The organism is Catenulispora sp. GAS73 (genome assembly GCF_041262085.1).
Lineage (GTDB): Bacteria > Actinomycetota > Actinomycetes > Streptomycetales > Catenulisporaceae > Catenulispora.
Window position 1 is genome coordinate 114,636 of record NZ_JBGCCM010000006.1, and the last position, 56,240, is coordinate 170,875.

49 protein-coding genes and 4 tRNA genes (2 of these 53 cut by a window edge) are annotated in these 56,240 nt (G+C 69.6%); 22 read left to right on the forward strand and 31 right to left on the reverse strand.

Features of this window, described 5'->3' with window-relative positions; translation table 11 throughout:
• Positions 1-62, reverse strand: partial view of a GMC oxidoreductase gene (locus tag ABH935_RS10900; protein ID WP_370377712.1) — the 5' end (the start) only. 1,663 nt of this gene lie to the left of the window's left edge; only the first 62 of its 1,725 coding nucleotides appear in the window; its start codon is at positions 60-62; its stop codon lies off the left edge, out of view.
• A 144-nt stretch (positions 63-206) separates the two neighbouring features.
• On the opposite strand from ABH935_RS10900, the gene ABH935_RS10905 reads away from it, so the two are divergent.
• Both ABH935_RS10905 and ABH935_RS10910 read left to right on the forward strand, forming a co-directional pair.
• Complete coding sequence (locus ABH935_RS10905) at positions 207-1,007, forward strand: L,D-transpeptidase (protein ID WP_370377713.1); 801 nt, start codon at positions 207-209, stop codon at positions 1,005-1,007.
• Positions 1,008-1,122: 115 nt separating this feature from the next.
• A complete protein-coding gene (locus ABH935_RS10910; protein WP_370377966.1) occupies positions 1,123-2,559 on the forward strand; it encodes a GuaB1 family IMP dehydrogenase-related protein in 1,437 nt (478 codons plus the stop codon).
• Positions 2,560-2,606: 47 nt separating this feature from the next.
• Here the strand turns inward: ABH935_RS10910 and ABH935_RS10915 are convergent, their stop codons facing one another.
• Positions 2,607-4,325: a YibE/F family protein gene (locus ABH935_RS10915; protein WP_370377714.1), complete on the reverse strand. Its 1,719-nt coding sequence runs from the start codon at positions 4,323-4,325 to the stop codon at positions 2,607-2,609.
• Between the two features lie 324 nt (positions 4,326-4,649).
• Between ABH935_RS10915 and ABH935_RS10920 the strand changes: the two genes are divergently transcribed.
• Both ABH935_RS10920 and ABH935_RS10925 read left to right on the forward strand, forming a co-directional pair.
• Positions 4,650-4,982, forward strand: coding sequence for a YnfA family protein (locus ABH935_RS10920; protein ID WP_370377715.1), 333 nt, complete (start codon positions 4,650-4,652; stop codon positions 4,980-4,982).
• A gap of 19 nt (positions 4,983-5,001) precedes the next feature.
• Positions 5,002-5,742, forward strand: coding sequence for an MBL fold metallo-hydrolase (locus ABH935_RS10925; RefSeq protein ID WP_370377716.1), 741 nt, complete (start codon positions 5,002-5,004; stop codon positions 5,740-5,742).
• Positions 5,743-5,759: 17 nt separating this feature from the next.
• Here the strand turns inward: ABH935_RS10925 and ABH935_RS10930 are convergent, their stop codons facing one another.
• The 5 genes from ABH935_RS10930 to ABH935_RS10950 all read right to left on the reverse strand — a co-directional run bounded on the left by ABH935_RS10930 (position 5,760) and on the right by ABH935_RS10950 (position 11,142).
• A complete protein-coding gene (locus ABH935_RS10930; RefSeq protein WP_370377717.1) occupies positions 5,760-6,641 on the reverse strand; it encodes an Ig-like domain-containing protein in 882 nt (293 codons plus the stop codon).
• 69 nt (positions 6,642-6,710) lie between these two features.
• Positions 6,711-7,823, reverse strand: coding sequence for a cytochrome c oxidase assembly protein (locus ABH935_RS10935; protein WP_370377718.1), 1,113 nt, complete (start codon positions 7,821-7,823; stop codon positions 6,711-6,713).
• Positions 7,824-7,993: 170 nt separating this feature from the next.
• Entirely contained in the window at positions 7,994-9,412 is a 1,419-nt protein-coding gene (locus ABH935_RS10940) for an ABC transporter substrate-binding protein (RefSeq protein ID WP_370377719.1), read from the reverse strand.
• A gap of 90 nt (positions 9,413-9,502) precedes the next feature.
• Positions 9,503-10,333, reverse strand: a complete 831-nt coding sequence (locus ABH935_RS10945) for a carbohydrate ABC transporter permease (protein WP_370377720.1) — start codon at positions 10,331-10,333, stop codon at positions 9,503-9,505.
• A complete protein-coding gene (locus ABH935_RS10950; RefSeq protein WP_370377721.1) occupies positions 10,330-11,142 on the reverse strand; it encodes a carbohydrate ABC transporter permease in 813 nt (270 codons plus the stop codon). Before ABH935_RS10950 ends, ABH935_RS10945 begins: the two co-directional genes overlap by 4 nt.
• 590 nt (positions 11,143-11,732) lie before the next feature.
• Between ABH935_RS10950 and ABH935_RS10955 the strand changes: the two genes are divergently transcribed.
• Positions 11,733-12,803, forward strand: coding sequence for a DUF475 domain-containing protein (locus tag ABH935_RS10955; protein WP_370377722.1), 1,071 nt, complete (start codon positions 11,733-11,735; stop codon positions 12,801-12,803).
• Positions 12,804-12,874: 71 nt separating this feature from the next.
• Here ABH935_RS10955 and ABH935_RS10960 read toward each other — a convergent pair whose 3' ends face one another.
• A complete protein-coding gene (locus ABH935_RS10960) occupies positions 12,875-13,348 on the reverse strand; it encodes a nuclear transport factor 2 family protein (protein WP_370377723.1) in 474 nt (157 codons plus the stop codon).
• A 147-nt stretch (positions 13,349-13,495) separates the two neighbouring features.
• Here ABH935_RS10960 and ABH935_RS10965 point away from each other — a divergent pair, with 147 nt between their 5' ends.
• Entirely contained in the window at positions 13,496-13,984 is a 489-nt protein-coding gene (locus ABH935_RS10965; RefSeq protein ID WP_370377724.1) for an ATP-binding protein, read from the forward strand.
• Between the two features lie 133 nt (positions 13,985-14,117).
• Here ABH935_RS10965 and ABH935_RS10970 read toward each other — a convergent pair whose 3' ends face one another.
• From ABH935_RS10970 to hrpA, 3 genes are all read right to left on the reverse strand, one after another.
• On the reverse strand, positions 14,118-16,805 hold the full coding sequence (locus ABH935_RS10970) for an FHA domain-containing protein (RefSeq protein WP_370377725.1): 2,688 nt from the start codon (positions 16,803-16,805) through the stop codon (positions 14,118-14,120).
• Positions 16,806-16,991: 186 nt separating this feature from the next.
• Positions 16,992-17,840: an SAM-dependent methyltransferase gene (locus ABH935_RS10975; RefSeq protein WP_370377726.1), complete on the reverse strand. Its 849-nt coding sequence runs from the start codon at positions 17,838-17,840 to the stop codon at positions 16,992-16,994.
• Between the two features lie 78 nt (positions 17,841-17,918).
• Complete coding sequence (gene hrpA, locus ABH935_RS10980; protein ID WP_370377727.1) at positions 17,919-21,851, reverse strand: ATP-dependent RNA helicase HrpA; 3,933 nt, start codon at positions 21,849-21,851, stop codon at positions 17,919-17,921.
• Positions 21,852-21,934: 83 nt separating this feature from the next.
• Here hrpA and ABH935_RS10985 point away from each other — a divergent pair, with 83 nt between their 5' ends.
• Positions 21,935-22,552: a hypothetical protein gene (locus ABH935_RS10985; protein ID WP_370377728.1), complete on the forward strand. Its 618-nt coding sequence runs from the start codon at positions 21,935-21,937 to the stop codon at positions 22,550-22,552.
• Positions 22,553-22,606: 54 nt separating this feature from the next.
• Here the strand turns inward: ABH935_RS10985 and ABH935_RS10990 are convergent, their stop codons facing one another.
• Positions 22,607-24,244, reverse strand: coding sequence for an ABC-F family ATP-binding cassette domain-containing protein (locus tag ABH935_RS10990; protein WP_370377729.1), 1,638 nt, complete (start codon positions 24,242-24,244; stop codon positions 22,607-22,609).
• Between the two features lie 100 nt (positions 24,245-24,344).
• On the opposite strand from ABH935_RS10990, the gene ABH935_RS10995 reads away from it, so the two are divergent.
• A complete protein-coding gene (locus tag ABH935_RS10995; RefSeq protein WP_370377730.1) occupies positions 24,345-24,983 on the forward strand; it encodes an alpha-ketoglutarate-dependent dioxygenase AlkB in 639 nt (212 codons plus the stop codon).
• A 102-nt stretch (positions 24,984-25,085) separates the two neighbouring features.
• On the opposite strand, the gene ABH935_RS11000 is transcribed toward ABH935_RS10995, so the two are convergent.
• A tRNA-Val gene (locus ABH935_RS11000) sits at positions 25,086-25,157 on the reverse strand.
• A gap of 421 nt (positions 25,158-25,578) precedes the next feature.
• Between ABH935_RS11000 and ABH935_RS11005 the strand changes: the two genes are divergently transcribed.
• On the forward strand, positions 25,579-25,992 hold the full coding sequence (locus tag ABH935_RS11005) for an SsgA family sporulation/cell division regulator (protein WP_012786429.1): 414 nt from the start codon (positions 25,579-25,581) through the stop codon (positions 25,990-25,992).
• A gap of 199 nt (positions 25,993-26,191) precedes the next feature.
• Here ABH935_RS11005 and ABH935_RS11010 read toward each other — a convergent pair whose 3' ends face one another.
• The 3 genes from ABH935_RS11010 to ABH935_RS11020 form a co-directional block, all read right to left on the reverse strand.
• On the reverse strand, positions 26,192-27,028 hold the full coding sequence (locus ABH935_RS11010) for an aminotransferase class IV (protein WP_370377731.1): 837 nt from the start codon (positions 27,026-27,028) through the stop codon (positions 26,192-26,194).
• Between the two features lie 16 nt (positions 27,029-27,044).
• Entirely contained in the window at positions 27,045-28,094 is a 1,050-nt protein-coding gene (locus tag ABH935_RS11015; RefSeq protein WP_370377732.1) for a chorismate-binding protein, read from the reverse strand.
• 92 nt (positions 28,095-28,186) lie between these two features.
• The gene (locus ABH935_RS11020) at positions 28,187-29,104 is read right to left on the reverse strand and encodes a trypsin-like serine protease (RefSeq protein ID WP_370377733.1); all 918 of its coding nucleotides are present in this window, start codon (positions 29,102-29,104) and stop codon (positions 28,187-28,189) included.
• Between the two features lie 321 nt (positions 29,105-29,425).
• On the opposite strand from ABH935_RS11020, the gene ABH935_RS11025 reads away from it, so the two are divergent.
• The 3 genes from ABH935_RS11025 (at position 29,426) to ABH935_RS11035 (ending at position 29,754) form a co-directional block, all read left to right on the forward strand.
• Positions 29,426-29,498 (forward strand) — tRNA-Gly (locus ABH935_RS11025).
• Between the two features lie 55 nt (positions 29,499-29,553).
• Positions 29,554-29,624: transfer RNA gene (locus ABH935_RS11030), tRNA-Cys, on the forward strand.
• Positions 29,625-29,682: 58 nt separating this feature from the next.
• Positions 29,683-29,754, forward strand: a tRNA-Val gene (locus ABH935_RS11035).
• Positions 29,755-30,456: 702 nt separating this feature from the next.
• On the opposite strand, the gene ABH935_RS11040 is transcribed toward ABH935_RS11035, so the two are convergent.
• Complete coding sequence (locus tag ABH935_RS11040; RefSeq protein ID WP_370377734.1) at positions 30,457-31,008, reverse strand: hypothetical protein; 552 nt, start codon at positions 31,006-31,008, stop codon at positions 30,457-30,459.
• A 280-nt stretch (positions 31,009-31,288) separates the two neighbouring features.
• Between ABH935_RS11040 and ABH935_RS11045 the strand changes: the two genes are divergently transcribed.
• The 3 genes from ABH935_RS11045 to ABH935_RS11055 all read left to right on the forward strand — a co-directional run bounded on the left by ABH935_RS11045 (position 31,289) and on the right by ABH935_RS11055 (position 34,528).
• Positions 31,289-32,617, forward strand: a complete 1,329-nt coding sequence (locus ABH935_RS11045; RefSeq protein ID WP_370377735.1) for an MDR family MFS transporter — start codon at positions 31,289-31,291, stop codon at positions 32,615-32,617.
• A 95-nt stretch (positions 32,618-32,712) separates the two neighbouring features.
• Entirely contained in the window at positions 32,713-33,258 is a 546-nt protein-coding gene (locus ABH935_RS11050; RefSeq protein ID WP_370377736.1) for a hypothetical protein, read from the forward strand.
• Positions 33,259-33,295: 37 nt separating this feature from the next.
• The gene (locus ABH935_RS11055; RefSeq protein ID WP_370377737.1) at positions 33,296-34,528 is read left to right on the forward strand and encodes a hypothetical protein; all 1,233 of its coding nucleotides are present in this window, start codon (positions 33,296-33,298) and stop codon (positions 34,526-34,528) included.
• On the opposite strand, the gene ABH935_RS11060 is transcribed toward ABH935_RS11055, so the two are convergent.
• Together ABH935_RS11060 and ABH935_RS11065 are read right to left on the reverse strand one after the other, a co-directional pair.
• Positions 34,506-35,123, reverse strand: coding sequence for a hypothetical protein (locus ABH935_RS11060; protein ID WP_370377738.1), 618 nt, complete (start codon positions 35,121-35,123; stop codon positions 34,506-34,508). The genes ABH935_RS11055 and ABH935_RS11060 overlap by 23 nt on opposite strands.
• Positions 35,124-35,291: 168 nt before the next feature.
• Positions 35,292-36,452 (reverse strand): acyl-CoA dehydrogenase family protein, encoded by a 1,161-nt coding sequence (locus ABH935_RS11065; protein ID WP_370377739.1) that lies wholly within the window; start codon positions 36,450-36,452, stop codon positions 35,292-35,294.
• A 108-nt stretch (positions 36,453-36,560) separates the two neighbouring features.
• Between ABH935_RS11065 and ABH935_RS11070 the strand changes: the two genes are divergently transcribed.
• Positions 36,561-37,499, forward strand: coding sequence for a S1C family serine protease (locus ABH935_RS11070; RefSeq protein ID WP_370377740.1), 939 nt, complete (start codon positions 36,561-36,563; stop codon positions 37,497-37,499).
• Here ABH935_RS11070 and ABH935_RS11075 read toward each other — a convergent pair.
• The gene (locus tag ABH935_RS11075) at positions 37,488-38,579 is read right to left on the reverse strand and encodes a slipin family protein (protein ID WP_370377741.1); all 1,092 of its coding nucleotides are present in this window, start codon (positions 38,577-38,579) and stop codon (positions 37,488-37,490) included. The genes ABH935_RS11070 and ABH935_RS11075 overlap by 12 nt on opposite strands.
• 123 nt (positions 38,580-38,702) lie before the next feature.
• Complete coding sequence (locus tag ABH935_RS11080; RefSeq protein ID WP_370377742.1) at positions 38,703-40,010, reverse strand: hypothetical protein; 1,308 nt, start codon at positions 40,008-40,010, stop codon at positions 38,703-38,705.
• 170 nt (positions 40,011-40,180) lie between these two features.
• Here ABH935_RS11080 and thrS point away from each other — a divergent pair, with 170 nt between their 5' ends.
• Together thrS and ABH935_RS11090 are read left to right on the forward strand one after the other, a co-directional pair.
• On the forward strand, positions 40,181-42,181 hold the full coding sequence (gene thrS / locus ABH935_RS11085; protein WP_370377743.1) for a threonine--tRNA ligase: 2,001 nt from the start codon (positions 40,181-40,183) through the stop codon (positions 42,179-42,181).
• Between the two features lie 101 nt (positions 42,182-42,282).
• Positions 42,283-42,954, forward strand: a complete 672-nt coding sequence (locus tag ABH935_RS11090) for an endonuclease V (protein ID WP_370377744.1) — start codon at positions 42,283-42,285, stop codon at positions 42,952-42,954.
• A gap of 48 nt (positions 42,955-43,002) precedes the next feature.
• On the opposite strand, the gene ABH935_RS11095 is transcribed toward ABH935_RS11090, so the two are convergent.
• The gene (locus tag ABH935_RS11095) at positions 43,003-43,458 is read right to left on the reverse strand and encodes a MarR family winged helix-turn-helix transcriptional regulator (RefSeq protein WP_370377745.1); all 456 of its coding nucleotides are present in this window, start codon (positions 43,456-43,458) and stop codon (positions 43,003-43,005) included.
• Positions 43,459-43,519: 61 nt separating this feature from the next.
• On the opposite strand from ABH935_RS11095, the gene ABH935_RS11100 reads away from it, so the two are divergent.
• From ABH935_RS11100 to ABH935_RS11110, 3 genes are all read left to right on the forward strand, one after another.
• Entirely contained in the window at positions 43,520-44,431 is a 912-nt protein-coding gene (locus tag ABH935_RS11100) for an LLM class flavin-dependent oxidoreductase (RefSeq protein WP_370377746.1), read from the forward strand.
• 1,118 nt (positions 44,432-45,549) lie between these two features.
• Positions 45,550-46,023 (forward strand): AAA family ATPase, encoded by a 474-nt coding sequence (locus ABH935_RS11105; RefSeq protein ID WP_370377747.1) that lies wholly within the window; start codon positions 45,550-45,552, stop codon positions 46,021-46,023.
• Positions 46,024-46,064: 41 nt separating this feature from the next.
• Entirely contained in the window at positions 46,065-47,225 is a 1,161-nt protein-coding gene (locus tag ABH935_RS11110) for a MalY/PatB family protein (RefSeq protein ID WP_370377748.1), read from the forward strand.
• Between the two features lie 174 nt (positions 47,226-47,399).
• Here ABH935_RS11110 and ABH935_RS11115 read toward each other — a convergent pair whose 3' ends face one another.
• The 5 genes from ABH935_RS11115 to ABH935_RS11135 all read right to left on the reverse strand — a co-directional run bounded on the left by ABH935_RS11115 (position 47,400) and on the right by ABH935_RS11135 (position 51,876).
• The gene (locus tag ABH935_RS11115) at positions 47,400-47,927 is read right to left on the reverse strand and encodes an O-acetyl-ADP-ribose deacetylase (protein WP_370377749.1); all 528 of its coding nucleotides are present in this window, start codon (positions 47,925-47,927) and stop codon (positions 47,400-47,402) included.
• A gap of 327 nt (positions 47,928-48,254) precedes the next feature.
• Positions 48,255-48,812: a DUF4262 domain-containing protein gene (locus tag ABH935_RS11120; protein WP_370377750.1), complete on the reverse strand. Its 558-nt coding sequence runs from the start codon at positions 48,810-48,812 to the stop codon at positions 48,255-48,257.
• Between the two features lie 20 nt (positions 48,813-48,832).
• A complete protein-coding gene (locus tag ABH935_RS11125) occupies positions 48,833-49,537 on the reverse strand; it encodes a TetR family transcriptional regulator (protein WP_370377751.1) in 705 nt (234 codons plus the stop codon).
• Entirely contained in the window at positions 49,524-51,107 is a 1,584-nt protein-coding gene (locus tag ABH935_RS11130) for a DHA2 family efflux MFS transporter permease subunit (protein WP_370377752.1), read from the reverse strand. Before ABH935_RS11130 ends, ABH935_RS11125 begins: the two co-directional genes overlap by 14 nt.
• A 76-nt stretch (positions 51,108-51,183) precedes the next feature.
• Positions 51,184-51,876 carry a nitroreductase family protein gene (locus tag ABH935_RS11135; RefSeq protein ID WP_370377753.1) on the reverse strand — a complete coding sequence of 231 codons (693 nt, stop codon included), beginning with the start codon at positions 51,874-51,876 and terminating at the stop codon, positions 51,184-51,186.
• Positions 51,877-51,971: 95 nt separating this feature from the next.
• Between ABH935_RS11135 and ABH935_RS11140 the strand changes: the two genes are divergently transcribed.
• Positions 51,972-52,397: an acyl-CoA thioesterase gene (locus tag ABH935_RS11140; protein WP_370377754.1), complete on the forward strand. Its 426-nt coding sequence runs from the start codon at positions 51,972-51,974 to the stop codon at positions 52,395-52,397.
• Between the two features lie 16 nt (positions 52,398-52,413).
• On the opposite strand, the gene ABH935_RS11145 is transcribed toward ABH935_RS11140, so the two are convergent.
• The 4 genes from ABH935_RS11145 to zwf all read right to left on the reverse strand — a co-directional run.
• Positions 52,414-53,463, reverse strand: a complete 1,050-nt coding sequence (locus ABH935_RS11145) for an ABC transporter substrate-binding protein (protein WP_370377755.1) — start codon at positions 53,461-53,463, stop codon at positions 52,414-52,416.
• 68 nt (positions 53,464-53,531) lie between these two features.
• A complete protein-coding gene (pgl, locus tag ABH935_RS11150; RefSeq protein ID WP_370377756.1) occupies positions 53,532-54,320 on the reverse strand; it encodes a 6-phosphogluconolactonase in 789 nt (262 codons plus the stop codon).
• Positions 54,317-55,384 (reverse strand): glucose-6-phosphate dehydrogenase assembly protein OpcA, encoded by a 1,068-nt coding sequence (locus ABH935_RS11155; RefSeq protein WP_370377757.1) that lies wholly within the window; start codon positions 55,382-55,384, stop codon positions 54,317-54,319. Before ABH935_RS11155 ends, pgl begins: the two co-directional genes overlap by 4 nt.
• Positions 55,381-56,240: the 3' portion of a glucose-6-phosphate dehydrogenase gene (gene zwf / locus ABH935_RS11160; protein ID WP_370377967.1), read on the reverse strand. The gene runs 685 nt beyond the window's last position; only the last 860 of its 1,545 coding nucleotides appear in the window; its start codon lies beyond the right edge, outside the window; it ends in the stop codon at positions 55,381-55,383. The genes ABH935_RS11155 and zwf overlap by 4 nt, the downstream gene beginning before the upstream one ends.

Genomic DNA, 56,240 nt, shown 5'->3' on the forward strand with positions numbered 1-56,240 from the left:
GTCACCGAACCGCCGAAGCCCGAGCCGATGACCAGCACGTCGTAGTCCGCCGCAGCTCCCATGGCGCGTAGAGTAGCCCCTATTTGACACTCGATCCAGTAGTAGTCGGCCGCTCGGTGGCGGCTTCTCCGAGAGCTTCTATAACAAGTGGGCTTTGACGGCGTTCCCGACGCAACGAGACCCGGGCTTTGAGCGTCGATAAGGGCATGAGGACTTCAGGGGCGGGGAAGGGCGGCGCTTTGATCGCCGTGGCCGGCGCGGTGGCGCTCGGCGTGACGGGGTGCGCGTCGAATTCCGCGAATTCGAGCGAGAGCAAGACTTCGACGACTGACGCGGTGCAGCAGGCGGCGGCCGTGGCCGGCACGTCGTCGGCGCCCGCCGCCGCGAACGCGGCCGCGAACACGTTGACGTCGTCCGTGCCCAACCGGCCGGCCGGCGGCGCGGCGAGCAGCCCCGCGGCCATCCCCGGCGCCGCCCCGGCGGCGGCCCGGAACAGCAACCCGGTGCCCAAGCTGACGACCAAGCCGCAGCCGATCCTGCACCCGACCAAGCCGACCACCCCGACCACGCCCGCGCCGCCCAAGAACACCGGATCCAACTGGCTGTCCGGCGTGCCGTTGGGCCACAACACCCCCGGTGCCCTGGACCCGCGCTGCAAGACCGGCCGCGTGGTCTGCATCGACATGAGCACCCGCACCCTGCTCTGGGTCGTCAACGGCAAGGTGCAGTACGGGATGGACGTGCGCTTCGGCGACGAGAACAACCCGACCCGCAAGGGCAAGTTCGACATCTACCTGAAGATGGAGCACTGCATCTCGACGATCTACCACACGTCGATGCCGGACGCGATGTTCTTCAGCGGCGGCGAGGCGGTGCACTTCTCCATCGACTTCGCGACCTACGGCTACGCGCACCACTCGCACGGCTGCGTGAACGTCCGCGACCGCGCCGCCGTGGCGAAGCTGTTCGCCGACACCCGGCTCGGGGACAGCGTGGTCGTCTACTGAGCCCGAGCTTTCTGAAGACACGCTTCTGAACCCGCGCCTCGGGCGCCTTCTGCCGTCGTGACCCCGGTCACCGCGTGAGGAGGCGCCCGTGACCGTTTTGATACAGTCTTACTACGTGCGTTTCCTCAACCAGTACTCACCTCCGTACGACCTCACGTACGACGACGTTTTCATGGTCCCCGCCCGATCCCAGGTGGGCTCCCGCCTGGCCGTGGACCTGAGTTCCTCCGACGGCACCGGGACCACGATCCCGCTGGTCGTGGCCAACATGACGGCGGTCGCCGGCCGCCGGATGGCCGAGACCATCGCCCGCCGCGGCGGCATCGCGGTCATTCCGCAGGACATCCCGCTCGACGTGGTCGCCGAGGTGATCGGCTGGGTCAAGGACCGCAGCCCGGTCTACGACACCCCGGTCACCCTCGCGCCCACCAGCACCGTCGGCGAGGCGCTGGCGCTGCTGCCCAAGCGGGCGCACGGCGCGCTGGTCGTGGTGGACTCCGACGGCCGCCCGGCCGGCATCGTCACCGAGGCCGACTGCGCTGGCACCGACCGGTTCACCAACGTCAGCGACGTCATGTCCCGCGACCTGCTCACCATCCCGGACGGCACCTCACCCGAGGCCGCGTTCGACGCCCTGGACGGCAAGCACCGCCTGGCCCCGGTCGTGGACGCCGACGGACGCCTCACCGGCCTGTGGACGCGCAAGGGCGCACTGCGCTCGGCGCTGTACAAGCCGGCGGTCGACGACCGGGGACGGCTGCGCATCGGCGCCGCGATCGGCATCAACGGCGACGTCGCGGCGCGCGCCAAGGAACTGCTCGCGGCCGGCGCCGACGTGCTCGTCATCGACACCGCGCACGGCCACCAGGAGAAGATGTTCGAGGCCCTGACCGCGGTGCGCGCGCTGAACCCGGGCGTCCCGCTCGTGGCCGGCAACGTGGTGTCCCCGGAGGGCACCCGCGACCTGATCGAGGCCGGCGCGGACATCGTCAAGGTCGGCGTCGGCCCCGGCGCCATGTGCACCACGCGCATGATGACCGGCGTCGGCCGCCCGCAGTTCTCGGCCGTCTACGAGTGCGCCGCCGAAGCGCACCGCCTCGGCAAACACGTGTGGGCCGACGGCGGCGTCCGCCACCCCCGCGACGTCGCGCTGGCCCTGGCCGCCGGCGCGTCGAACGTGATGGTCGGCTCCTGGTTCGCCGGCACCTACGAGTCCCCCGGCGACGCGGTGCGCGACGGCGACGGACGGCTCTACAAGGAGAACTTCGGCATGGCCTCGGCGCGCGCCGTGCGCCTGCGCACCGCCGAGGACTCCGCCTTCGACCGCGCGCGCAAGGCGCTGTTCGAGGAGGGGATCTCCAGCTCGCGGATGTACCTGGACCGCGACCGGCCGGGTGTCGAAGACCTCATCGACGCCATCACGGCGGGCGTGCGCAGCTCGTGCACGTACGCCGGGGCGAAGGACCTGGCGCAGTTCCACGAGCGGGCCGTGGTCGGCGTGCAGAGCGCTGCCGGATTCGCGGAAGGGAAGCCGCTGCACAGCAGCTGGTAGTTCGCTATAGCACTGAGGTGCGTATGGATACGCACCTCAGTGTTGGATCAGCCGTAGTAAGGCGGGTTCTGCTGCTGCCCACCATAGGGATCCGTTCCATAGGGATCGGTTCCATACGGATCGACACCATACGGGTCGCTCCCATAAGGGTTCTGTCCATAAGGATCCGCCACAGGTTGCGTTTGTGGCTGTGGCTGTGGGGGCGGCGTGGGTGCCGGGTACGGCGCGGGACGAGGCATCCGGTGCGGACCGCTGCCGGCGCGCGTCCCGTCCAGGTTCCACTCGCCGCTCCGCCGACTCTCCGGCATCCGCGCGACCGGCGTGGCACGTCCCCCGCCGCGCCGCGCGCCGGGCAGCGTGTCCTCGGCGAGAGCGTCGTCCTCGGCGAGGTCGTCGATCACGCTGCGCCGGCCGCCGCGGCGCTCGCGCAGGTCCGTGTAGGTCAGGCGCGGGCTCTGCGTCTCGTCGCCGTGGCCGCTTTCGCCACCGGCTTCGTGCCCGCCCTCGCCGGAGGCGAAGTACGCCGCCAGCGCGGTGGTGATCGGCACCGCCGCGGCCAGGCCGATCGAGCCCACCAGGGTGCGCACGATCTCCTCGGCCACCACCTCGGCGCCCGCCGCGCCGCTCCAGCCCTGGCTGGACGTGGTCATCAGGACGAACAGCGGGAGGCTGCCGCCTGCGTACGCGAGCACCAGGGTGTTCACCGTGGAGCCGATGTGGTCCCGGCCGATGCGCATGCCGACGCGGAACAGCTCGGCGGCGCCCATCGTCGGGTCGGCGGCCTTCAGCTCCCAGACCGAGGACACCTGCGTGGCGGTGACGTCGTTGAGCACGCCGAGGGCGCCGATGATGATGCCGGCCAGCAGCAGCCCTTGGACGTCGACCTTGTGGAAGTAGCCTGCGACGGTCGCGGCGTTGTCGTCGCCGAGCCCGGTCAGGTGGGCCAGTTTGGTGCCGGCCTCCCCGAGTCCGCCGATCAGCGCCAGGCTGATCGCCGTACCCAGGACGGCCACGGATGTTCGTACCGACACCCCGTGCGTCGCGTAGAGCGCCACGAACAGGATGACGCCCGCGGTGACCGCCGCGACCTCGATCGAGTTCTCCCCGCCGACGATCGCCGGCAGCGTGAACTTCACGAGCACCCCGAACGACACGGCCAGCGCCGCGATCGCCCCGGCCCCGCGCCAGCGCCCGACCACCAGGACGAACAGCGCGAACGCGATCGCCAGGCTCATCAGCGGCGGGCCGCGCTGGAAGTCCTTGATGGAGTACTGGCCGTCCGCCGGCTGGCTCTTGTCGTAGGTGAGCACCAAGCCGTCGCCGACCGAGTACTTGGGAGTGCTCGGGTCCACGCCCACGGTCACCGTCGCGGTCGAGCCCTTGGTGGGCCCGCTGGTGATCTGGACGGTCAGCTGGTCGTTGGTCGTGTCCAGCCCGCTCGGCGACGTGGTGCTGCCGCCGCCGGCCGGCGGCGCGGTGCCGCCGTTCGGCCCGGGCTGCACCAGCGTCGAGGCCGTCACCGTGCCCTGCACCCACACCTGCGGCGGGATCGGCGACTTCGCCGCCGCCGGCCACAGGAGCACGAGCCCGGCCACCGCCGCCGCGGCCACCGGCAGCAACAGCGCGGTGATCAGGGTCCGCAGCCGGGTCGAGGCCGGGGTGGCCGGGCCGTGGCCGTGGGAGTGCCCGTGGGAGTGTCCGCGACCGGACCCGCCCCGGCCGGAGCTCTCCTGCGCAGACCTCGATCGGCGGCTGCTCACGGCCATCGGCTCTCCGTGGGTCGGTGGTGCGGGGACGGAGCTCGGAGCCCGTTGTGGGGTGGGTCCGGGCTGCCGCCACACGATAGCGGCTGAAGGTAAGAACGACGCTTCGGCGTGAACATCTTTGCGGATTTTTGACTGGTGTCGATATTGGTCGCGGACTGGTCGCGGACTGTTTGCGGACTGGTCGTGGCACCTCCGGAATCGGTGTCGGGCAGCGGCTTTCGCGCTGGTATCAATCGGTTCGGTACGCCGTCGCGGTGTCACCACGCCCTAAGCTGGCGCGCGGTGGCGTCCGCCGGGAGCGCCTGAGCCGGGAGGTCGGGTGCAGTGACGGTCGCACGGTCCATCGCATTGTTCGTGGTCGCGGCGGTCCTGGAGATCGGCGGCGCGTGGCTGATCTGGCAGGGCGTGCGGCAGCACCGCGGCTGGGGATGGACGGCGTGCGGGGCGGTGAGCCTGGCGTTGTACGGGTTCGTCGCGACGTTGCAGCCCTCCTCGGATTTCGGGCGGGTCCTGGCCGCCTACGGCGGGGTGTTCGTGGCGGGCTCGTTGCTGTGGGCCTGGGTGGCCGACGGCTACCGGCCGGACCGCTTCGACGTCATCGGCGCGGCGGTCTGCCTGGTGGGCATGGCGATCATCATGTACGCGCCACGGCGGTGACGGCGGGCATCATGGACGCATGCGGGTGACAGTGCTGGGTGGCAGCGGGGCGTGGCCGGTGGCGGACGACGCGTGCAGCGGGTTCCTCCTAACTCATGACGGGTTCTCCCTTCTCGTCGATGCGGGCTACGCGGTACTGCCGCGCCTGCTGGAGCTGATGCCGGCGGAGCAGCTGGACGCCGTCTACATCAGCCACGGGCATCCTGACCACTGCGCCGATCTCAATCCTTTGCTTCGGGCTCGGGCGCTCGGCGGCGCCGACCCCGACCCCCTGCCCGTCTACGCACCGCACGGCGCCCTGAACGCCGTGCTGGCCCTGGACCGGCCGGGGATGCTCGACGCCGCGCTGGCCCGCCACGACTTCGAGCCCGGGGCGTCGTTCTCCATCGGACCGTTCGACCTGCGCACCGCGCTCCTTCCGCACTGGGTACCCAATGCGGCGGCACGCGTCGCGGCCGGCGGCCACGCCGTCGTCTACACCGGGGACGGTGGTCCGCACCCCGCGCTCGTCGAGTTGGCGCGGGGCGCGGACGCACTCATCGCCGAGGCCACGTATCCGGAAGTGATGGCCGACGGCGATGCCCCCTACCTGTCGACCGCCCGGCAGGCGGCACGGCAGGCATCGCAAGCGGGTGTGGGCAGGCTGGTGCTGACGCACCTGTGGCCGGGCTCAGAGCCGGGGGAGTACCTCGACGCGGCGGCGAAGGAGTACGACGGGCGCACCTGCGTCGCGAGCGGCGGGCTGTCCTTCGACGCGTAGCCGGGCCGCAGCCCCGCTCAACCCGCCGTCATGCTCACCGCCCCGGAATCGCTCGGGGCGTGCTCGGCGTCACCGCTGTACTTCGCGGAGGCGGTGTGCCGGCCCGGGCCGAGCTCGACCTGCACCATGGCCTTTCCGCCGGACATCGGGATCGGGCCGGAGGAAGCGTCGTCGACGGTGAACGTCACGCTGCCGGTGGCCGCCGAGGCGCCGCTCGCGCGATGCGCCGGCGACACCCGGGCCGACATGGTCACGATGCCGTCGCTGTTGGATACGGACAGCTTGGTGACCGTCTCGGACATGCCGGCCGCAGAGGATGCCGAGGATGTCTTGGAGCCGGAATCCTGCGGACCGTCGGAGGAACCGGACCCGGTTCTGTGCGAGGCGACCTTCGCGCCGTGGGCGGCAGTCCGGCCCGAGGTGGTCGAGGTGGTCGAGGAGCCGGAGCCGGTGTGTCCGGCCGCGTGCCCGCCGGACCGGCTGCCGCCGGCATGTCCGGTCGCGTGCGAAGCCGAGTGACCCGCACCGGTGTGTCCCGGCGAGCGCGAGCCCGAGCCCGAGTGGCCCGTGCCGCTGCGCCCGGCGGAGTGTCCGGAGTGCCCGGTCGCGTGTCCCGAGTGTCCACTCCTGTGGCTGCCGGCCGTACTCCCGGAGTGTCCGGAACTCGGCCCCGCGGGCTGCCCGGCGGCGAACGCCACCCCCGGCGTCAGCACCATCGCGGCCGCTGTGGCCGCGACCACCGCCCCCGAGTAGCGGCGGGTGCGGGATGTGGTCAAAGTCGTGCGAAACATGATGTCCTCCAGATCGTGGTGATCGGTGACCATCCGGTCCGGCGACGGGGCGTCGGCGCGGTTCCCGGTGGTGAGGACAACTCTCCCGGATATCCACAAACCGGACATCCGTCATCATGCTGAGATCAGTCTGCGGTGATCAGACGAGGCCGAACGGGTGACAACGGGCTCGCTCGGTCACTCCTCGTCGAGGAATCCCATCCGTCGGCCGAGCACCGGATCGGTCTCCCACCAGGGGCGGGTCCGCTTCGCGTCCTCGCCGCCGGCGGCCGCGCCGACAGCGGCCGGAGAAGTATGAGAAATAGACGCAGGGGTGGACGCGTCTACGTCATCCGTCTCGGCACCGGTTTCGCTGCCCGCGACAGCGGCAGCCGCAGCCGCAGCCGCAGTGACACCGGCGGCGGCAGTCGAAGCCGTCCCGTAGACGATCGCGCCCTCCGCCTCCAAGGCGTCCAGCTCCGCGTCCACCTCGGCGGCCCGGTCCCGGTCCTCGTCGAACATCCGCCGCCACAGCGCCCCGAGGAACGGCACCCCGGCCAGGTCCCCGATCAGCCACAACGCCCCGCCGCCCCACACCTGGTCCTGCCTCGGCGACAGCCCGCCCGGCCGGTTCAGCGCCGTGTACCAGTCCCCGGCGACCAGGTGGTGCCCGAGCATCAGGGTCAGGCCGAGCGCGCCGTCGGCGATCGCCTCCGCGAACGTGATCCACACCGACACCAGGTGCGGGTACTCCTTCGGCACCGGGTCCAGGCGCAGCCGCGTCCAGTAGTAGAAGAACCCGAGCGCGCTCAGCGCGAAGCTCAGGATCCACGCCGCGCCGCGCGAGCGCAGCGTGTCCTCGTAGATCGGCGAGAAGTAGACGGTGAACGGCGTCACCAGGAACACGATCGACACCACGGCCGGGAAGGTCAGCAGGGCCGCGATCCGCGTCGCCAGCACCCGCCGCACCGCGCCGGCCAGCCACCGCGGTCCGCCCTCGATCGCCAGCGTCAGCGGCATCCCCAGTGCCAGGAACAGCGGGACCACCATGAGCAGGGTGATGATCTGCACGGCCCGCGGCCAGAACATCACCTGCTGGTACACCGCCAGGAACGACATCGTCGTCCAGGCGAACAGCGCCAGCCCGATGACGAAGACCACGGTGCGGTACACGGGCCAGCGAGTGCCACGGCGCCGCGCCACGACCGTCCCGGCCACGTAGAGCGCCGCGACGACCACCAGGATCGCCCCGACGTAAGGGTTCAGCCGCCACGCCGAGCCCACCTGGGCCCCGCCCAGCGGAGCGGGCATCGGAACGGCCGTCAAGGCTGGCGTCACCATGGGTCCTGGCCCCTGCTCATATCGACGTGCGTGGTGGTTCCGCCCCGAAAAGGACGGGAAGCGCAGCCATTTTATGACTGCGCTTCCCGGTCTCGGCGGGCAGGTCCCGCGGACCTGCCGGGCTCACCTCCGAGCGGATGTCAGCCGCTCACCGCCGAGTTGTAGTCGCTGATCAGCTTCGAGATCTTCGTCGAGGCGTCGGACAGTGCCGAGTCCGCCGACGTGCCGGAGGTCGCCACCGACAGCATCGCCTGCTCCAAGTCGGCCCGCGCCTGCGGCATCACACCGAGCAGGCAGCCCGCGGTGGCGGGGGTCGGCTGGGTCGCCTTCAGTTCGTCGATCGCGGTCTGGAACTGCGGGTGCGCCTGCCGGTAGGCGACGTCCGTCGGGTCCTGCAGCGCCGAGGCGCTGACTGGGAAGTAGCCGGTCGCCTGGTGCCAGGCGGCCTGCCGCTGCGCCGAGGCGGCGAACTTCGCGAACTCCCAGGACGCGCGGACCTCGGCGTCGGAGTGCCCGACCCGGTCGATCCACAGCGAGGCGCCGCCGATGATGGGGCCGCCGGTGTCGGAGGCCGAGACCTTCGGGAACGGCGCGGTGGCCACGGTGAACGGCGAGGCGGACTTGGCGCCGGCGTCCACGTAGCCGCCGAGCACGCCGGTGGACTCCAGGTTCATCGCCACCTTGCCGGCCTTGAACGCCGCCTGGGCGTCCGCGGTCGGGCGGCCGGTGTTCAGCGCCTCGCCGTTCTTGACCAGCCCGGCCCACCAGTTGGTGTAGGTGAGCGGCGCGCCGGAGGTGATGTTCAGCTTGGTCGCCGGGGCGGTGCGGCCGTTGCCGTTGTCGCAGTACAGCGCGCCGGACTCGGCGGTCAGCTGCTCGACGAACCAGCCGTAGTCGGCGGCGCCGAAGCCGTACTGCGTGGTCTTGCCGCCGGCGTCCTTGACGGTCAGCTTCTGCGCGTCGGCGGCCAGTTCGTCCAGGGTCTTCGGCGGGTTCGCCGGGTCCAGCCCGGCCTTCCTGAACGCCTCGACGTTGATGTACAGCAGCGGCATCGAGGAGTTGAACGGCATCGACTCCAGCTTGCCGCCGACCGTGTAGTAGTTGGCGATGTTCGGCTGCAGGTCGGCCAGCGAGTAGCCGTCCTTGGCCGCGAGGTCCGCGACCGGCACGGCCTGCTTGGAGTCCACCATGAACCGGGTGCCGACGTCGTAGACCTGCATGATCGACGGCGTGGTGTGCGAGGACACCGCCGTCTTGTACTTGGCGATCGCGTCGTCGTACGAGCCCTGGAAGCTGTCCGTGACGTGGATCTTGCCCTGGTACTTGGCGTTGAAGGCGTCGACGAGCGCGGTGACCGCCTTCTGGTTGGTGCCCTGCATGCTGTGCCAGAAGGTCAGGTTCACCACCCCCTTGGCGTTGGTCAGCGCGTCGGCGCCCGGGACGCCGCCGGCGGACGAGCCGCCCTTCGACGACGACGAGCTGCAGGCCGTCAGCGCGACTCCGGCGGCCAGCAGGCCGGCGGCCACACGCAGCGAGCGCGTGCGGAGTGTTCTCCTCATTGAGGTTCTCCCCTGTGGATGGTGAAGGTGGCGAGGTGGCGAGGTGGCGAGGTGGCGAGGTGGCGATGGTGCGGTGCGTCGGTGAAGCGGTTACTTGACCGCCCCGCTGGTCAGGCCCTTGACGATGAACTTCTGGCCGAACACCACCAGCAGCAGCGTCGGCAGCACCGAGCAGGCGACGCCGGCCAGGATCAGCCGCGGGTCGGCGGACTCGGAGTTGTTCAGCTGCGACATCCCGAGCTGCAGCGTCTGCATCTTGGGGTCGTCGGTCACCAGCAGCGGCCAGAAGTACTGGTTCCAGGCGGACAGGAACGAGTACACGGCGATCGCGGCGATGGTCGGCCGGGACACCGGCACGACGATCCGCCACAGGAACCGCCAGTGCCCCGAGCCGTCGATCTTGGCCGCGTCGCGCAGCTCCATCGGGAACTGCAGGAACGACTGCCGCAGCATGAACGTGCCGAACGCGGAGGCCAGGAACGGCAGCACCAGCGCGAAGTAGGTGTTCGCCAGGTGCGCGTTCGAGATCGTCTTGTAGTTGGGGATGATGATCGCCTCCCAGGGGATCATCAACGTCGCCAGGAAGAGCCCGAACACCGCCTTGCGCCACTTCATCGGCAGGAAGACGAACGCGTACGCGGCCAGCAGGGAGGTCGCCAGCTGCGCGACCGTGATGATCACGGCCACGACCACACTGTTCAGGTACTGGCGGCCCAGCGGGATCGCGTGGAAGACGTCCGCGAAGTTCCCGGGGTGGATCCCGGAGGGGACCAGCGCCGGCGGGGCCTTGATCAGGTCGCGGGTCGGCATGATGCTGCCGGCCAGCGCGTAGTAGACCGGGAACACCACCGCGAGTGCCGCGATGATGAGCACCAGATATACGAGGACCTTCGCTATGCGGTCCTTCACGAGCGCGCTCACCGGTAGAACACCTTCCGCTCCAGCACCCCGAACTGGATCGCGGTGAGTACCAGCACGATGAACAGCAGCACGATGAACAGCAGCACGATGGCGTAGGCGCTGGCCGTGCCGAGGTCGCTGTTCCCGTTCTCGAAGCCCTTGTTGTAGATGGCGTAGACCAGCGTCATCGCCTTGCCCCCGGGGCCGCCCTCCGGGGCGAGGATCCGGATCGCGGTGAACGCCTGGAGGGAGTTGATGGTCGAGACGACAGTGAGGAAGAACAGTTGGGGTGACAGGAGAGGCACCAAGATGGAGCGGTTCAGTCGCCAGCCGGTGGCACCGTCCAGGCGCGCCGCCTCGATGATGTCGCCGGGGATCGCCGCCACGCCGGCGGACAGCACGAGCACGTTGTACCCGAGCGTCATCCACACCTGCACGACCACCACGGACAGCAGGACCCACTTGGGGTCGGTCAGCCAGCCCACCGGCTTGGTGCCGAAGTGCGCGAGCATCCCGTTCGCGATGCCGACCGCGGGGTTGTAGATCACCGCGAAGATCACCGAGGCGCTCGCCGCGGAGAAGGCGAAGGGCAGGGCGAACGCGCTGCGGAAGATCCGGATGCCGCGGATCCGCGATTCCATCAGGAGCACCAGCGCCAGCGCGCCGAGGACGCCGGGGAGCACGGTCATTACCGTGAACAGCGCGGTGGTGCCGAGGACTTTGTAGAACCCGGAGTCGGAGAACATGTCCCGGAAGTGCTTCAATCCGACGAAGCGCGAGGAGTTTCCGAAGATGTCGCTGCCGTGAGTGCTCAGGACGAACGACTCCACGAGCGGATAAAGGATGAATATCCCGAATACGGCGAGCGACGGCACGAGGAACAACCATGCCAATCCGTGGTCGCGCGACAGGAAAGCGGACCGGCGTCTGACGCCTCCACCTCTTGTCACCGCCGGTATCGCGTCAGCGTTCTGCGACGCCCCGTCCAACGCGGTCAAAACCCCACCCCTCTGATCAAGTGCTTGAATCGAGAACCCGTTGACAGCCCGAGGATCCCCGTTCCGCTGATCAGCGTGGCGGCGGCTGTCGAACGATCGGTTGCGCCGAGGAGTACCCCAGGCGACAAGTTCCCCGGAGAAGGCGCGTGAATCCCGTCCGTGACAACGTGCTTGTCGCCAGCGTGCCCGAGACGGGCGATGTTTAGGGATCTTCCCGACCCGGCGCCGGTGTGCCGCCCGACCAGTGGTAGCGCGCCGTCGGACATGAGCCCGTTTCCGGCAACCCTCGTCGTGTATTAGAAGTCTGAGTAGGGCATCCTAAGTACAGCGGTGGGTGCGCGTCAGGCGGGCCCGATCACGACGGCGCGGTCGGCTTCCGGCGTTCCCGGACGGCTGCGTGCTTTGCAGAAAGGGCCGTTGACATGCGCGGACGGGACTTCGGCGTCGCCTACGGCGCGACGCTGCTGGGATTAGTGCTCGCGTTGTGGCTCGGGGGGATCCAATCGGCCACCGTCGTCGCGATGCTGGCCGTGTTGGAAGTGGCGCTGTCCTTCGACAACGCCGTGGTGAACGCGACGGTGCTGCGCCGGTTCGACGCCCGGTGGCAACGCATCTTCCTCACCGTGGGCGTCCTGATCGCGGTGTTCGGGATGCGGTTGATCATCCCGATGGTGGTCCTGGTGGCCGCCACCCGGCAGGATCCGCTGCACGTACTGAGCAGATCCGTGACTGATCCGAACGGGTACGCCCACGAGATCCTCAGGGTGCAGCCGCTGATCGCGGCGTTCGGCGGGGTCTTCCTGCTGATGATCTTCATGGACTTCTTCCTCAGCGGCCACGACCAGATCTGGCTGCCGTTCTTCGAACGCCGCCTGGCCGCGGTCGGCGAGCGGTTCAAGCCGCTGGCGCTGGAGACCTTCCAGGTGGTCGGCGTCATCCTCTTCCTGCTGATCGCCGCCCGGACCTTCGCCACTGATCATCCGGTGGGCGTCCCGGTGGCCGGCGTCATCGGGCTGGTCACCTACTTCGCGATCAAACGGCTCTCGGAGGCCGCGGCGGACCGAAGCGAGGCGCTGGCCGAGGAAGCCGACGCGCGACCACCGCACGGCCGTCAGGCCCTGATGCTGTTCATCTACCTGGAAGTCCTGGACGCCACCTTCTCGTTCGACAGCGTCATGGGCGGCTTCTCGGTCACCGTCGACATCGCGCTGTTCACCATCGGCCTGGGCATCGGCGCGGCGTACGTCCGCAGCCTGACGGTGTTCCTGGTCCGCAAGAAGGCGCTGGACCGCTACGTCTACCTCGAACACGGCGCGTACTACTCGATCGGCGTGCTCGCGGTGCTGCTTCTGGTGGAGATCGGCCCGGACGTGCCGGACTGGCTGGCCTCGCTGGCCGGCACCTCGATGATCGTGGCGGCCTTCATCCATTCGGCGGTGAAGGCGAAGGGGGAAGAAAGGGCGGGCGCCGACCACCGCGCGTTGAAATCCTGACGGACCCGCCGCGCGGCGCGTCGGCCGACGCCGTCCCCGACGTCGAGCCGCCCGCCGCGACCCCGGTGCCCTCAGGACGCGTGGTGCCCGCCGCCCGCCTTTCCAGGGGTGTGCACAGCGACGGCGACCCGCCACGTCTGGAGCATGACGAGTTCTGAAATGCGCCACCCCTTCCCGGTCCGGCGGAAGGTGACGGAGTAGTAGCCCCCGCCGGGGTTCCACATGTCGCCCTTCTGCCCCGGGACCCGTACCGACATCGGGTTGAAGAAGTGCGCCTCGGCGCAGGCGCTGTCCCCGTTGATGTCGAAGCGTCGGTTGACGATGAGGTGCGCCCGCACCGGGACCTGGGTCAGCGACTTCTCCAGCCACTGCTGTGCGTCCTCCACGGAACCGCGGGGACCGCCGCTGGACTGGTAGTCGAAGACCGCGTCCTCGGTCGACATGCGTGTGAGTTCGGTCACTTGGTCGGTGTCGATCGCCACCGCGTAGGCCGTGAGCAGGTCGTCGAGAGCGAACCGGTCGGCCAGAGCGCGCTCGCTGTACAAAGGAAACCTCCAAATGAACGTGCATCCGCAGGAGTAGACCTGTTGTGCATGGGGCATGACTGCCAAGGCACGGACAGCAGGGCAACTGTACCGACGGCGGGGGAGCCGTTCCGAAACGGAACGTAGCGCGCCACAACGTGAGAGGTGATGGAAGTGCTCGGGGTCGGGCGGGAGCCGAAGAGCGGCTACCGGATCACCTTCGCGGTGCCCACGAGGTCCGAAGGGGCCTCGGCGGCGCGCCGGGTGGCCCGCGAGGTCTTCGTCGAATGGGGCCTGGACCTGGACGAGACGATGGTCGACTCGGCCATCGTGATCATCAGCGAGCTCGTCACCAACACCGCCAAGCACGCGGCGCTGTTGTGCCGCCAGGCCGAGGTGACGTTGGCGCTGGAGTACGGCTGCCTGACGGTGGCCGTCCACGATCGTCATCCGCATCGGCCGAAGGCTTTGCTCAGTCCGCATCCCGACGACAGCGGCGGCTGGGGCCTGCAGCTGGTGCGGGACCTGACGGCGGAGGTCGGCGGTCGCACCGAGGTGCCGGCCGATCCGGACGGCGGCGGGAAGACGGTACGGGTCGAGCTGCCTTTGCGGGTGAACAGGTACTGGGAGTTCGAGAGTACTGTCGGGGCGGCTTAGGTCGACCTCCCTCATAGGAACTCCCCATCGCGAAGCGAACTGAATGGTGCGCACCCCGATTCTCCGGGAAGCGCACCATTGTCGTATCAGCAGTCATGCCAGCTTTCCAGGCCGGCTCTCCTATAGGGCATCGCTACTTCTGCTTCGGCTGGCCCACCGGCCGGATCGCCAGCCACGCCCCGGCGACGCACACCACGGTCAGCGCGGTGAGCGCGGCGATGTCGCCGTACCAGGTGGCGGACTTGTGGGCCTGCGTCGCGTCGCACTTGGCGCCGGGCAGCGGACCGCGCGGCGAGGTGTCGTTGCAGCCGGTCCCCAGGAGCACGTCGGCGTTCGCCGTGGAGGCGGCGGCCGAGTAGCCCCACTTGGCCGAGGCCAGGTAGCTGGCCTGCTCCAGACCCGGGGTCTTGTTGACCGGGAAGGCCGAGCCGGTGAACAGGAACTCGGCGAACAGGATGACCGGCAGGATGGTCAGCGCCTTGTCGGCGTTGGACACGAACGCGGAGATCAGCAGGCCCAGGGCCATCGCGGCCAGGCCGGCCAGGGCGACGTCGACGAACAGTTCGAGCTGGCCGGAGGAGAACACCGAGCCGTCGCCGGGTCCGCCCTGCCGCACGATGCCCAGGAACACCAGGACCGCGGCTTGGGCGATGGTCAGCAGGCCCAGCAGGATCACCTTCGACAGCACATACGCCGATGGCGAAAGCCCGATCGCTCTCTCCCGGGTGAGGATCGGTTTCTCCTTCACGATCTCGCGGATCGAGTTGGAGGCGCCGAGGTACGTCGCGCCGAGCACCAGCGCCAGCAGCACCGAGCCGGCCTTGCGGGAGGCGACCGGATCGGTCGTGGACAGGTCGTGGGAGCCCAGCACCGCGAGCATCAGCAGGCCCAGGATCGGCGCCTGCATGAACAGCATCGCGGTGTTGCGCTTGTCGGCCCACACCACCGAGCTGAACCGCTTGAACAGGGTGGCCAGCTGGTGACCCCAGTGCGGGTTCGCCGCCGGGACCGCGGCCTGCTGTGCGTTGGCCGTGCCGTTCACCTTGTTCAGCTGTGCGCCAAGCGGAGCCTGGACGTACTGCTGGTCCGCCGGGGAGCCGGCGAAGGCCTGCTGCGCGAAGCCGGGCGCGGCGCGGTCCAGGTCCTGGAACACCTCTGCGTAGGTGCTTCTGCTGAAGAACTGCAGAGTCTCCGGCGGAGGGCCGAAGAACGCGGTCTGCCCGCCGGGCGCCAGGAACAGGATGCGGTCGCAGCGGTCCAGGCTCTGGATGCTGTGCGTCACGGTGATGACCGTGCGGCCGCCGTCGGCGAGCCTGCGCAGCAGGTCCATCACGGACTTCTCGTAGCCCGGGTCCAGACCGGAGGTCGGCTCGTCCAGGATCAGCAGGCTGGGCCGGGTCAGCAGTTCGATCGCCACTGAGGTGCGCTTGCGCTGGCCGCCGGAGAGCTTCTCCACGGCCAGGTCCCCACGCTCGGTCAGGCCGAGCTCGGCCATGACCTCGTCGACGCGGGCGTTGCGCTCTGCCGCCGGGACGTCCGGCGGGAAGCGGAGCTGCGCGGCGTAACGCAGAGCGTCGCGGACCTTCAGCTGCGGGTGCAGGATGTCGTCCTGCGGGACGTAGCCGACGCGGTTGCGGAGCTCTGCGTAGTTCGCATAGAGGTCGCGTCCGTTATAGAAGACGGCGCCACGGTCCGCGGGGCGGTTGCCCGTCAGAGCCTTCATCAGCGTGGACTTGCCAGCGCCGGTCGGGCCGAGCACCGCCAGGAAGTCGCCGCCCTCCAGGGCGAAGCTCACGTTGTCCAGCAGGACCTTGGGTCCGGCCAGCACGCCGAGGTTCGCTGCGGAGAAGGTGATCCCGCCGGTGTCGACGAACTCCTGGAGTACGCCGTTGTGGAAGCGCAGCAGGTGCCGCGCTATAGCGATGATCGCGCCCTCGCGGACCTCTGCGCGGTTGACCCGCATACCGTTCAGGTACGTGCCGTTGTGGCTGCCCTTGTCGACGATCTCGAAGCGGCCGCCCTTGAACTGCAGCTCCGCGTGGAAGCGGGAGGCCTGTAGGTCGTGCAGGACGATGTCGTTGGCGGCGTCTCGGCCTATTCGCAGCGTGTTGGAGGTCTGATAGACGCCGGTGTACTCGCCGAGGCGTGGCTGCTGCGGCTGCTGCGCGGGGTTCTGCTGGGGGACGTACGGAACGGCCTGCGCGACGGCGCCGGGCTGCTGTCCCCATGGCTGCTGCGAAGGGGCGCCACCTATATGCGCGGCCGCATGGGGAGCGCCCATGGGAGTGAATACCGGCGCACCTGGCGCAGATCCCTGAGGTGTGGGCTGGCCATGCTGCACCGGCTGACCGAGCTGTCCGGGCTGTCCCTGCGGACCCGGATACGGCTGTCCCGGGTGTCCCTGCTGTCCTTGGTAGCTGGGCTGAGGCGGGGGACCGGGCTGCGGAGGCTGGGCGCCGCCCTGCTGGAATCCGGGCGGCGGCAGGTTAGGCCGCTGCGCACCGGGCACCAGGCGCACCTCCTGGCCGTCCACCGGGTGTCCGAGCCGCACCACCACCGGACCCGGCAGCGCCATCGGCTGCGTCAGGCGGGTGTTCTGCACGAACGTGCCCTGACTCGACGAGTCCTCAAGGATCCAGGCGCCGCCCTGGCGATAGAGCGTGGCGTGGACCCGGGACGCCCGCGGCTCGGCGACGATCACGTCGGCCTGGTTGGGGTCGCGGCCGATGACGACCCGGCGGGTCCCGTCGAAGACCCGCTCGTTCCCGTCGGGAAGGATCTGCAGGGTCAGCGGTGCGGCCTGTTCCGGTTGCTGGGACACGGGCCCATCATTTCGGCTCGGCCCCCCGCCCTGCAACGCGGGTCCGGAACCGTGAAGCGCGTGTGACATGCGCGATGTCGCAGGTCTGCGCGGTGGGACCGGACTGGTTACCGGTCCCAGGGCGGGGCGTTCCGGGACAGTAGGGACAGTAAGACGACGTAAAGCTCTGAACCCTGTTAGGGGTTATCACCGCTTCCGGCCGACACCGGCGTACATCCAGTACTGGTCGATGTCGGACGGCAGCTCCTCGGTCGGCCGCCAGGCGGGCAGCCGCACCAGACCGGGGTCGACGAGATCGAAGCCCTCGAAGAAGGCGGAGATCTGCGCGTGGTCGCGGGCCGCGCCCTCGGCGGCCTTCTGGTAGACCTGCAGCTTCTCCTGGTCGGCCGGCAGCAGGTCGGAACCGGCGTGCGAGATGACCAGGAAGCTGCCGGGGGCCAGGTTCTCGGTCAGGGTGGCGAGCACGCCCGCCGGGTCGTTGGCGTCCGGGAAGAAGTGCAGCACCGCGACCATCAGCAGCGCGACCGGCCGGTCGAAGTCGATGAGCGCGGTGACGTCCGGGTGGGTCAGGATCGCCTTCGGGTCCCGCAGGTCGCCTTCGAAGACCCGGGTGCGCGCCTCGTCCGCGAGCAGGGCCCGGCCGTGCACGGTGACCAGCGGGTCGTTGTCGACGTAGACCACCGAGGCGTCCGCGTGCACGGACTGCGCCACCTCGTGCGTGTTCCCGGCGGCCGGCAGCCCCGCGCCGATGTCCAGGAACTGCTTCACCCCCTGCTCGGCCGCGTACTTCACAGCCCGCCCCAGGAACGCCCGGTTGGCCCGCGCCAGCGTGGAGATGATCGGCATCGCCTCGGCGATCTTCTCGGCGACCTCGCGGTCCGCCGGGAAGTTCTGCTTGCCGCCGATCCAGTAGTCGTAGATCCGCGCCGGGTGCGGCTTCGAGGTGTCTATTCGGCTCGCGGCGTCCGCAGCGGTGTCACTGGCGGCGGCGGGGGTGACGGGGTTGGACCAAGGGGTCCCGGCGGCAGAGCTCATGGCGCCGGATTCTACCGACGCTGCACGAGTGTTGATACGACGAATGGGGGAGGACGTTGAGCCCCGGCGCGGGTGTTGTCAGCCTTCGATCGCGTCGATGGCGCGGTAGATCCGCTTCGCGGACACCGTCTCCGGTGTCCCGAGCTGTTGGGCGAACAGGCTGACGCGCAGTTCTTCGATCATCCACCGGATACGCCGCACATCCGGGTCTGCCCGCCGGCCGGCCGGCAGCCGGTCCACCAGCAGCTGGTACTCGTCGCGGACGTCGTGGATCTGGAACATCAGGAGCTGGTCCTGGTTCGGGTTGTCCGGAAGTTTCTCCAGGCGCCGGTCGATGGCCCGCAGGTAGCGGACCAGGTGCGGGAGCTGGTCGAAGCCGGTCTCGGCCACGAAGCCCTTGTGGATCAGCCCGCTGAGCTGGTCGCGGACGTCGGCCAGGGCGGTCAGCAGGGAGCGGCTGGTGGTGTCCTTGAGCCTGCGCTCCACCTCGTGTGAGACCGACAGGACGCGCTCGACGTTCTGCACCACCTGCATCGAGGTGTCGGCCAGCTCGGCGCGGACCGCGTCGAACAGCTTCTGGTATCCCGCCTCGTCCCAGGCCGGGCCGCCGTTCAGGGCGATCAGGTGGTCCGCCGCGCAGGCGACGCAGTCGTCGAGCAGGGCCAGGGCGTTGCCGTAGGGGTTGTGGCTCAGCGCCAGCTTCGCCGGGTTGCTCAGCCGGCCGTTGATGTACTTGATCGGCGAGTTGACGTTCAGCAGCAGCATCCGGCGGGTGCCCGCGGCCATCGCGCGGCGCTGGTCCTCGGCGGTGTCGTAGAGCCGCACGGCGACGGTGTCGCCGGCGTCGGCCAGCGCCGGGTACGCCTTCATCGTCAGCCCGCGCCGCTTCTGCTCGAAGGTCCTGGCCAGGGTGCCGACGCTCCAGGTCTTCAGCCCCTCGCGGGCCAGGCCGTCGGCGGCGTCGTTGATGACGTCGCGGGTTTTGACCTTCAGCTGGAGCTTCAGCGCCTCCAGGTCCTTGCCCTCGGCGAGTTTGCGGCCCTTGTCGTCGACGATCCGGAAGGTCATCTTCAGGTGCTCGGGGACCCGCTGCTGGTCGAAGTCGGTCGGCTCGACCCGGTGCCCGGAGACGGCGCGCAGCTCGCGGGCGATCGCGTCCAGCAGCGGACCGTCGTTGGGGATCAGGCTGCGGCGCAGCGCCCGGGCGAAGTTCGGCGCCGGCACGAAGTTCACCCGCAGCTGCTTGGGCATCGCCTTGATGAGCGCGGTCAGCAGTTCCTCGCGCAGACCCGGGATCAGCCAGTCGAAGCCGTCGGAGGAGACCTGGTTGAGGACCGCCAGCGGGATGTGCACGGTGACGCCGTCGGCGTCCGCGCCCGGCTCGAACTGATAGGTCAATCGGAACTTCATGCGGCCCTGGCGCCAGGAGTCCGGGTAGTCCTGTTCCACCACGGCGCCCGCGCCGTCGTTGATGAGCATCGACTTCTCGAAGCTCAGCAGGTCCGGCTGTTCGCGGCTGGTCTTCTTCCACCAGGAGTCGAAGTGCCGCGCGGAGACGACGTCGGCCGGTACGCGGTCGTCGTAGAAGACGAACAGCGTCTCGTCGTCGACCAGGATGTCGCGGCGGCGTGCGCGGTTCTCTAGTTCCTCTACTTCGGCCAGCAGCTTGCGGTTCTCGGAGAAGAACTTGTGGTGCGTCTGCCAGTCGCCCTCGACCAGTGCGTGGCGGATGAACAGCTCGCGCGACACCTCGGGGTCGATGCTGCCGTAGTTCACCTTGCGGGAGGCGACCAGAGGGATCCCGTAAAGCGTGACCTTCTCGAACGCCATGACGGCGCCTGCGGACTTCTCCCAGTGGGGTTCGCTATAGGTGCGCTTCACCAGGTGCTGCGCCAGAGGTTCTGCCCATTCCGGCTTGATGATGGCGACCACGCGGCCCCACAGGCGGCTCGTCTCCACCAGTTCTGCCGCCATGACCCACTGCGGCGACTTCTTAAAGAGGACAGAGCCGGGGGAGATGGCGAACTTCGCACTGCGTGCGCCGATGTACTCGAAGGACTCTGTGTCCTTCAGACCGATGTGCGACAGCAGCCCGCTCAGCAAACTGATGTGGATCTGGTCGGGGCCGGCCTCGGTGCTGTTCGGGGTGAGCTCCAGCTGCTTGGCGATCTGCTTGAGCTGGCTGTGCACGTCCTGCCACTCGCGGATGCGCAGGTAATGCAGGAACTCGGCTTTACAGAGCTTGCGGAACTGGTTCGAGGAGAGCTCTTTCTGTTTCTCCTTGATGTAGTCCCACAGCTTCAGCCACGCCAGGAAGTCCGAGCCCTGCTCCTTGAAGCGTGCGTGCTTCTCGGCGGCGGCCTGCTGCTTGTCCGCGGGGCGCTCGCGCGGGTCCTGGATGGAGAGCGCGGCGGCGATGATCATTATTTCCTTCAGCGCGCCGTTGCGGTCCGCCTCCAGGACCATGCGGCCGAGCTTCGGGTCCACCGGGAGCTGCGCGAGCTTGCGGCCGACCGGGGTCAGGCGCTTGCGGTGGTCCTGCTCCTCGGGGTCCAGCGCGCCGAGCTCGTGCAGCAGGTTCACGCCGTCGCGGATGTTGCGCGCGTCCGGCGGGTCCAGGAACGGGAAGGCGGCGACGTCGCCGAGGCCCAGCGCGCTCATCTGCAGGATGACGGACGCCAGGGAGGTGCGCAGGATCTCCGGCTCCGTGAACTCTGGGCGGGACAGGAAGTCGTCCTCGGAGTACAGGCGGATGCAGATGCCGTCGCTGGTGCGGCCGCAGCGGCCCTTGCGCTGGTTCGCCGAGGCCTGCGACACCGGCTCGATCGGGAGGCGCTGCACCTTGGTGCGGTTGCTGTAGCGGGAGATGCGCGCGGTGCCCGGGTCGATCACGTAGCGGATGCCCGGGACGGTGAGACTGGTCTCTGCGACGTTGGTCGCGAGGACGACGCGGCGCCCGGCGTGCGCTTCGAAGACCTTGTGCTGCTCGGCAGTACTGAGGCGCGCGTAGAGGGGGATGATCTCCGTGGTGCGGAGGTTGCGCTTCTTAAGGGCGTCCGCGGTGTCGCGGATCTCGCGCTCTCCAGAGAGGAACACGAGTATGTCGCCGTGGCCTTCTCGGCCGAGTTCGTCCACGGCGTCGCTGATCGCCTGGATCTGGTCGCGGTCTTCGGCGTCGCCGTCCGCGTCGGGGTCGTCCAGGAGGAGCGGCCTATAGCGGACCTCTACCGGATAGGTGCGGCCGGAGACCTCAACGATCGGGGCGTCTTTGCCGTCCCGATCCGCGAAGTGCCGGGCGAAGCGCTCCGGGTCGATGGTGGCCGAGGTGATGATCAGCTTCAGATCGGGGCGGCGCGGCAGCAGGTTCTTGAGATAACCGAGCAGGAAGTCGATGTTCAGCGACCGCTCGTGCGCCTCGTCGATGATGATCGTGTCGTAGCGGCTCAGCGTCCGGTCCTGCTGGATCTCAGCCAGCAGGATGCCGTCGGTCATCAGCTTGACCAGCGTGTTGTCGCTGGAGTGGTCGGTGAAGCGGACCTTGTAGCCGACGGACTCGCCCAGCGGCTGCCCCAGCTCCTCGGCGATGCGCTCGGCCACGGTGCGCGCGGCCAGGCGGCGCGGCTGCGTGTGCCCGATGAGCCCGGCGACCCCGCGGCCCAGCTCCAGGCAGATCTTCGGGATCTGGGTGGTCTTGCCGGACCCGGTCTCGCCGGCGATCACCACGACCTGGTGGTCCCGGATCGCTGCGGCGATGTCGTCCTTGCGGGCGCTGACCGGCAGGTTCTCCGGATACGTGATCTTCGGGATGCTCGCCCGGCGGGCCTGTGCCCGCCCCGAGGCGGCTTGGATCTCGGCCTCGATCTCCGCCGCCACCGCCTGCAGCGCCTGCGGGTTGCGGATGCGGCGGGCGCCGTCGATGCGGCGCGACAAACGGCGGCGGTCATGCGGCGTCAGCTCCGCGAGGCGAGCGGTGAGCTCGGCGAGCGGAGCCGTCTTGAGCTGAGAGTCCATGGCAGTTCAAGGATAGGGTGGCGGCGGGCTTTACTTCTTCTGGTTATCGCTGGGGCCACGCCGCCGGCGGATGGGAGCACGCGATGGGTTCCGACCAGACGACCAGGGCCTCCCTACATGGGATAGCCGAGTTGCTGCTCGCCGGCCCGCAGTACCGTCAGCACGGCACGATCAGGCTCCGGGTCCTGCCCGGCGCGATCGCCACGATAGCGGCGCCCGACCTGCGCGCCGACCACTTGAAGGTGCGGACGCACGACGCGGCGGTGGAGGTGCGCGGCGCTACGTACGCCGAAATCGGCTCCCGTCTGGGCGTGGTCGCCGGCGCGCCTGAGGGACTGTACGAGCACGGCTCCGGCGCGCTGCCGTCGGACCGTCCCGTCCTGGACCCGCGCACCGCCCGGACGCTCCTCGCCGCGCTGGATCTCGGCGACCAGAGCCTGCGCCGGTTCGCTCCGCAGCTGACGCCTGTGCTGTGGCCGGAGCACTTCGATATCGCCGTGAGCCTCGATGAGGTCAACTACGGCGTATCTCTAGGCGACGACTTCCTGGACGAGCCGTATATGTACGTCGGGCCCTATAGCCCCCGCGCAGGGGCGTTCTGGAACGCGCCGTTCGGGGCGGGGCAGCCGTTGGGAAAGACTGTCGAGGAGATTGCGGAGTTCTTCGCACTGGGGCGCAAGGCGGCGGCTGCGGACGCCTGATCACCTGTGACCTCTTCCCTGGCAGGGAAGAGGTCACGTTGGTCCTTTAGCCTCTTAGAGCTCGGTGACCCTGCCGGCGTCCACACTCAACCGCCGCGTGGTCTGCACGGCCTCCAGCATCCGCCGGTCGTGCGTCACCAGCAGCAGCGTTCCCGGGTAGTTCGCCAGCGCCGCCTCCAGCTGCTCGATCGCGGCCAGGTCCAGGTGGTTCGTCGGCTCGTCCAGGACCAACAGGTTCACGCCCCTGGCCTGGAGCAGCGCCAGCGCCGCGCGGGTGCGTTCGCCGGGGGAGAGCGTCGCGGCCGAACGGAGGACGTGCTCGGCCTTCAGCCCGAACTTCGCCAGCAGGGTGCGGATCTCGGCCGGCTCAATGTCCGGCACCTGCTCCTCGAATGCCCGCAGCAGGGCCTGCTCGCCGAGGAAGAGCCCGCGGGCCTGGTCGACCTCGCCGACCACCACGCCGGGGCCCAGGGCCGCGCTGCCTTCGTCCAGCGGGATGCGGCCGAGCAGGGCGGCCAGCAGCGTGGTCTTGCCCGAGCCGTTGGCGCCGGTGATCGCGACCTTCTCGGCCCAGTCGATCTGGAGGTTCACCGGACCCAGAGTGAAGTCTCCGCGACGTACGACGCCATCCCTTAGCGTTGCCACCACAGCGCCGGAGCGGGGCGCGGCGGCGATCGTCATCCGCAGCTCCCACTCCTTGCGCGGCTCGTCCACGACCTCCAGACGCTCGATGCGTCGCTCGGTCTGGCGGGCCTTCGCCGCTTGCTTCTCGGTTCCCTCCGCGCGCGCCTTCGCCAGGATCTTGTCGTTGTCCGGGCGCTTCTTCAGAGCGTTCTTGACGCCCTTCTCCAGCCAGTTGCGCTGCATATGCGCACGCGCTTCCAGACCCGCCTTGGTGTCGGCGTACTCCTCGTACTCCTCGCGCGCGTGCTGCCGCTCGACCTCCCGCTCCCGCAGGAAGTCCTCATAGCCGCCGCCGACCTGCCGGATCAGCTGCTGCGCGAGGTCGAGCTCGACGACGCGGTTCACGGTGCGCGCCAGGAACTCGCGGTCGTGGCTGATCAGGACCACGGGGGCGCGCAGGCCGCCGACGAAGCGCTCCAGGCGCTCCAGGCCGTCCAGGTCGAGGTCGTTGGTCGGCTCGTCGAGCAGGAAGACGTCGTAACGGCTCAGCAGGAGCGAGGCCAGTCCGGCGCGCGCGGCCTGGCCGCCGGACAGCGAGGTCATCGCCTGGTCCAGGTCCACGGCCAGCCCGAGCTCGGCGGCCACGGCCTCGGCGCGCTCGTCGAGGTCGGCGCCGCCGAGGCTCAGCCAGCGCTCCAGGCTGTCGGAGTACGCGTCGTCGGCGCCCGGCACGCTCTCCACCAGACCGGCCGTCGCGGCGTCCAGCGCCTCCTGTGCGGGGGTCACACCGGTGCGGCGGGCCAGGAACTGCCGGACCGTCTCCTCGGGCCGCCGCTCGGGCTCCTGCGGCAGATGGCCGACCGTGGCGCTCGGCGGACTGAGCTGGACGCCGCCGTGCTCCGGCCGGTCGAGCCCGGCGAGCAGGCGCAGCAGCGTGGACTTGCCCGCGCCGTTCACCCCGACCAGCCCGACCACGTCGCCGGGGGAGACCACGAGGTCCAGGCCGGAGAACAGGACGCGGTCGCCGTGGCCGGCTGTCAGTTCCTTGGCGACGAGCGTGGCGCTCATACGGCGTGACTCCTGGAGTGCTGTCGACGTTGGGGTGGCATGCGATGTGTGCGTCTTGACGATAGCGGCCCTGTCAGCGGCTCCGCCTAGAATTGCACACATGTTCGACGACGCCTGGTTCCAAGGATCCCTCCTCGACGTCGACACGCCCGAGTCCGTCGGCGCCCTCGGCGCCGCGGTGGAGCGCGTGCCGCTGACCGACGGCGCCTGGCTGGACCTCCGCCGCGGCTGGGTCACCGGAGCGGACGACCTGTTCGCCCGCCTGATGGAGACGGTGCCCTGGCGCGCTGAACGCCGGATGATGTACGACCGCGTGGTCGCCGTCCCCCGCCTCCTCTGCTTCTACGGCGACGGCGAGGACCTCCCCGACCCGCTGCTCACCGAGGCGCGCGCGACCCTCGACCACCACTACGCCCCCGAACTCGGCGAACCCTTCACCACAGCCGGCCTGTGCCTCTACCGCGACGGCCACGACAGCGTCGCCTGGCACGGCGACACCATCGGCCGCGGCTCGTCCGAGGACACGATGGTCGCGATCCTCTCCCTCGGCACCCCCCGGACCCTGGCCCTGCGCCCGCGCGGCGGCGGCACCCCACCGCTCCGCTTCGAGATCGGCCACGGCGACCTCCTGGTGATGGGCGGCAGCTGCCAGCGGACATGGGAGCACGCGGTGCCGAAGTCGGCGCGGCCTTTGGGGCCTCGGATCAGCGTTCAGTTCCGTCCGCGAGGAGTGCGGTGACGGATCCCGTTGTTTTCTGAATGGGCGAATCGCTCAACGCGCCGAACGTGTGCGAAAACGAGAAAACCGCCATCTCATCTGAGATGGCGGCCATTTTTCGTGTGGGCGATACTGGGATCGAACCAGTGACCCCTGCCGTGTGAAGGCAGTGCTCTCCCGCTGAGCTAATCGCCCGTGCCTCATCGTCGCGTGCCCCTTCAGGGCCGTTCCGACGTCCGTAACCTTACCGCATCCCGAGGGTGGCGCGCGCACCCCTTTCGGCGGGGGTCGTGGTGTTGCGGGTAAGGGTCGGCGGCGCGCCGGAAAGCGTGGAATTCGTCACACTGTGTCACTGGTGGTATACGGTGTGTTCTGTCCCGATTCGGGGGATTGCGCCGCCGGTCACCGGGGCGCCTGCTCGCGCACGTCAAGGTCTTGTCCTCGACCTGATGGCCTACGCACATCGCCGTATACCGGGCACACGGGTTTACCGACCACCGGACCGTGGCATTCCTCCTTCGCGCCCCTCGACGCGGACCACATGGAACGCGGGGGTGTGAACCGCTGAGTTCGGGACCGCCCGCCTCGGCGCACTCCTAGCGAAAGGCCGACCGCCATGAGCTCATCGGTCACCTGTGAGCTGCAGCTGCGTCTCGTCATCTCCGGCGACTCCTCGCTGCCGGTCCCCGCGGGCCTGCGCTACGACACCGCCGACCCTTACGCCGTGCACGCCACGTTCCACACCGGCGGGCAGGACACCGTGGACTGGGTCTTCGCCCGGGAGTTGCTGGCCGAGGGGCTGCGCCGTCCCACCGGCACCGGCGACGTGCGGGTGTGGCCCTCGCGCAGCCGCGGACAGGCGATCGTGTGTCTGGCGCTCAGTTCGCCGGAGGGTGAGGCGCTCCTGGAAGCCCCCGCGCGGGCTCTGGAGAGCTTCCTCAAGCGCACCAACACCGCCGTCCCGCCCGGCCTGGAGCACCGCTTCTACGACTTGGACGCCGAGCTCGTGCATCTGTTCGCCGACAACTGAGGCGCGCCGACCAAGGCACCCACTGAGGCGCCGACGCAGGTGCCGACTCAGACGTACAGCCCGGAACCGAACCGCCCCCGCCGATGCGATCACCATCGGCGGGGGCGTTCCGTTTCCGGCACAGTCGTTGCGCCAGGCCGGGTCACTCCGGGTCACTCCGGGGCCCGGTCACTCTGCGTCGTAGTCATTCGGGGCCCGCTCACTCCGGGTCGTGATCCTCGGCGGAGCGCTCGGCGAACACGGCCATGGCGCCCTTGGTGACCGGACCCGGCGCGGCGAGGTCGCGGCCGTCCGCGCGGTGCACGCCCTGCACATCGCGCAGCGTCGAGGTCAGGAAGATCTCATCGGCGTCCAGTAGGGTCTCCATTGGCAGGTCCGTCTCCTCGGCACCGGGCACCCACTTCAGGACCAGGGCCCGGGTGACGCCGGCCAGGCAGCCGGTGTCCAGGGTCGGCGTCAGGATGCGGCCGTCACGGACCACGAAGATGTTGCTGCCGGTGCCCTCGCACAGGCGTCCGGTGGTGTCGGCGAAGACCGCTTCGGTCGCTCCGGCGCTCTGTGCGTGTGCCAACGCTTTAGCGTTCTCGGCATAAGAGGTCGACTTGATGCCCGCCAGGGCTCCTCGTTCGTTGCGCGGCCAGGGCACAGTGGCGATCGCCGTGGTCTCGGCGCGGGCCCGGCTCGCGCCGACCGCCACCACGAGCGTGGGGCCGTGGTCGCCGCGCTCGGAGCCGAGCGGCGCGACGCCCGCCGAGTAGGTGATCCGGATGCGGGCCAGCGGCGGCACGTCGTTGGCGAGCAGGGTCTCGGTCACGGCGTGCCGGACGGCGTCGACGTCCACCGGGGGCAGGCCCAGACCGTCGGCCGAACGGGCCAGTCGCTGAAGGTGCCGGGTCAGTGCGAAGGGGCGTCCGCCGACTGCCTTGACCGCCTCGAACACGCCGTCGCCGACCGTGAAGCCGTGGTCGAAGACCGAGATGTGCGGGGTGGCGGCGTCGACGAGGCCGGAGCCGACCCAGACTTTGTCAGTGCTCATGGCTCCCAAGTCTCCTTCACTGCGGATCTGGCTGGGGACCGGAGGCGACGGCCAGCAGTCGTGCGGCCTTCAGCTCGGTCTCGTCCCATTCTCCCTGCGGATCCGATCCCCACGTGATGCCGGCCCCGGTGCCGAAGCACAGCCGGTCGCCCTGCCACCAGAACGTGCGGATGCCCACGGCCAACTCCCCGACCCCGCGGTCGGCGTCCACCCAGCCGACGGCGCCGCAGTAGGGGCCGCGCGGGGCGTTCTCCAACTCGTCAATGACGCGCAGAGCGCTGCTTTTCGGCGCTCCGGTGATGGAGCCGGCGGGGAAGGTCGCCGCGATCAGCTCGGGCCAGCCGGCGTCAGGGGTGAGTTCGGCGGTCACGGTCGAGACCAGGTGCACGAGACCTGGGTGCGGCTCGACACGTAGTAGTGATGGGACTTCGACCGTGCCGATCTCGGCGACTCGGGCCAGGTCGTTGCGGACCAGGTCGACGATCATGACGTTCTCGGCGGTGTCCTTCGGGAGGAATTCCTCGGCAGTACGTGCGGTGCCCTTAATAGGTTCCGAGGTGACGGTGCGGTTCTCACGGCGTAGGAAGAGCTCTGGAGAGGCGGTCACTACACGGGTCCCGGGGATGTCCACCATGCCGGCGTACGGAGCGGGGTTCCCTATACGGAGGCGCGCAGCGAGCGCGAGAGGTTCGGCCTGCGCAGTGATCGGCGCGGACAGGACTCGGCAGAGGTTCACTTGGTAGACCTCGCCGGCGGCGATCTCGTCGCGGATGGCCTTGACGGCGCCGACGTATGCGTCCTGATCCATGGAGGAGATCCAGGCGTCGCGATCGGGACCGGTCCAGGGAGTTGTCGGCGCGGGGAGGGGAGCGTCCCGGACGTCGTCGAAGCGCGCGAGTGTCCAGTGGCCTTCGTAGCTGCCCACGACGGCCCAGAAACCGGCGGAGTCCAGGGCGGTCAGGTCTGAGGTGACGTCACGCAGACCGGTCGCGAGCCGCCCCGCGAAGTGGGCCAGGGGCTCGGGGCCGGAGGGTATGAGGGGTGGACGTCGGGCGGGGGAGGGCACGTCTCATTGTCTCGCGCTTTGGGATCTCCCGGCTCGGGGGTCGCCTTGGCGCGGGCTCGCGGGCTCGCGGGCCCGCGAGCCGGCCGGTCACCTCACGGGCCGAAGTCGGACGTGCCGCTCGCCGTGGCCACGAAGCTGTGGATGTCCGGCGCCGACAGGCGGGTGAACACGCCCGGCGTGCCGGGGACCGCGCAGCCGTTGCCCCAGCTCGTGACGCCGATCAACTCCCAGGTGCCGCCCGGCAGCGGGCTCAGCAGCGGGCCGCCGCTGTCGCCGGTGCAGGCGTCGTGGTGCCCGTCGCCGCCGGCGCAGAGCATCTCCTGCGGGTAGAGCGCGGGGTTGCGGACGCCGTCGAAGACGCTCTGGCACGGGGCGTCGCCGACCAGCGGGAGGTCCACCTGGCGCAGCTCGTCCGGGTACACGCCGCCGCCGACGTCGGCCGGGCCCTGCGGCTGCGTGCTGCCCCAGCCGATGGCGCGGGCCGGGGTGCCGGGCTGCTCGTAGGCCTGGTTGCCGGAGGTCGGCATGGTCGGCGAGGCGATGCCGGCGATCGGCGAGTCGAGCTGCACCACCGCAGCGTCGTCGGACTCGGTGGCCGAGTCCCACGTCGGATCGACGCGGATGGCGTTGGGCACCCGGATCGCGCCATCACTGCCGCTCAGCACGGTCCGACCGACGATGATGCGTTCCTTGGGCCCCCCGTCAGCCGCCGCCTGCCCCACCGACCACTGGTCCACGCAGTGCGCCGCGGTGAGTACTTGGTCCGGCGCGATGAGCGTCCCGCCGCAGATGGTGAGGTAGCCGTTGCCGACCCACTGCTGCAGCGCCGCCATGAAGGGATAAGCCCCGTCCGGCGCCGGCGCGCCGCCGACGATCCGCGGGATCGGCCGCAGCGTCGCAGGCTTCGCCGGTGCCCCCAGCGCGGTCGCCGCAGCCACCCCCGCCGCGGTCAGCACTCCCGCGACGCCCCACGCCGCCATCCGTGCGACCCGCCGCCTCCGCCGCGCCATCCCCGCTCCTCTTCCCGTTCACACCCGAAACCCAAACGAGCCGCTGAACCCACCCGGCGACCCGCACCATCGTCGCCGCGCCGACCAGCACCACGACCCGCCGCGCCCACCGAACCACCCGAACGAATGGCGACTCATTGTAGCGGCACGATCGCACACCGAGACCATGAACACCCTTCTGCCCAAGTTCGAGCCGATTTCAACCCAACTCTGTGACGCCTGAGGGGAATGGTTTTTGGATCCCCGGCCCGATCCGCTACAGTTCATGGTGTCGCCAGGGGGCGCAGCGAGGGAAACCGAGTGAACACCCCGAAAGCGCACGCGGATGTGGCTCAGTTGGTAGAGCATCACCTTGCCAAGGTGAGGGTCGCGAGTTCGAGTCTCGTCATCCGCTCGGTTGGAAGGCTGGTCGGGTACCGTGTTCCACGCCTGATCGAGCCCACTCCCACGGTGGTGTGGCCGAGAGGCGAGGCAACGGCCTGCAAAGCCGTCTACACGGGTTCAAATCCCGTCACCACCTCGCACGACGGCAAGGCTGCGGTAAAAAGCTGTACAGTACGACAACGCAACAAAAGCACGGGCGATTAGCTCAGCGGGAGAGCGCTTCCCTGACACGGAAGAGGTCACTGGTTCAATCCCAGTATCGCCCACACGGAGAAAGGCCCCGGACCTGAAAAGGTTCGGGGCCTTTTCGTCGGTCGTCGCTAAAACCGTGATGTGCCACCCCGGTCGTGCTCGGGGGCTGCGAGCAGCAAGCCCTGATGCTCCAGTGCCAGGTGGAGTAGTGCGGCTGCGGAGGGCGGGACCTGTGCGGTCGCCATGAGTTCGCGGATCTCGTGCTCAGCCAGTGGGAGGCCATTTATGCCGGTGCGGCCTGCGCCGCGGATTACGATTCCTTCTTCGAACACGTGGGCATCGAATACCGCGATGGTTAGCAGGCACGGAACGAGCTGAAGGGGTTCCAGGCCCATGCCGAATGTCCACACCCGGAGGTTCCCGTCTGCTAGTGCCCGGTCTATGCCGCCGTAGGGCGGTTCCGTGTAGTCGATCTCACTTCCGCCACGGGGGACAGATCCCGGAGATGGCCTAGGGGTGACACCGATGCGGGTTGGAACATGCCTGCGGGCAGGACGTCGTAGAGCCCCTCGCCCGTTGCGACCTGGCCGATGCCTCGGTAGAGGAGGAAGAACGTGCCTCGGCCGTCCGGTGCGCGGCGGATCGTGAGAGTCGCGATGGAGATGAGGACGATCCGGTCTGCCAGCGAGAGTGGGTCGGTGCTGAGGCGGGAGCGCAGTGCGAGCTTCCGCCAGGCCGGCTGCCGCTTTGACGGATTATTGGTGGCAAGCGCCAGCTCATGAGCCAGGGCTTCGTTGTGGTCGATGAAGTCGAAGTAGTGCGCTCGACCCATCGTGAGTTCGGGGCCGTCGGGACCGCGCCACTGCATTCTCGTCAGCCGGAAGCTGAGCCGGTTCTCGAAGATGGCCCGGCCGCATCACTTCGCCGAGGGCCGCCGAGTAGGTGCTGTATCGCTGCCAATACCTCCTCCAGGGGAGAAGCCGGCGGGCGCCTTCCGCGAGATGGGGATCGATCGGAGGAGCTGAGCTGTCCCAGCGGATGCGCAGCTCGCTCAGCGGGAGTGGCGCTTCGGGGGCCATGGCGTCTTCGATCAGCATGCAGCTGTCGCCGATGCGCCGCAGTGACGGGCGCGCCTCGGTGTGCATGGTTGCGGACAACTCGTTCAGTTCCGCGAACTGTTCGCGGATCCGGTCGCGGCCGGTTCGGAACTTGTCCTCAGAGGCGCTGACCACGTTGTTGTCGAGGGCTCGCCACGCGTAGTAGCCACCTGCGATCCCACCGAGGCTGGCGAACACTCCGAGTGTTTCGAGGATGCCCTGCCAGGCCATGCACCCTCCCGAGGCGCGATCTATCGGTGTCAGTGCTCATAGACACTCTGCTGCCTGGACAGGTTCCATGTCATCGACATCGGGGAGTCGACCGGTGCCGCGAGACAGCCCGGTTTCTGGTGTGGGGTGGGGTGCTGCGTGTGTGATCTTGCTCGGCGAAAAGGCCGTGCGGTTGGCGGAGGCGGTTGGGTAATGTCTGGCGCTGCGCTGCGGTGGTTACCCGGCGTTTGGCGGCGGTGGGCTTGGACTGGGGTGGGTTGTGCGGGCGAGGGTGCTGCGCGTGCTGGATGTCGGGGGGCTGCCGCGCGTCTTCTGGTGGGTGTGGGTCAGTACGTTGGTGGCGCGGACGGGGGCTTTCGTCGCGCCGTTTCTTTCGTACTACTTGACGCGGTCGTTGGGGCATTCGGCGGCGTTCGCGGGGTTCGTCGCGGCTTTGAACGCGGTGGGTGCCGGGGTGTCCGCGGTGGTGGGCGGGGTGCTCGCTGATCGGGTTGGGCGGCGGGCGACGTTGTTGGGGGCGCTGGTCGCGTCGGCGGTGACGCTGGTGGCGCTCGGGTTGGTGCACTCTGTGGCGCTGATCGCGGGGTTGGCGTTCCTGGCGGGGTTGGCTAACAACGCGACCCGGCCGGCGACGGGGGCGATCATCGCCGACGTCGTGCCGTCGGCGGATCGGGGGCGGGCGTATTCGCTCAACTATTGGGCGATCAACCTGGGGTTCGCGGTGGCGATGCTGTCTGCGGGGGCGGTGGCGTCGCACGGCTACACGCTGCTGTTCGTGGGCGATGCGATGGCGAATCTGGGGTGCGCTGTCGTCGTCTTCTTCACGGTGCCGGAGACACGGCCGGTCGTCGATGTTGGTGCTTCTGCGGCTTCTGGTTTCTCGGACGCTGCCACTAGGCCTTCCGGCCAGGCGGGCAGCCTTGTTGACGTGCTGCGGGATCGGATCTTCCTAGGGTTCTTGGGAGCCGTCCTGGTGGGGGCCATCATCTATTCGCAGGCGCAGACGGTGCAGCCGATCATGATGGGTCAGGACGGGCTCGGGCCTGGCGCGTACGGCGCGGTCGCGGCGCTCAACGGGATCCTCATCGGGGTGCTGCAGCTTCCGTTGACGACCTGGTTGCGCCGCTACACGCACGGCACGGTGTTGGCCGCCTCCTCGTTGCTGATGGGCGCCGGGTTCGCGGTGCCGCTGCTCATCTCGGTGACGGGGCACCCGATGGGGATCTATGCGGCGTCGGTGGTGGTGTGGACCATCGCGGAGATCGGCAACACGCCGCCGCAGATGGCGTTGGGTGCCGACTTGGCGCCGGCGCACTTGCGCGGGCGGTACCAGGGCATGTCGACGCTGGCTTGGAGCGTGGCCGGCATCGTCGGCCCGCTGGTGGGTGGTTGGGCGTTGAGCGCTGTGGGGGCTTCGGCCGTGTTGTGGGCCAGCCTGGCGCTCGGCGCGGCCGGGTTGCCGGCGTGGCTGGTGCTTGATCGGCGTTCGGGGGTGCGGGTCGCAGCGTTGCGGGCCGAGGAAGCAAGGCTGGAGTTGTCGTTGTCTGCTCTGTCTGTGGTGCCGTTGGCGGCAGTTGCGGACGCGGCGCCCGAGCCGGCCTGCCCGTGAGCGCTGTCCTCGACCGGTCCTGAAGCCGATGCGCGCCTGCGTTAGGCTCGCCGACACGTGTGACGGCCGCGCCGTCGTTTGAGCGAGGGGGCTCCATGTCGGACGAGACAGTCTTCGATCATTCGGACGAGCAGGTCATGGAGCTGGTCCTGTCCAGCGACGACGAGTTCACCGGCGTCGACCCGCGCAGCCCCGAGGAACGCCGCCTGCGCCGCGACGAACTCCGGGAGCGCTTCCTGCCCGGCGTGGACGCCGGGGCGCTGTTCGCCCTGGCCGTGTCCACGGTGAGCCTGGTGACGTCCGGCCTGTTCGAGATCCTGGGCCAGAACCGCGAACTCACCTTCTCCTTGCAGCACGGGAGCGGCTCGAACCCGCCTGACCAGTACGCGCCCTTCCGCGACGTGAACCACCTGCGCTTCCTCGGGCAGGGGATCTTCGCGGCGGTGGCCGTCGTGGTCGCCGCGCTCGTGGTGAACAGCTGGCGCGTGGAGCGGCACGCCCGCTGGTCGCGTCCGGCTGCGCAGGCGGCTTTGTTGATCGGGCTGGTCGGTCTGGTGATCGCCGTGCTCGGGTACTTCGATGTCATCGCCTCGCTGCCGACGCGGAGTCCCTATCTGAACGACGGCGGTGTTCAGACCTGATAGCCCTGACAACCCACCGTTCGGTCGGGTCGGGATCATGAGTTCCGACGACGATCACGGAGAAGGCAGCCTGCCCGAGCCGGAGCCGGTGGCCGATTCGGAGCCCGAGCAGGGTTCGGAGCCCGGGCCGGAGCGTGTGCCGGAGTCCGAGTCGGAGCCCGGGCGAGAATCTGCTCCCGGGCGGGAGCGCGGCCGGCGCAAGCCGGTCCGGCGGCTCGCGGCCTGGTACCGGAGCCGGGCGCGCTGGCTGCGCAGGACGGTGGCGTCGGTGGTGGCACTGTGTGCGGTGCTGGCGGCGATGGTCGGCGTCATGGGCGCGGCGCTCTATGCGGAGGGGAGCGGCACGCCGTCGCTGGCTGCGCGCAGTACCGGCGACGATGCCCTGTGGCTCGGCCATGCCTGGGTCGGGTGGCAGGTCGGTGTGGCCGGTGCGCCCAAGACCGATGCCGACCTCCAGGCGTTGGTGGCTCTCGTTCGCTCTTCAGGTATCAAGGATCTGTTCGTGCACGACGGGCCCTTCGAGATGGACGGCTCGCTGGACCCGACGCGCAGTCCGAAGGCCGAGTGGTTCCTCGACGCCGTCCACCGGGAACTGCCTGGGGTGCGGGTCGAGGCCTGGCTGGGGCAGGTCGTCGGTGGGGACGCCCTGCACCTGGACGACGCCGCGACCCGGGGGCGGATCGTCGCCGGGGTCAGTGCCGCGCTGGACCGCGGCTTCGACGGCGTGCACTTCGACTTCGAGCCGGTGCCCGACGGCGACCCCGGCTTCCTGGACGTGCTGGGGGCGGCGCGCACCGTCACCCAGGCCCACCACGCTCTGCTGTCGGCGTCGGTGCCGCAGACAGAGCCGCTGTCCGGCTTCCGGATCCCCGGTAACTTGCTGGCCGGGCATCCGAAGTGGTGGTCTCAGAGCTACCTGCGCCACGTCGCTGGATACTGCGATCAGGTGGCAGTGATGGCCTACGACACCTCCCTGCCCACCGCGTGGGCCTACCGCGGCTACGTCGCCCGGCAGACCCAGGTGGCCCTGAGCGCGGTACCCCGCAACGTCGAGCTCCTGATGGGGGTCCCGGCCTTCCACACGCATGACCCCGGCCACTGGGCTCGGGCCGAGACCATGCCGGCTGCGCTGGACGGCGTCCGGCTGGGGCTCGGCGCGCACCCGCCGTCACGGCCGTTCGGCGTCGCCCTGTACGTCGACTTCGCCGCGACCCCCGCCGACTGGGCGGCCTACCGCACCGACTGGCTCAGTCCGGCCCCGGTGGGGTGACCAGCGCTCGGGCGTCCTTGTACCGAGTGTTGGGATCCAGCGGCAGCGGTTCGCCGCTGCTGGCCTCGGAGCAGCAGAACGCGAACATTCCGGCGGCGTCGATCGGTGTGGTCGCGCCGCCGGACAGACGCCAGCCGCGCACGACGTATCCCGGCGTGCCGTCGGTGGCGTCCGGCTCCAGCAGTGGCCGCGAGCGCAGGATCACCGTCGCGTCAGCGCCGCTTACGTGCGCCAGCGCGAACAGCTCGCACAGCTCCCGCTCGGCGCCGGACGCGGGCAGGCTGACCGCCGGGACCTCCGTGGCGATGTCCATCCTGAGGTCTTCGCCCGCGGTGACCGGGCCGGCGGCCGTCGGCACCGAGCAGTTGAGCCGGTGCGCTCCGGTCCCGATGGTCAGGACGAGCCCTATGAAGACGGACTCGGCGTACTCCCGCGCCCGGACGACCGCCAGCTGCGGGTCGTCGGTGGTCCGGGCCGCGGCCCAGATCAGGGCGTCGAGGTCGTCGACCCGTTCGGTGAGGTCCGCGAAATCGGTGCCGGCGGCGCGGCCGAGGAGCGTGGTGCGGGGCTGTGGCAGGTTGCTGATGGTGGACATAGGGTTCCCTCCCGGGTGATTCGAACTTTCGTGCTCGAATCCACTGTAATCGGACATCGCCGACTATGGGAGGCTTCTGTCATTCTGTTACGAGAAAGTGTGCTGGTGTTCGGGCTCTGAGGTGCGGGAATGGGGTGTGGGGGAGTAGAGCCCGGCCACTCGTCCGGCCTAATAGGACTTGGGCAGCCCCAGCGTGTGCTGAGCGACGAAGTTCAGGATCATCTCCCGGCTCACCGGTGCGATCCGGGTCACCCGGGTCGCCGCGAGCAGCGGGGCCAGGCCGTACTCGGTCGCCAGGCCGTTGCCGCCGTGCGTCTGGATGGCCTGGTCGACGGCCTCCACCGCGGCGTCGGCGGCGGCGAACTTGGCCATGTTGGCGGCCTCGCCGGCGCCGAGGTCGTCGCCGCTGTCGTAGAGCCAGGCCGCCTTCTGCGTCATCACCTTGGCTAACTCGACGTGGATCGCGGCCTGGGCCAGCGGGTGCGCCACGCCCTGGTGGGTGCCGATCGGGCGGTCGCGCCAGACCGTCCGGGTCTTCGCGTACGAGGCGGCCCGGTCCAGGGCGTACTTCGCGGTGCCGATCGCGAACGCCGCGGCCATGATCCGCTCCGGGTTCAGGCCCGCGAACAGCTGGAGCAGGCCGGCGTCCTCGTCGCCGATCAGCGCGTCGGCCGGGAGGCGGACGTCGTCGAAGAAGAGCTGGAACTGCTTCTCCGGGCCGGCGATCTCCATCTCGATCATGGTCTTGGTGAAGCCCGGGGCGTCGGTGGGGACCACCATCAGCGCCGGCTTCAGGTTGCCGGTGGCCGCGTCCTTGGTGCGGGACACGACCAGGACCGCGTCGGACTCGTCGACGCCGGAGATGAAGACCTTCTGTCCGGACAGCACCCATCCGTCGCCGTCGCGGCGCACCGTGGTGGTGATGTTGTGCGAGTTGGAGCCCGCGTCCGGCTCGGTGATGCCGAAGGCCATCTTGAACGAGCCGTCGGCGATCCCCGGCAGCCACTTCTGCTTCTGCTCCTCGGTGCCGAAGCGGCTGATGATGGTGCCGCAGATGGCCGGGGACACCACGATCAGCAGCAGCGGGCAGCCCGCCCGGGCCAGTTCCTCGCCGACCGCGGCCAGGTCGGCCATGCCTCCGCCCCCGCCGCCGTACTCTTCCGGCAGGTTGACGCCGAGGAAGCCGGCCCGGCCCACCTCATCCCACAGCTCGGTCGACTTCAGGCCGGCCTTGGCCTGCCGCCGCACGTAGTCCGGTCCGTACCGCTTGGCCAGGTCGCGCACCGCCTGGCGGAGCGCGACGCGCTCCTCGGGCTCCACGAAGCTCATGTCCGCCAGCCTGCCAGGCCGGGAATGCAAAAACAATCCTGCCTGTTTGTTTTTTCACCGGCGGTGGCGCCTGGGTTTCCAGGGGACCGCCGGGGTGAGGAGACAACTGTGACAGAGGACATCTATGCCGGGTTGGACGACTACTCCCGGACCGTGGTCTCCGTCGCCGACACGCTGCGGCCTTCGGTGCTCAGCGTGCGGGTTCGAGGGCGGACGGGGGAGGGTTCCGGTTCTGCCGTCGCCTTTACCGGCGATGGGTTTTTGGCTACAAGCGCGCACGTCGTAGAGGGCGTGAGCGCGGGCCAGGCCGTCACTTCGGACGGCGACGAGTACGGATTCGACGTCGTGGGCCGCGACCGGCTCTCCGACCTGGCGGTGCTGCGCATGCCGCCGGGCCGGGTGCAGGCCGCCACGCTCGGCGACGCGGACACATTGCGCGTGGGCCAGCTCGTGGTGGCCGTCGGCAACCCGCTGGGGCTGGCCGGATCGGTGACCGCCGGCGTGGTGAGCGCGCTGGGCCGGTCGCTGCCGACCCGGACCCAGCGCGGCCAGTCGATCATCGACGACGTGATCCAGACCGATGCCGCGCTCAACCCCGGAAATTCTGGCGGGGCGCTCGGCGACCACCTCGGCCGGGTCGTCGGGGTGAACACCGCGGTCGCCGGGGTCGGACTGGGCCTGGCGGTGCCGGTGAACGCCACCACCCGCCTGATCCTGTCCGAGCTGATCAGCGCCGGGAAGGTGCGCCGGGCCTGGCTCGGGGTCGGCGGATCGACGACGCCGCTGCCCTCCGCGCTGGGTGGGAAGCTGGGCCGGCGCACCGGGTTCGGAGTGGCGCAGGTGGTGCCGGGAAGCCCCGCGGCGCAGGCCGGGGTGCTGGTCGGCGACGTGCTGCTGAGCGTCGAGGGCCGGCTGATCGACAACGCCCAGGACCTTCAGCGGGTCATGCTGGCGCGGCGCGCCGGGGCACAGGTCGCGATGACCCTGCACCGGCGCGGCGCGATGGTGGACGTGACGGTCGTGCTGGCCGAGCTGTCAGGAGTCTGACGGCTCGGAGGTCTTGGAGGCTTCGGAGCCCTCGGATTCCTCTGAGGAAGAGGGCTCCGGGGAATCCGAGATGCCACGCCAGTGCGGTGTCTCGATCAGCGGTTCGGTCAACGGCCTGGCGATGGCGTCGGCGGGAGGTTCCTCGCCGAAGGCCAGCTCCAGATCGGGGATCTCGTCCGGGGGCGGGACGGCCACGTCGTCGGCCTCCCCGCCCTCGATCGCGATGTGCTCCGGCCCCGCGTCCACCTCGTCGGACGGGTTCTTGGTCACCGTGTCGACCGCCTTGTAGGCGGCCTTCACCGCATCGGTGGTCGCGGCACCGCCGCCGGCGCTCTCCAGAAAGCGGAGTAGTTCGACCGGGAACGGCAGGACCAGCGTCGAGTTCTTCTCCGCGGCGACCTCCACGATCGTCTGCAGAAGCCGCAGCTGCAGGGCCGCCGGCGTCTCGGCCATGATCCGCGCGGCGTCGGCCAGCTTGCCCGAGGCCTGGTACTCGCCGTCGGCGGTGATGATCCGGGCCCGGCGTTCACGGTCGGCCTCGGCCTGGCGGGCCATCGACCGCTTCATGGACTCCGGCAGCGCCACGTCCTTGATCTCGACGCGGTCGATCTCCACGCCCCAGCCGGTCGCCGGGGTCTCCAGCATCAGCTCCATGCCCTGGTTCAGCGGCTCTCGGTTGGACAGCAGGTCGTCCAGCAGGCTCTTGCCGATGATGGAGCGCAGTGAGGTCTGCGCGACCAGCGACACCGCGTACTTGTAGTCCTGCACGTAGATGAGCGCGCGGGCCGGGTCGATGACCCGGAAGTAGACGACGGCGTCCACCCGGACCGTGACGTTGTCCCGGGTGATGCCCTCCTGGGCCGGCACCGGCATGGTCACGACCTGCATGTTGACCGTGCGCAGCCGGTCCACGCCGGGGATGATCCGGGTCAGGCCCGGTTGTCGGACGGCGTCGAGGGCTCGGCCGAAGCGGAACACGATGCCCCGCTCGTATTGCTTGACGGTGCGCAAAGAGGCGCCGAAGCCCGCGGCCCCGGCCGCCGCGGCGGCGATGATGGCGCTCACGATCGCAGTGATCATGGCGGTCCTTCCCAGAAAGGACGCGATGTCGGTGCCCCGCCGACCGGCGTTCGCACCCTGGCCGATCAGTATACGAATTTCTTTATCGTTAGGGACCCTGTCCCGATGCGGCCGACCGGCGGTTCAGCGGTATTCGGCGAGCCGGCGCCACACTCCGGCCAAGGTCAGCGCGATGACCGCGCCGAACAGCACCGCCGGGAGAGCGGCCCAACCCGACGCGCCCGACCGCGCGTCGGCCATGGTGGCCTGAAACGACCCCAGCTGCTTGTCCGCGGCCTGGCCGAGGTGGGTGTCGAGGGCGTAGAAGTCCTGGCCCAACTGGCCGCCGGCGATGCCGGTCGCCTCGGTGAGCGCGGAATCCACGTCGCCGCCGTCGACCTCGCTCTTGATTTTACTCGCGTCGCGTTGGACGGATGTCCAATCGGCCTGGGCGCGCTGGGAGAGGGCCTTATCGGTACCGGCCAGACCGGTGCTGAGCAGGCCGGGAGTGCCGGGAGTGCCGTTGAGCGCGACGAGGTCGGCGGCGTAGCCGTGGTCGTAGCCGAAGTTCGGGGCGACGGTGTAGCGGACGATGGCGCCGACCGCGTCGTACGACACCGCGCGGGCGTGCTGGATGCCTAGGTAGGGGGTCATGTTGTTATCGACGGCCTGCTGGATCCGGTCGCTCTGCTGCGCGGTCATGCTTAGGCCGGCCACCAGGAAGACGGCCGTGGCGATGGTCGCGATGGCCAGGAACGGGTTCAGCGCCCGGCGGAACCGGCGGGACAGCACTACCTGGAACAGGACCAGGGCCGCGAGCAGGGAAAGCGTGGTGACGAGCACCAGGATGGTGTCGAGGGACCAGGCGTCGTTTTCGTTCTTGGCCGAGTCGTTCAGCTGCTTCGCATAGGAGTCGCGGATCTGTGCGGCTGCCGGAAGGAGATCGAAGTGCATGACGTCAGTGGCGCGACTGTAGTAAGCCAGCGCTACAGAGTCCGGGTGACCCTTAGTAGCGGTCGTGGAGAGCTGGTCCAGAGAGAGCGCTGTAGAGGACAGGTCGTGATAAAGGGTGACCTTGTCCAGCATGGTCTGGAACTGGCTCTGGACCGCTGCGTCGGAAGTCCCGCCGATGGCCTGGCGCAGGTCGGCGTCGATCTCGGTGACCCGGCTGTTCACGGTGGCCTGGGCGTCGCCCTGCTCGGTGTCCAGATCGCTGTTGCCTATGGTCAGGATCTCGCGCGCAGTCTGCGAGTCCAGGTCGCTGAGTGCGAAATACAGGTCGGAGGCGGACTGCGCCAGCGGCGCGGTCTCCTGTCCGACCCGGGTCACTCCGTGCTGGGTGTCCGCCACGGCGAGCGTCCCCGTGGTCAGCGCCGCGGCCGCGAGCACCACGACGGCGCCGGTCCACAGCTGCAACCTGGTCGGTGTCCTGCGTTCAGTTGTCCGCCCCACGGAACCACCGTAGGCACCCTTCGTGAACGGATGGCGACGTCACGTAGAACGTTGATTCAACAGGCCGGTCGGACGGCACCTGGTACTACTGTCGCGCGAAGCACCCGCGGCGGTCGGTAAAGTTTTCTCCTGATCGGCCCCGCCTGTTGACCCCTTTGAAGGAGCGCCCCGTGTCCGACTTCGCAGTGACGATCGCCGACGGCCCCAGCCGGGACGAGCGGACGGTCACGGTCGGCACGACGCTGGCGGACCTGTTCACCGGTGACCGGTCCGTCGTGGCCGCCCGCTTGACCGACCCCGCCGGAACCCGGCTCGTCGACCTGGCCACCCTCGCCAAGGCCGGTGACCTGGTCGAGCCGGTCGCCGCCGACTCCGAGGACGGCCGCGCGATCATCCGCCACTCGACCGCGCACGTGCTGGCGCAGGCCGTGCAGCAGGCGTTCCCGGAGGCGAAGCTCGGCATCGGCCCGCCGATCCGCAACGGTTTCTACTACGACTTCGACGTCGAGCGGCCGTTCACTCCGGAGGACCTGAAGGCTCTCGAAAGCCGGATGCAGACGATCATTAAGCAGGGGCAGCTGTTCTCCCGGCGTCCTGTGACGGATGAGGACGCCCGTGAGGAGCTCTCTGCAGAGCCCTACAAGCTGGAACTGATCGGGCTCAAGGGCAAGGCCTCCGCCGATGACGCTGGCGAGGGTGTGGACGTCGAGGTCGGCGCCGGCGAGCTGACGATCTACGACAACCTGGACGCCAAGACCGGCGAGCTGTGCTGGAAGGACCTGTGCCGCGGTCCGCACGTGCCGAGCACCCGGTTCATCCCCGCGTTCAAGCTGATGCGCTCTGCGGCCGCTTACTGGCGCGGTAGTGAGAAGAACCCGCAGTTGCAGCGCATTTACGGGACTGCTTGGGAGACCCGGGACGCGCTCAAGGCGCACCTGGAGTTCCTGGCCGAGGCGGAGAAGCGCGACCACCGCAAGCTCGGTGCAGAGCTGGACCTGTTCTCGTTCCCCGACGAACTCGGTAGCGGTCTTCCGGTGTTCCACCCCAAGGGCGGGACCATCCGTCGGGTCATGGAGGACTACTCCCGTAAGCGCCATGAGGAGGCGGGGTACGAGTTCGTTAATACTCCGCACATCACTAAGGGGAACCTGTACGAGATCTCGGGCCACCTCGACTGGTACAAGGACGGGATGTTCCCGCCCATGGTGCTGGACGAGGGACACGGCAAGCAGGAGTACTACCTGAAGCCGATGAACTGCCCGATGCACAACCTGATCTACCGGGCTCGTGGGAAGTCCTACCGTGACCTTCCGCTGCGGCTGTTCGAGTTCGGCACGGTGTACCGCTATGAGAAGTCCGGTGTGGTGCACGGACTGACGCGGGTCCGTGGCCTTACGCAGGACGACGCGCACATCTACTGCACGCGCGAGCAGATGCGCGACGAGCTCGTCAGTCTGCTGCGGTTCGTGCTGGACCTGCTGCGCGACTACGGTCTGAACGACTTCTACCTGGAGCTGTCCACTAAGGACCCGGAGAAGTACGTCGGTACTGACGAGGAATGGGAACTCGCTACAGACACTCTGCGCGAGGTCGCGGAGGGCGAGGACCTGGAACTGGTCATGGACCCCGGCGGCGCGGCGTTCTACGGCCCGAAGATCTCTGTCCAGGCGCGCGACGCCATCGGCCGGACCTGGCAGATGTCGACCATCCAGCTCGACTTCCAGCTGCCGCAGCGCTTCGACCTGGAGTACCAGGCCGCCGACGGCTCGCGGCAGCGGCCGATCATGATCCACCGGGCGCTGTTCGGGTCGATCGAGCGCTTCTTCGGGGTGCTGACCGAGCACTACGCCGGGGCGTTCCCGGCCTGGTTGGCGCCGGTGCAGGTGGTCGGGATCCCGATCACCGACGCGCACGTGCCGTACCTGGAGCTGGTGGCGGCCAAGCTGCGCGCCCAGGGGGTCCGGGTGGAGATCGACTCCTCGGACGACCGGATGCAGAAGAAGATCCGCAACGCGCAGAAGCAGAAGGTCCCCTACATGCTGTTGGCGGGCGACGAGGATGTGGCGAAGGCCGCGGTTTCGTTCCGGTACCGCAGTGGGGAGCAGAACAACGGGGTGCCGGTGGACGACGCCGTCGCCGAGATCGTGAAGGCGGTGCAGGAGCGGATCTGAACGCGGATCCGCGGCGCCGCGTGGGCGTGTCCGGCCGATCGGGACCGACGGGGGCCCCGGTCAGCCGGCCGGACACGGACGGGGAAGCAGGGGGATGAGTTGTGCTGATCACGCATGAGAGATGGCCGCGGACGGCGCAGGACGCCGAGGCGGAGCAGGCGCGGCTGGCGGGGCGGGTGGACGTGTCCACGCCGCTGGCGCCGTTCCGGTACGTCGCGGGGCTGGATGTGGCCTATGCGATCGACTCCTCGCGGGTCGCGGGCGCGGTCGTGGTGCTCGACGCGGACACGCTCGCGGTCGAGGACATGGCGACGGCGGTGATGGATGTCGAGTTCCCGTACGTCTCTGGGCTGTTGGCGTTCCGGGAGATGCCGGCGCTGATCAGCGCGCTGGCGCGGCTGACGGTGGAGCCGGACGTGCTGGTGTGCGACGGGTACGGGATCGCGCATCCGCGGCGGTTCGGGCTGGCGTGCCACCTCGGGGTGCTGGCTGGGAAGCCGGCGATGGGGGTGGCGAAGACGGCTTTCGTGGGGAGGTCCGCCGAGCCCGGGATTCAGCGCGGTGAGGCTGCTGACCTGGTGCACGACGGCGAGGTCGTCGGGGCGGTGCTGCGGACTCAGCTTTCGACGAAGCCGGTGTACGTGTCGCCGGGACATTTGATCACGGTGGGTGACGCCACGCGGCTGGCGCTGCGGCTGGCCACCAAGTTCCGGCTGCCGGAGACCACGCGGCTGGCTGACCAGCTTTCGCGGCGGGCGCTGGCTGGGGCGTAGGTCTTTCAGGTCCCCTGGGAGCTTCCTCTGGGGTTTCTTCGGGGGCTTCTACGGGGTTTCTACGGGCTGGTCGACCGGCACTTCGGTGTCGGTGGCCAGCCTTTTCAGGATGCGCACGAACAGGTCGGCCTCGATCGGGGTGAGGTCGGCCAGGAACGCCTTCTCCGCCTCCTGATGGCGGCGTTCGCCCTCGGCGAGGGTCTTCTTGCCCTGTGCTGTGAGCTCGACGATGTTCTTGCGGCGGTCGTCGGGGCTGCGGCGGCGCTCGACCAGGCCTTTGTCCTCCAGCTCGTCGACCAGGGCGACCATGGTCGTGCGGTCGACGCCGAGTTCCTTGGCGGCGTCGAGCTGCGACAGGGGCTCGGCGGCGTCGAGGACGACGAGCACGGCCAGCTGACGGCCGCTGATGCCCAGCGACTCCAGGGCCCGGGCGCCGGAAATGGAGAAGTTCTGTTGCGCGTGCTTCAGCAGGTAGCCGAGTCGGGAGGTGAGTAGGTCGGCCATATGGGTTACTTTACCTGCTGGCTGATTGTCAGCAGCGCTGACGATTTGCTACAGTGACGATATGGAGTTGAAGATCGGCATCAAGACCACCCCGATGCACGTGTCCTACGACGACATCCACCGGGTGTGGCAGCAGGCTGATGAGATGGAGGAGATCGCCGACGCCTGGCTCTGGGACCACATGATGCCGCTGGTCGGCGACCGCGGCGGCCCGGCGCTGGAGGGATGGACGACGCTCGCGGCGCTGGCCGCGCGCACGACCAGGCTGGGGCTCGGGCTGCTGGTGACGAGCAACAGGTTCCGGAGCCCGGCGGTGCTGGGGAAGATGGCGACGACGGTGGACGTGATATCGGGAGGCCGCCTGATCATGGGGCTGGGCGTCGGCGGCACGGTGCAGCCCGCGGGGGCGGGCGGCGTGCCCGGCGAGAATCCCGGACTGATGGAGTACGCCGCGTATGGCATACCGCTGATCAGCCCGCGCGAAGGGATAGCGCGGCTGGTGGAGACGGTGACCATCCTGCGGAAGATGTGGACTGAGGACGTCTTCGACTACGAGGGGCCGTTCACGACGCTGATCGGCACCCGCAACGCGCCGAAGCCGGTCCGGCCGGCAGGCCCGCCGCTGCTGATAGGAGCGTGGGGCGATCGGACGCTGCGCGTGGTCGCGGAGCACGCGGACATCTGGAACATACCCGGGCCGCCGCACAACTCGGTCGAGTCACTCGCGGAGCGCTCGCGAGTACTGGACCAGCACTGTGTGGCGGCGGGCCGGGACCCGGCCGAGGTGGAGCGGTCGGTGCAGCTGATCGTGGCGGAGGACGGCGCCGCCGAGGCGCGGGAGACGATCGCGGCTTTGGCGGCGGTGGGATTCCGGCATGTGGTGGTGGGGTCGTGGCGGATGTATCAGGCGGATGGGATGAAGTGGTTGGTGGAGGAGGTGATACGGCCTGGGTATGAGGTTGGTGGGGGGTGAGAGATATCAGGCCCGACAAACGCTGAGCGGGCGGTGGGGCGACGGAGGCGGGACGATCGCTGGTTGGTCTTGCGGGCTGACGGCGGTGCGGGAGGGGATGCGGCGTTGGTAGCGAATGGGGGAGGGCGGCGGTGGAGAGGGAAAGGTTCTGGCTGCGGCGGACGTAGCCACCGGTGGCGACGGGGAGAAGGGCCCTGTGTCGGCGGTGGGCGTGGAGAGACGCGCGGTGCCGGTGGCGAGTGGGGGGGATGGCGGCAGCAGCAGCGGTCAGGAAAGGTGCCCGCAGCGAATAGGGGCGGTGCCGATGGCGAGTAGGGGATGGCGGCGGTCGGGAAAAGGCGCTGGCGCGAACGGGGGAAGGTCTCCGGGTTGGCGGGCTGCGCGGCGCACGGTGCCGGTGGCGAGTGAGGGATGGCGGCGGTCAGGAAATGGCGCTGGCGCGAACGGGGGAAGGTCTCCGGGTTGGCGGGCTGCGCGGCGCACGGGGCCGATGGCGAGTGAGGGATGGCGGCGGCAGCGGTCAGGAAAAGGCGCTGGCGCGAACAGGGAAGGGCTGAGGTCGGCGGGCTGCGCGGGGCGGGCGGCCGGTGGCGAGCGTGGGGTGGCGGGGGCAGCGGGTAGGAAAAGGCGCCGGTGGCGTGCATGGGCGCTGGCAGCGGATAGGGAAGGTCTCGGGGCCGGTGGCGGGCTGGAGGGCGCGTGGTGCCGGTAGCGAATGTGGGATGGCGGCGGCGGACGGGGAGAGACCCTTGCGCTGGTGGCGGGCGTAGCCAGTGGTAGCGAATCGTGGAGGGCCCTGAGTCGGTGGCGGGCGTGGCGGGGTGTGCGGTGCCGGTGGCGAGCGCGGGGTTGCGGTGGCGGAGAGGGGAAGGTTCCGGCGCTGGCGGCGGTCCTGGTTGCCAGTGGGGATTAGGGAAGGTCTCGGTGTCGGCGGCGAGTGTGGGCGCTGGTAGCGGATACGGGTAGGTCTTGGAGCCGGCGGTGGAGTGTGCCGGGCTCTGGCCGCCGGGATTGTTGTGGCGGTGGTTGGCGCGTTCTGGTGGCGCCGGCCGAGGGGGACTGCGGCTGGGACTGGTCGTACCGCGAGCGATTGCTGTGGCTCGCATAGGCTCGGCTTCGTGGCGAAGATCCTGATCACGGGTATGTCGGGTACTGGTAAGTCGACTGCTTTGGAGCAGCTGCGGTTGCGCGGGCACGCGACCGTCGACACTGACACGGATGCTTGGAGTCGGTGGGTGAGGCTGCCGGATGGGTCCCGTGACTGGATCTGGCGGGAGCAGGCCATCAGCGAGTTGCTGAGTGGGCATCGGGATGGGCATCTGTTCGTTGCCGGCTGCAAGACGAATCAGGGCGCTTTCTATCCGCTGTTCGACCAGGTCGTTTTGTTCAGTGCGCCTGTGGATGTGCTGTTGGCTCGGGTTGCTGCGCGGACCACCAATCCTTATGGCAAGCGGGATGACGAGCGGGATGCGATCCTCGGGCATTTGGAGGCGGTCGAGCCGTTGTTGCGCGCGACGGCTACTGCCGAGATTGATACGACGGTGCCTGTTGAGCGCGTTGTGCGGCGGTTGGAGGAGCTTGCCGGCTCGTAGTGACCGGGACGGTTGGGTGGGGCGCGCTTACTGTGTGAGCTATGGAGCTTCGCGTTGCTAATCCGTTGGCTTGTCTGGGTCTTGCCGAGCTTCGGACTCGGACCAGCATGAAGTGGCGGCAGTATCCGGAGGACGTGCTTCCGTTGTGGGTGGCGGAGATGGATGTGCCGACGCCGGAGCCGGTTGCGGAGGCGCTGATTGCTGCTGTGCGGCGGGGGGATACCGGCTATCCGTTGGGCGACTCCTATGCGGAGGCTTTGGGGGAGTTCGCTGTGCGGCGGTGGGGGTGGGATGGGGTTGTGCCTGGGCGGACGGCGATTGTGCCGGACGTGATGCTTGGTGTCGTGGAGATGCTGAAGTTGGTGACGGGGGCGGGGGATCCGGTGGTGGTGAACAGTCCGGTGTACCCGCCGTTCTTCGACTTCGTGGCGCATATGGACCGCGAGGTGGTCGAGGCGCCGTTGGGGGTGGAGGGGCGGCTCGACTTCGGTGCGGTGGAGTCTGCTTTTGCGGCGTTGGCTGCGCGGGGGCGGCGGGGCGCTTATCTGCTCTGCAACCCGCAGAATCCGACCGGTGCGGTGCATACGCGGGATGAGTTGGAGCGGGTCGCGGGGTTGGCGGCGGAGTTCGGGGTGCGGGTCGTTGCCGACGAGATCCATGCGCCGCTGGTTGCGGCGGGGGAGAAGTTCACGCCGTATCTGAGTGTGGCGGGGGCGCAGGATGGGCTGTCGCTCATGTCGGCGTCGAAGGGGTGGAATCTGGCGGGGCTGAAGGCGGCTGTGGCGATTGCGGGACCTGCGTCGGGGGTGGATCTGGCGCGGATGCCGGAGGAGGTCGGGCACGGGCCGAGCCATCTGGGCGTGATCGCGCACGTCGCGGCGCTGCGTGAGGGTGGGGAGTGGCTGGACGCCCTCCTCGCCGGCCTCGATGAGAACCGGGCGCTGCTGGGGCGGCTGCTGGCCGAGCACTTGCCGGGAGTCGAATGGCGGCCGGGGGCGGGGACGTATTTGCAGTGGCTGGACTGTCGGGCCCTGGAGCTGGGCGACGATCCGGCGCAGGTCTTCCTCGACCGCGGGCGGGTGGCGGTGAACTCGGGCATTCCGTTCGGGACGGGTGGTGCGGGGCGTGTGCGGATCAATATCGCGACGTCGCCGGCGATCTTGACGGAGGCGGTGGAGAGGATGGCGGTCGCGGCGGGGTGAGGGGGAGAGAACGCTGAGTGGGAGAGCGGGGAGAAGAGAAGAAGGGGAGACGCGGGGCGGGGGAGAAGAGAAGGAGCGGGGAAGCGGGGGAGGGCGAAGGCCGGGGGACTCGGGGCCGAGTTGGTTGGTGTCTACCTCGCGCCGTTGATGCCGGGAACAGGGCAAGCGAAGCGGTCATTGCTGGGCTGCTTGCTCGAAGATCTCGTAGGCGCTGGCGTCGAAGAGTACGAAGCGGACTTCTTCGACGTCGGTGGCCGCGGCGCGAACCGTGGCGATCGCGATTCGCGCGGCGTCGGCCAGGGGCCAGCCGAAGATGCCTGTGGAGATGGCGGGGAAGGCGACGGTCTTCGCACTGAGGGCGTCGGCGACGTGCAAGGAGTTCGTGTGGCAGGCGGCCAGGAGCGCTGAGCGGTCCTCGTCGCGGGAGTAGACCGGGCCGACGGTGTGGATGACCCAGCGAGCGGGGAGGCGGCCGGCGGTGGTGGCGACGGCTTTGCCGGTCGGGAGGCCGCGGCCGTAGTGCGACGCGCGTAGTGCGCGGCAGGCGTCGAGGATTTGCGGGCCGCCTGCGCGGTGGATGGCCCCGTCTACTCCGCCGCCGCCGAGGAGGGAGGAGTTGGCCGCGTTGACGATCGCGTCCACGCTCTGGCGGGTGATGTCGCCGCGGATCAGGGTGATGCGGGGAGGGGAGGGAGGGGACATAGCGCGATGCTGCCAAGGGGGACCGGGGGTCGCAACCGGATAGCCGGAACGGCCGCAACGACCGGACGAGCCGGACAGACCGGACGGATGCTCTACCGTCCGGCTCGCGGGAGAAGGCCGGTGATTGGCGGACTCACGGCTGCCCGATGAGCTGACTGGCCGGCGGGCCAACCGGCCGGCTACAGGCCAACCGGATGCGGGTCAGCTGGCTACGGGCCAACCAGCCGGTTACAGGCCAGCCGTCCTCTACAGGTCAGCCGGCTACAGGCTAACCAGCGGCTACAGGTCAGCCGGCCACTACAAGCCAACCGACTACAAACCAACCGGCTACAAGCTCAAAGAAGAAGACACCCACATGCTGGCCGGGTGCTCGTTCCGAGCCACCCACAGGAAGGGCTGCTGGTCCCGCTTCTCCGGATCGGCCCCCTCCTCCCACGGGAACCTTCCCTCGCGGTCCGGCCACACTGCCTGCAGCATCGGCCAGGGCGGGGTCTGGAAGAAGTCCAGTCCGGCGCCGAACATGGCCGGGTACCAGCTCGGGTGGACCGGGCGGGTGGCGACCTCGTAGCCCTCGATCACGCCCAGGCGGCGCTTCTCGGCGCCGAGGGCGCGGCCGTCGAGGACTTGCTGTGCGATCTTGGAGACGAGTGCCATGGCGTTCTCGACCGGCAGTCCCGTCATGCAGACGTCGTAGCCGCCGTGGGTGTGCCACATCCCGATCGAGTAGGCCCAGTCCGGCGTGTCGTAGCCGGTCACACCCATGGTGTGCCAGCCGTACTCGCGGACGTTGCGTGCTATCTCGCGGTCGCGCAGGTCCCACTGGGCCTCGTCGGCTATTGCGGGCCGGCACAGCAGGCAGCGGCATGGAGTCGGTTCTATGTCCACGTGCTGAAGGCTACCGGGTGTCAGGCCCCTTGCGGCGAGGGATCGGGACGGCCGGGCCCGAGGGTGCCGGGACCGTCGATCAGGACCTGCAGGGCACGGTCCAGGACGCCGAACATGTCCGCTTGCGGGTCGGCGATCCAGCGCTGCTGTGCCGCCATCAGTGCCCCTATGACGCTGCCGGCCAGGACCCGGACCTCCAGTTCGTCGCGGGAGCGGTTCAGTCGTTCGGCGAAGAGGCTGGCGATCATGTCCGTGGTGGTGAACATGTGGTCCAGGGTGCGGGCCCGGACTTCGGGGATGGTGTACGCCAGGCGGGCCCGTTCGAGTGCTTCCGCCTGGTCCTCGGCGGGGATCTCGAACATGGCGTCGTGCACGGCGCTGCGGAACGCCTCCAGGACCGGCAGCTCCGGCGGCTGTGCGCGGAAGGCCGCTTCGAGCAGCGGGTCGTAGTCGTCCTGGAGGATCAGGTCCTCCTTGGTCGGGAAGTAGCGGTACAGCGTGCTCGGCGAGACGTCGGCCGCGGCGGCGATCTGCTCCATGGTCGTGGCGCTGTAGCCCGCTTCGCGGAACAGGCGGAGCGCGTGCCGCTGGATGGCGGCACGCGTCCGGGCCTTCTTGCGCTCCCGCAGGCCGGTCGGGGCCGGTGCGGGTGCGGCAGGAGCGGCAGCAGCAGCGGGAGCGGCAGGAACGTCAGCCGGGGCCTGGGCTTGGTCAGTCTGCGGCATTGAGGAGATCACCCGTCGATTCTGCTGCCTCCGCCGGCTGCTGGGGGACCCGGGCCTTGCGGGGAAGCTGGGTGGCGGCCAGGACGCCGACGACCGCGAAGGCCGCGCTGACCCACATCGTCATGCTCGTGGCGTGCACCAGGGCCGAGCGCACCGACTCCAGCAGCGAGGGCGAGTGCAGCTGGGCCGCCACCGCGACGCCGCTGCCGGCGCTGCGCGTGGCCGCGGCGGCCACCGGCGCCGGCAGGTGCGCGACGGCCGGGGCCAGGTGGCTACGGTACTGGCTGTTCAGCACCGTGCCGAGGATCGCCACCGCGCACGTGCCGCCGATCTGGCGGATGGTCATCAGCAGGGCGGAGCCGACGCCGGCGCGTTCGGCGCTGAGCTCGCCCAGGGCCGCGTTCATGGTGATCGGCATCGCCAGGCCGACGCCCACGCCACCGATGGTGAGCCAGAAGGCGACGAAGCCGTAGCCGTCGTGCACGCCGGTCGAGGTGCCGATCATCAGCGCGATCGCCAGCAGGATGAACCCGGCGCCGATCAGCGGTCCGGATCCGGCCTTCTTCAGGAACGGCTGCCCGATCCGGACGCCGGCGATCAGGCCCGCGATCAGCGGCAGCAGCCGCAGGCCGGTGCCGAGCGCGTTGACGCCCTCGACCGCCTGGAAGAACTGCGGCAGCGTGAACATCAGGCCGAACAGCGCGAAGCTGACGATCGTCGACAGGATCGTGCCCCAGGTGAAGCCGCGTGCCCGGAACAGCTCCAGGTCGATGAGCGTCTGCTGCGGGCTGCGCTGGAGCTGGACGAAGCCGGCCAGCACCACCAGGCCGCCGATCAGCGGCAGCAGCGCCTGCGCCGAGCCCCAGCCGGTGTCCCCGGCCTTGATCAGGCCGTAGGTGATCGCGGCCAGGCCGACCGCGGAGGTGGCCAGGCCCGGCAGGTCGATGCGCGGCTTGCGCTCCGCGCTGGACTCCGGGACCAGCCACACCACCGCGGCCAGGGCGATCACCACGACCGGCAGGTTGATCAGGAAGACCGAGCCCCACCAGTAGTGGTCCAGCAGCCAGCCGCCCAGGATCGGGCCGAGCGGGATGCCGAGCATGTTGGCGGTCGCCCAGATGCCCATGGCGCGCGGCCGCTCCTCCGGTGTGAAGATCACGGTCAGCACGCTCATGCTCAGCGGGATCAGCATCGCCGCGCCCACGCCGAGCACCGCGCGCCAGACGATCAGCTCGCCGGCCGAGGAGGCGAAGGCGCAGAAGGCGGAGGCCACGCCGAACGCGGTCAGCGCGATCACCAGCATCCGCTTGCGGCCGAACCGGTCTCCGAGCAGGCCGCCGGGCAGCAGCGCGATGGCCATGGCCAGGTTGTAGGAGTTCGCGAACCACTGGAGCTGGCTGGTCGAGGCCTTGAGCGAGGTGGCCAGGGTCGGAAGGGCGACGTTCAGGACCGTCAGGTCCAGGCCCACGACCAGCAAGCTCAGTGCCAGGCCGCCGAGGGCCCACCACTTGCGGCGTTCGGCGGACGGCGGCGGTGGTGCCGCCGCCGGTCCCCGGGTCGACTCGATCATGATAGCCCCCTCCTCTTGAAAGTAACCTCTAAATGGAAGCTACTCTCAGAATCTGCCGGAGGCAAGGGGTGCGCGCTCAGCCGCCGAAGAACTCCAGGGCCGAGGCGAGTGGCTTGCGGGCGAGGTCGGGGACTTCACAGTCCTCAGCCGGATAGCCGACCGGGAACAGGATGTAGGGCCGCTCCGTCGAGGGGCGGTGCAGGATCTCGGTGAGGAACGCCATCGGGTTGGGCGTGTGGGTCAGTGTGGCCAGGCCCATGGTGTGCAGGGCGGCGATGAACAGGCCGCAGGCGATGCCCACGCTCTCGTTGACGTAGTAGTTCTTGCGCAGCCGGCCGTCCGGCATCGGCGTGCTCTTCTCCGCGAACGCCACGACGATCCACGGGACGATGTCCAGATAGGACTTGTCGGAGTCGGTCTCCAGCGGCCCGAGGGCTTCGCGCCAGGCTTCGGGGAGGCGGCCGCCTTCGTAGTTGATGCGCTCCTCCTGTTCGGCGGCCTCGCGGATCTGGTGCCGCAGCGCCGGATCGCCGACGGCGACGAACTTCCACGGCTGCTGGTGCGCGCCGGAGGGAGCGGTGTTCGCGGCGGCCACGGCCAGCTCGATCATTTCGGCCGGGACCGGGTCGGGGGAGAAGAAGCGGACGCTGCGCCGGGCGTGCAGATGCTCCTGGAACTGCGCGCCACGGCGTATGGCCTCGGCCTGGTCGAGGCGTTCGGGGCTGTACGGCAGGAACGGATGCGTGTGGCTCCGTGTGCTGGCTGTCATGCCGATCAGGGTAGGCGCGAGGTGTGGCTGGAATCACGTGGTCCGGCGGGCTCTGATTGAGGAACGGTGGCTCTGAGTGAGGTACAGCTGAGGTCATGAACGATGTCGAAGCCGGCGGTACCGAGCCGCCGCTGCACGTGTTCCGCACCCGGGTCTGGTTCGACGAGCTCGACAAGGTCGGAGTACTGCACAACGCGCGCTACGCAGTGCACGCCGAACGGGCCCTGAGCACCTGGTACGAGAGCGTTCCGGAGCTGATCGGCGGACCGGACATGCGGCACCTGGTGAAGGCTTACGAGGTTGAGTTCCGGGTTCCGGTCGCCGAGGTCGGCGAGCTGGACGTGGAGCTACGCGTGCTGAAGATCGGGACGACGAGCTGCGTGTACGAGTTCCGGTTCGTCGGCGACGGCGGCGTGGTGCACGCGGTCGGGCGGCGGACCATCGTGCGGACCGGGCCGGATCGGCGGCCGGTGCCGTGGTCGGACGAGTTCCGGCGGATCCACGAGCGCGGGGTCGAGTAGCGCGCAGAGTCCAGGCTCAGCCGCGATGCAGCACCCGAACGCGTGAAGGGTCGGCCGGATCTCGGTCGACGACCTGCACCGGCGGCCACGTCCACTGCCAGACGCTGATACCAGGCGTGCGGGAGAACTGGATGCGGCCGCGCGTGCCCTCGATGGAGACGTGCGGGAAGGCTTCGGCGATGCTCTTCCGGTCGGACCCGTGCGGGCGCAGGATCTCGGCGAGGACGGCGACGGTGTCGTAGCCCTCGAAGGCGACGAACGAGGGCCGTCCGGCCAGCCGCTCGCGGAGCGCGGTGTCGACGCGTGTGCCCACCGAAGTGAAGTGCTCGGGCAGGTAGCTCAGGAACGGGATCGCGGTGCCGTCGTCGCCGAGCTGCTCGGCCCACTCGGTGAACTCCGGCTGGCCTGCGGGAGCGCCGATGAGGATATCGGCCAGGCGCGGGTCGGCGCGGACTGCCTTGACGATCGGCACGGCCGGCTCCGGTGTGGCGACGAGAAGCAGGAGGGCCGTCGCGCCGCTTTCCACGAGCGCATCGCAGACTGCGCCGAAGCCGGTGGTGATGTCGGTCTCGATGAGCGTGGCGCCGCGCGGCGCCACGTGCTCGCGCAGGATGCGCGTGCCGGATTCCCAGTAGACGGTCGGCTGGGCCGCGACGGCGATGCGGGTGTGGCCGGCGGCGAGGAGGAAGTCGGCGTAGACCCGCCAGCAGTGGGACTGTGCCGGGGCGATGCGGGCGACCCAGTCGGTCGGCTGCTCGGTGAGGGTGTCGAGGACCGCCGAGGAGCAGAGGAACGGCACAGCGAGCGCGTCGGCCCGTGCGGCGGCGGAGCGTGCCACGACGCTGTGGTACTCGCCGACGATGGCGGCGACACCCAAGCCCGCCAGCTCATCGACGGCCGCCGCGGCCTTGCTCGGATCGGCGGCGGTGTCCCGGACAAGCAGTTCCATGGGGACGCTGCTGTCGCTGACGGCCAGTTCGAGTCCGGTGAGCAGGTGCTGGCCCGTCTCAACCCATCCCGGCCGGGTCAGCGGAACCAGAGCACCGATGCGGATTGGCATGTCCATGAGCTGATAATAGTGCCGCCGTCGATCCGAAGATCGGCGGCGGCACTATGGTGTAACCGTCGTAGCGCTCAGCTCAGCGAGTAAGGCGCCAACTCCGAAGGCAGCTCCGAAGCCGAAGCCCGGTCCAGCAGGAACAGGCTCCGCCCGCGTCCGCGCGCCCCGGCGGCCGGGATCTGCACCGGTCCGGCGCCGGACAGCGCCAGGTGCGTGACCTTCGCCTTCTCCGCGCCCGCCGCGACCACCCAGACCTCGGCGGCCGCCTGGATCGAGGGCAGGGTCAGCGAGACCCGCAGCGGCGGCGGCTTCGGCGAGTTGTGCACGCCGACCGTGCTGCGCTTGTCCTCGTACAGGGCCGGGTGGCCCGGGAACAGCGAGGCGATGTGGCCGTCCGGGCCCATGCCGAGCATCAGGACGTCGAACGCCGGGACGTCGTCGCCCTCGCGGGCGAAGTCGGCCAGCGTCGAGGCGTACTGCTCCGCCGACTCCTCCGGGGTGAAGCCCGCCTTGTCGGCGGCGGCCATCGCGTGGATGTTCGCCTCCGGCAGCAGGCCCTCGGCGACCAGGCCGTCCAGCAGCGCCTCGCGGGCCTGGGTCTCGTTGCGCTCCGGGTCGCCGCTGGGCAGGAACCGCTCGTCGCCCCACCACAGCTGGACCCGGGACCAGTCCACGGCGCCGCGCGCCGGGGAGGCCGCGACCGCCGCCAGGGTCTTGATGCCGACGGTGCCGCCGGTCAGGACGACGTGCGCGGCGCCGCGGAGCGCCTGCACGTCGACCAGCCGGGTGATCAGCCGCGCCGCCACAGCCTGCGCCAGGACCTCGGCGTCGCGATGGACGATGACCTCCGGAGTAGCGCTCATGGCGCGTCGTCCAGCGGCTTGTCGATCGCCAGGTCCTGCAGCTGCTCCTCGCGCTCGACCGACTCCTTGGGCAGCTCGCCCAGCGGACCCTTGTCGGGCTCGGCGGTCATCGTGATCGTCGACTTCTTCGGCGGGGCCGGCTGCATCTTGTCGATCGCCGCCGCGTCGTGCTCGGTGACGTGCCGCAGCACCTCCTCGTACGTCTCGTCGACGTCCAGGCGGCGCAGCTCCTCGGTGAGCAGGTCGGCCAGCTCGCGGCGCTTGAGCGCGACGTGCCGGTCCGGCTGGTCGGGCATGGAGAGCACGGCGAGCATCCCGTCGGGGCGGGTCAGGCTGACCTCGCCCTTGTCGGTGCCCAGGTGCACGCCGGTGATGCCGGGGCCGGTGTCCGTGGACAGCGTCACCGGCACGCCCAGGCGCCAGCCCAGCCAGACCGCCAGCAGCGTCGAGGACGCGTTGTCGACCTCGGCGGTGACCTTGACGGTCTTCACCGTGGCCGGCATCTGGTCCAGCGCCGCGGCCAGCATGGAGCGCCACGGGGTGCAGCGCGTCCAGGCCAGGTCGGTGTCGCCGGGGGAGTAGCCGCGCAGCCGGTCCGCGACCGGGATCGGCGTGTGGGTGCCGGAGGCGTCGGTGATCCGGCGCATCGCCAGCTTGCCCAGCGCCGACTCGGCCGGGTCCGTCGGCGACTCCGACGGCCACCAGGTGACCACCGGGGTGTCCGGCAGCAGCAGCGGCAGCACGACGGCGTCGGCGTGCGCGGCCAGCTCGCCGTTGAGCCGCATCACCACGGCCTCGCCCGGGCCCATCTCGTCGCCGACCCGCACCTCGGCGTCCAGCCCGGAGAAGGGCTGCTCCGGATGCGGTATCACGACCAGGATGCGCGAGGGGTGCGCGCGCGAGGCCTCGCGCGCGGCCCGCAGGGCGTAGTAGTGGTGCCGCTCGTCGGTCTCGATCACCAGGGTCAGGACCGCGCCGGTGGTGGCCGCCCCGGCCTCCTTGCGGATGTCGATCAGGGCGTTGGCGATCTTCGCCGAGGTGGTGGAATCCAGGTGCTTGATCATGGCCGCCGCCAGCTCCGTCCGTCCTTCGCGAGCATCTCGTCCGCCTTGGCCGGACCCCAGGTGCCCGAGGTGTACTGCTCCGGCTTGCCGTGTTCGGCCCAGTACGCCTCGATCGGGTCCAGGACCTCCCAGCCCAGCTCGACCTCCGCCACCCGTGGGAACAGCGGGGCGTCGCCGAGCAGGACGTCCAGGATCAGCCGCTCGTAGGCCTCCGGGGAGGACTCGGTGAACGCCTCGCCGTAGGCGAAGTCCATGTTCACGTCGCGCACCTCCATGGAGGTGCCCGGGACCTTGGAGCCGAAGCGGACCGTCACACCCTCGTCCGGCTGCACCCGGATCACCAGGGCGTTCTGCCCCAGCTCCTCGGTCTGGGTCGGGGTGAAGGGCAGGAACGGCGAGCGCTTGAACACCACCGCGATCTCGGTGACGCGGCGGCCCAGGCGCTTGCCGGTGCGCAGGTAGAACGGCACGCCGGCCCAGCGGCGGGTGTTCACCTCCAGCTTCACCGCGGCGTAGGTGTCGGTGGTGGAGTCCGGCGAGATGCCGTCCTCCTGCAGGTACCCGACCACCTTCTCGCCGCCCTGCCAGCCGGCCGCGTACTGCCCGCGGACCGTGTAGGTGTCCAGGTCGTCCGGGAGCCGGATGGCCGAGAGCACCTTGGTCTTCTCCGCGGCGATGGCGTCGGCGTCGAAGGAGACCGGCTCCTCCATCGCGGTCAGCGCCAGCAGCTGCAGCAGGTGGTTCTGGATGACGTCGCGCGCCGCGCCGATGCCGTCGTAGTACCCGGCCCGGCCGCCGATGCCGATGTCCTCGGCCATCGTGATCTGGACGTGGTCCACGTGGTCCCGGCTCCAGA

Bases quoted from the DNA above. Each gene is read 5' to 3' on its own strand.
- ABH935_RS10905 (WP_370377713.1), top strand. From the start codon at position 207: ATGAGGACTTCAGGGGCGGGGAAGGGCGGCGCTTTGATCGCCGTGGCC.
- ABH935_RS10915 (WP_370377714.1), bottom strand. From the start codon at position 4,325: ATGGCCGTGAGCAGCCGCCGATCGAGGTCTGCGCAGGAGAGCTCCGGC.
- ABH935_RS10925 (WP_370377716.1), top strand. From the start codon at position 5,002: ATGCGGGTGACAGTGCTGGGTGGCAGCGGGGCGTGGCCGGTGGCGGAC.
- ABH935_RS10930 (WP_370377717.1), bottom strand. From the start codon at position 6,641: ATGTCCGGTTTGTGGATATCCGGGAGAGTTGTCCTCACCACCGGGAAC.
- ABH935_RS10935 (WP_370377718.1), bottom strand. From the start codon at position 7,823: ATGCCCGCTCCGCTGGGCGGGGCCCAGGTGGGCTCGGCGTGGCGGCTG.
- ABH935_RS10940 (WP_370377719.1), bottom strand. From the start codon at position 9,412: ATGAGGAGAACACTCCGCACGCGCTCGCTGCGTGTGGCCGCCGGCCTG.
- ABH935_RS10955 (WP_370377722.1), top strand. From the start codon at position 11,733: ATGCGCGGACGGGACTTCGGCGTCGCCTACGGCGCGACGCTGCTGGGA.
- ABH935_RS10965 (WP_370377724.1), top strand. From the start codon at position 13,496: ATGGAAGTGCTCGGGGTCGGGCGGGAGCCGAAGAGCGGCTACCGGATC.
- ABH935_RS10975 (WP_370377726.1), bottom strand. From the start codon at position 17,840: ATGAGCTCTGCCGCCGGGACCCCTTGGTCCAACCCCGTCACCCCCGCC.
- hrpA (WP_370377727.1), bottom strand. From the start codon at position 21,851: ATGGACTCTCAGCTCAAGACGGCTCCGCTCGCCGAGCTCACCGCTCGC.
- ABH935_RS10985 (WP_370377728.1), top strand. From the start codon at position 21,935: ATGGGTTCCGACCAGACGACCAGGGCCTCCCTACATGGGATAGCCGAG.
- ABH935_RS10990 (WP_370377729.1), bottom strand. From the start codon at position 24,244: ATGAGCGCCACGCTCGTCGCCAAGGAACTGACAGCCGGCCACGGCGAC.
- ABH935_RS10995 (WP_370377730.1), top strand. From the start codon at position 24,345: ATGTTCGACGACGCCTGGTTCCAAGGATCCCTCCTCGACGTCGACACG.
- ABH935_RS11005 (WP_012786429.1), top strand. From the start codon at position 25,579: ATGAGCTCATCGGTCACCTGTGAGCTGCAGCTGCGTCTCGTCATCTCC.
- ABH935_RS11010 (WP_370377731.1), bottom strand. From the start codon at position 27,028: ATGAGCACTGACAAAGTCTGGGTCGGCTCCGGCCTCGTCGACGCCGCC.
- ABH935_RS11020 (WP_370377733.1), bottom strand. From the start codon at position 29,104: ATGGCGCGGCGGAGGCGGCGGGTCGCACGGATGGCGGCGTGGGGCGTC.
- ABH935_RS11040 (WP_370377734.1), bottom strand. From the start codon at position 31,008: ATGGCCTGGCAGGGCATCCTCGAAACACTCGGAGTGTTCGCCAGCCTC.
- ABH935_RS11050 (WP_370377736.1), top strand. From the start codon at position 32,713: ATGTCGGACGAGACAGTCTTCGATCATTCGGACGAGCAGGTCATGGAG.
- ABH935_RS11055 (WP_370377737.1), top strand. From the start codon at position 33,296: ATGAGTTCCGACGACGATCACGGAGAAGGCAGCCTGCCCGAGCCGGAG.
- ABH935_RS11060 (WP_370377738.1), bottom strand. From the start codon at position 35,123: ATGTCCACCATCAGCAACCTGCCACAGCCCCGCACCACGCTCCTCGGC.
- ABH935_RS11065 (WP_370377739.1), bottom strand. From the start codon at position 36,452: ATGAGCTTCGTGGAGCCCGAGGAGCGCGTCGCGCTCCGCCAGGCGGTG.
- ABH935_RS11075 (WP_370377741.1), bottom strand. From the start codon at position 38,579: ATGATCACTGCGATCGTGAGCGCCATCATCGCCGCCGCGGCGGCCGGG.
- ABH935_RS11095 (WP_370377745.1), bottom strand. From the start codon at position 43,458: ATGGCCGACCTACTCACCTCCCGACTCGGCTACCTGCTGAAGCACGCG.
- ABH935_RS11100 (WP_370377746.1), top strand. From the start codon at position 43,520: ATGGAGTTGAAGATCGGCATCAAGACCACCCCGATGCACGTGTCCTAC.
- ABH935_RS11110 (WP_370377748.1), top strand. From the start codon at position 46,065: ATGGAGCTTCGCGTTGCTAATCCGTTGGCTTGTCTGGGTCTTGCCGAG.
- ABH935_RS11115 (WP_370377749.1), bottom strand. From the start codon at position 47,927: ATGTCCCCTCCCTCCCCTCCCCGCATCACCCTGATCCGCGGCGACATC.
- ABH935_RS11125 (WP_370377751.1), bottom strand. From the start codon at position 49,537: ATGCCGCAGACTGACCAAGCCCAGGCCCCGGCTGACGTTCCTGCCGCT.
- ABH935_RS11130 (WP_370377752.1), bottom strand. From the start codon at position 51,107: ATGATCGAGTCGACCCGGGGACCGGCGGCGGCACCACCGCCGCCGTCC.
- ABH935_RS11135 (WP_370377753.1), bottom strand. From the start codon at position 51,876: ATGACAGCCAGCACACGGAGCCACACGCATCCGTTCCTGCCGTACAGC.
- ABH935_RS11140 (WP_370377754.1), top strand. From the start codon at position 51,972: ATGAACGATGTCGAAGCCGGCGGTACCGAGCCGCCGCTGCACGTGTTC.
- ABH935_RS11145 (WP_370377755.1), bottom strand. From the start codon at position 53,463: ATGGACATGCCAATCCGCATCGGTGCTCTGGTTCCGCTGACCCGGCCG.
- pgl (WP_370377756.1), bottom strand. From the start codon at position 54,320: ATGAGCGCTACTCCGGAGGTCATCGTCCATCGCGACGCCGAGGTCCTG.
- ABH935_RS11155 (WP_370377757.1), bottom strand. From the start codon at position 55,384: ATGATCAAGCACCTGGATTCCACCACCTCGGCGAAGATCGCCAACGCC.